Source organism: Patulibacter ginsengiterrae (genome assembly GCF_056269115.1).
This window is the reverse complement of the sequence record NZ_JBWDOG010000007.1, coordinates 111,374-166,676: the sequence shown is the minus strand read 5'-3', so window position 1 is coordinate 166,676 and position 55,303 is coordinate 111,374. Positions and strand designations below refer to the sequence as shown.

Below are 55,303 nucleotides of genomic sequence, written 5' to 3'. Positions count from 1 at the left end.
ATCTTCCGGACCTACGTCGTCCAGGACTCGCACTACCTCAAGGGCTTCGCGCGGGCGCTCGCCTTCGCCGCCGGGCGCACCACCGACGAGCAGGAGACGGTCTTCCTCGCGACCGCCGCGGCCGAGACGATCACCGTCGAGCACGAGCTGCACGAGGGCTTCATCAGCGACTTCGGGCTGCGCCCGGACGAGGTCGCCGCGACCCCGCACACGCCGACGACCACGGCCTACGTCGACTTCCTGCTCGCCCGGACCGCGGCCGGATCGGCCGGCGAGGGGATCGCCGCCGTCCTCGCCTGCTTCTGGATCTACCGCGAGGTCGGCCGCAGCCTGATCGCCGAGGGCTCGCCCGACCCGCGCTACCAGCGCTGGATCGACACCTACGCGAGCGACGAGTTCTCCGCCCAGGTCGACCAGCTGCTCGACCTCGTCGACGCCCGGGCCGCGCGCTCGACCGCCGCCGAGCGCGAGCGGTTCCAGGAGATCTGGCTGCTGGGCTGCCGCTACGAGTGGCTGTTCTGGGACGCGGCCTGGCGCGAGGAGATCTGGCCGGTCTGACCGGGCTCGGCTGCGCGCATCGCGCGCCGGATCGAGAGGATCGCCAGCAGCGGCAGGACGGCGAAGACGACGAACAGCCAGCGGGCGGCGTCCTGGGTCCCGCCGACGGTCGCCTCGCCGAACCCGGCGACGTTGACCACCGCCCCGGCGACCGCAGACCCGAACGCGGTCGCCGTCAGCTGGATCGTGGTCACCGAGGATCCGGCCAGCGCCTGATCCTCCTCCGGGACCAGCTGCAGGACCCGGGTCAGCAGGTGCGGCCAGGCCGACCCGACGCCGGCGCCGAGCAGCAGCAGCGCCGCCGCGATCGCCAGCAGCGCCGGAGCGGTGCCGGCCGCGACCGGGCCCGCGAAGACGAGCGCCAGCATCCCGGCCAGCGAGACCGCCGGCCCCAGGGCGACCACCAGCGACCGGTGCCGCTCGACGCCGCTGGTCACGATCGAGCCCAGGGTCCAGCCCAGCGCCATGACCGCCCCCAGGTAGCCGGCGGCCAGCGGCCCGAGCCCCTGCAGGCGCTGGCCGAAGTAGGGGACGAAGACCTCGACCATCGTCGCCGCCACCAGCAGCGCCATCGTCAGGTACACGAGTCGCAGCCGCGGATCGGGGCCGAAGCTGGCGGCCGGGATCAGCCGCAGGCTCGCGCCCCGCTCACGCCGCAGCCAGGCGAGCAGCAGCAGCACGGCGGCGGCGACGCCGGCGACGTTGACCAGCAGCCGGGTCGAGACGCTCGCCGCCGAGATCACCACCACCGCCGCGGCCAACAGGCCGACGCTCGCCCACGGGATCCGCGGCACCTCCGTCGCCCCGCGCCCCGCGGGCAGCCGCCGCGCGCCCCAGACGCCGAAGAACAGGACCAGCGGGATGAGCGCCCAGAACGCACCGCGCCAAAGGTCGAGCTCGGCGAACGCCCCGCCGAACGCCGGGCCGATCAGGGTCGCGATCCCCCACATCGCCGAGACCAGGCCCATCGCCCGCGGCCACAGCCGCTCGTCGAAGACCACGCGGACCATCGAGTAGGAGATCGCGAACAGCAGCCCGCCGCCGAGTCCCTGCACGAACCGCCCGACCAGCAGCACCGGCATCGTCGGCGCGAGCGCGCAGACGATCGTTCCGACGCCGAGCGCGAGCGCGGCCAAGCGGTAGCTCGCTCGCGGCCCCCGCGCCGCCAGCAGCGCGGCGGTGATCGTCGAGCCGAGCACCGACGCGAACATGAAGATCGTGGTCGCCCAGGCGTAGAGCCGGGCGCCGCCGATGTCGTCGACGACCGAGGGCAGGATCGTCGTCGCCAGGTAGATGTTGACCGCGTGCAGCCCGACCCCCGCCGCCAGCGCGACCGCGGCCGGCCCGTTCTCGCGACCGAGCAGGTCGCCCCAGCTGGCGACCTGCCGGTCCTGGCGTCCGGGGCGGGCGGGCCCGGCCTTCTCGTCCTCGTCTGCGGTGATCGTCATCTTGCCCTTCGATTACATTACGTTCCGGCCCGGAACGTAACACAGGGCTAGACTGACCCGATGAGCGGCCGCGACGACGCCACCGGGAGCCCTCCGCCGCAACCCGTCGCCGCAGAGCCACGCCGCGGGGCCCGTCGCGGAGCCGGCGAGGGCTCCGGGGGCCGCCCGCGTGACCCCGCGATCGACCGGGCCGTGCGCCGCGCCGCGCTGGCACTGCTCGACGAGGTCGGCTACGGCCGCCTGACGCTCGAGGCGGTCGCCCGCCGTGCCGGCACCACCAAGCCGACGATCTACCGTCGCTGGGGCACCCTCCAGGAGCTGCTGCTCGACGCGCTCGCCGACCGGCTCGGCGAGCTCGAGGCGCCCGACACCGCCTGCACGATCTGCGATCTCGGCGACGCGATCAAGCTCTACGCGGCGGCCTTCCAGCGGATGCCGCCGGACGCGCTCGCCTCGCTCCTGGCCGACTGCGGCGACGACCCGCAGCGCCGGGAGGCGTTCATGTCCGCGCTCTTCACGCCGCCTCGCCGGGCGGTCGGCCAGGCCCTCGACCGCGCGATCGCCCGCGGCGACCTACGCGAGGACGTCGACCGCGACCTGCTGCTGGACCTGCTGGCCTCGCTCGTCCACTACCGCGCCCTCTTCGGCCACGCGTCGACCAGCGACGCCGAGGTCGAGAGCGCCGTCCACGCGCTGCTCCGGGGCGTCGCCGTCGACTACCGCCAGCTGGTCGAGATCAGCCGCTCGAAGGCCGGCGACCCCCACCTGCACCACCGACACGGATAGCCCGGCGACTGGCGCAACCGCGCCCGATGCGCTGTGATGCAGCAATGAACACACCGCCCTCCGCTCCCGCCGGCCCGCTCGTCGCCGTGATCACCGGCGCCTCCAGCGGGCTCGGCACCGCTGCCGCGCGGCGCCTCGCCCGGGAGCCCGGCGCCCGCCTGGTGCTCGTCGCCCGTCGCGAGGAGCGCCTGCGCGAGCTGGCCGAGTCGTTGAGCGGAAGCGCCGCCGCCGTCACCTGGGTCGCGGCCGACCTGACCGACGACGACGCCCCCCAACGGGTCCGCGACCACGTTCGCGAGCAGCATGGCGCCCCGACCCTGCTGGTCAACAACGCGGGCGCCGGCTTCCGCGCCCGCTTCGGCAGCCAGGAGAACGGCGGCTACGAGAACGTCCGCAAGACGATGGCGATCAACTTCGACGCCGTCGTCCGCCTGACCGAGGCACTGCTGCCGGATCTGCGGGCCGCCGCGCCGAGCGCGATCGTCAACGTCTCGAGCACCGCCGCCCGCGTCAGCCGGCCCGGCACCGGCGCCTACTCGGCCAGCAAGGCCGCGCTGGCGCTCTGGACCGACGCGCTACGCCTGGAGGAGGAGCCGTACGGGGTCCACGTCGGCAACGTCCTTCCGGGCTTCGTCCCGACCGAGGGCTTCCCCCAGACCGAGCTGGTGACCAGCCGCTTCGGGCGCCTGGCCCTGGGAACGCCGGAGGGCGTGGCCGAGGCGATCGTCGAGGCCGGCCTCGGCCGCAAGCCCGAGCGCTACACGCCGAAGCTCTACGGCCTGGCCGCCGCCGCCCGCTTCACCGTCCCGGGCCTGGTCCGGCGCGTGCTCGGCTCCGACAAGGCCCAGGTGATGACGACCAAGACGGTCTCGGACGACGTCGCCGCAGGCTGACGGCCCGCCTCGGCCGACCGGGAACCACCTTCCGGTCGGCCGCACCTCGCACGACCGGCGAGCGAGACCCGGTCGACACGGCACCCGGACCCCGTTCGCCCCGCCGCGCCCGAGGCGCCCCGGCGACGCTCACCCGACGGTGACCACGGCGACCCCGAGGTCGCCGGCCGCCGCCCACCGCCGGTCGAGCGTCAGGACCGGGCAGCCGAGCCTCCGGGCCAGCGCGACGTAGAGCGCGTCGTAGCCCGACAGCGCGTGCCGCAGGCCCCAGGCCTCGGTCAGCAGCGACACGTGCGCCACGCGCCGGACCGGAGCGCGGACGAGCGCGGCGAGGGCCTCCCCCGCCCGTTCCCCGTCCATCCGCCCGCCACGCTCCAATGCCTTCAGCGCGTGCAGGACCTCGGCATCGAGCAGCTCGGGCGCGAACAAGGCGTGCGGCCGCAGCTCACGCGCGATCCGCTCCGCGCGCGGGCCGCGCAGCGCCAGCTCCACGAACACCGACGCGTCGACGACGAGCGCCACCCCTCACCCCGCCGCGCGACGCACGAGGTCGTCGGCGCGCTCGTCGCGGCCCGCCCGGACGAGATCGGCCACGTCGACGCCGGCCAGGTCGACCGGCTCGGCCGCGGCGAGCGCGTCCAGCCACTCCTCGCGCAGCGGCGCCCGCTGGTCCTCCCGCAGGACCTCGAGCACGTAGTCACGGATCGTCATCGACCGCGCGGCGGCGCGGCGACGGACCTCGTCGTGGAGCTCCGCGGGGACGTCCTTGATCTGGAGGTTGCCCATGGGGGTATTCAAGCATGCCGACAGCACCCCGTGGCGCGAATTCGGTCGGCCCCCACCGAGAGCACGGGCGGCGACCGGTGCCGGCGGGCCCTCGGGCGGAACCGGGGCCCGGGGCGGAACCGGAACATGGGGCGGAGCCGGGGCCCGGGGCGGAACCGGAACCGGAGACGGGACGACCGTGAGATGCGACATGCCCGCATCCTGCCCCGGAGGGGTGTGACGGGACTAGGCCCGAACCGTGCCGATCGGGCACCAGTTCAGTCCCGATCCTCCGCGTCCTCGGCCCGGAACACCTCCCCCGCGACCCGCATCGCGTTCAGCGCCGCCGGCCAGCCGGCGTAGACCGCCATCTGGATCAGGACCTCGCCGATCTCCTCGCGGCTCAGCCCGACGTTGCGGCCGTAGCGCACGTGGACCGCCAGCTGGGGCTCGCGCCCGGTCGCGGCCAGCGCCGCGATCGTCGCGATCTGGCGGCTGCGCAGGTCGAGCCCGGGCCGGGCGTAGACGTCGCCCATCGCGAACTCGGTCGTCAGCCGGGCGAAGTCCGGGGCGACCCCCGCGACCGCGGCCTCGATCACCGCCTCGAAGTCGGGGGCGAGCCGGCGCTGGATCTCCCGACCCCGCGCGCGTCGCTGTTCGTCGTCCATCTGCTGCTCCTCTCTCGGCACCTGATCCGCCACCCGGCCTCCCCGCCCCCGGCCGACGCCAACCGTCGTCGGCCGGGGGCACGGAGGTCAGCGGGCGAAGCCGGCCTCCTGGGCGTCGACCGGCTTGCCGATCGGCTGCCAGGACTGGCCGTCGAAGCGGACGATCTGGTACTGGTCGAGCAGCCGGCCGCCCGGCCCCGGGCGCAGCTCGACCCCCGGCTGCAGCAGCGGCAGCGTCGTCGGCTCGAGCTCGTCGAAGGCCTGCAGCAGCCCCTCCTGCGTCGGGTCCTTCATCGTCTTCAGCGCGGTCACGAACGCCTGCGCGCCGGCGTAGCCGTTGGCGGTGTAGAGGTCCTTCGGGTCCGCACCCTCGCCGTAGCGCTTGACGTTCTGCTCGTACTCCTGCACGCCCGCGTCGTCCTTCCACTGCGGGTCGGCCGGGTCGCGCAGCCAGAGCGCCGAGTAGACGCCCTTCGAGCGATCGAGACCGACCTTGCTGAGGATCGCCTGCTCCGAGGTCGAGCCGGAGTAGAGGAAGACCTTGACGTCCCAGCCGATCTGGTTGATGTACTTGAGCATCTGGATCGCGGTCGCGCCGGTCGCGCTCGAGATCAGCACGTCGACCTTGGCCGAGCGCAGCTGGTTGATCTGCGAGGTGACGTCGAGCTGGGTCGCGTCGAACTTGGTCTGCTTGACCAGCGCCGACTTGCGCGAGCCGAGGCCCTTCTCGATCCCGGCGGTCATGTCGACGCCGAGGTCGTTGTTCAGCATCAGCGTGCCGATCCGGACGTCGGGACCGGTCGTCAGCGCGTAGCGGGTGACGACCGCCGCCTCGAGCCCCGAGTCCGGCCACCAGGCCCGGCTGTACGGGAACTGCTTCACGTCCGACATCGCGCTGAGGCCGCCCATGTTGAACTGGGGCGTCTTCTGCTCCTCGAGGAACGGGCGGATCGTGACCGCCGGCCCGAGCGAGGTGATCAACGCGAAGACCTTGTCCTGCTGGACCAGCCGGCGGGCGTTGGAGGCCACGCGGGAGGGGTCGTAGGCGTCGTCGAGCGGCTTGTACTCGATCTTCCGGCCGTTGACGCCGCCGGCGGCGTTGACCGCCCCGACGTAGGCCGCGAAGCCCTTCGAGAGCGCGCCGGCGGTCGCGAGTGGACCGGTGAACGGGAACGTGCCGCCGATCGTGATCTGGTCGTCGGTGACGCCGCGCGCGGCTTCGTCGCCGCCGCGGCCACAGGCGGTCAGCGCCAGCGACGCGACCAGCATCGGGAGTATGAGGACGTGCGTCATCCGCCGTCCCCAGGTGACTGAGGTCCTGCTCATGGGAGACCCTCCGGGTCGTTGATGGGTGGGCGCGACGGACGTCGCGCCCGGTCACGGACTGCTGTCGGGCACCGCGGGCGGATTGCCCGTCGCCGGCCCCGGCCCGACCCGCATGCGGGCGAGCAGCTGGGCCCCACGCCGCGGCAGGCTCGCGATCCCGCCGGGCAGGGCGTAGATCACCAGCAGCAGCGCGGCGGCGTAGAGGAACTGCGGGGCGCTGTCGCCGAGCGACGCGGCCTGGTCGGGCACGTAGACGACGAACGCCGCCCCGAGCACGGCCCCGGTCAGCGATCGGACGCCGCCGAGGACCGCCGCCGTCAGCATCGACAGCGACAGCAGGACCGCGAACGAGTCCGGCGTCGTCGCCCCGATCACCAGCTGGAAGAGGCCGCCGCCGAGCCCGGCCATCGCGGCGCTGATCGCGAACACGAGGATCTTCGTGCGCCCGACCCGGACCCCGTTGGCGACCGCCATCAGCTCGCTCGTCCGCAGCGCGTCGAGCGAGCGGCCGATCCGGCCGCGGGTCAGGTTGCGGACCAGCAGCATCGCGCCGACGAGCACCGCCAGGCTCAGCAGGAAGACCCACTGGGCCGGGGTCAGCACCAGGCCGAACGGGGCGTGGGGCGTCTGCACCGTCAGGCCGTAGACCCCGCCGGTGACCTCCGGGAAGCGCTTCAGCAGCGGGGGCAGCGTGACCGCCAGGCCGAGCGTCAGCAGCCCCAGGTACATGCCGCGGATCCGCAGCGCCGGGACCCCGAGCGCGAGCCCGCAGGCGAAGCAGGCGGCGGTCGCGCAGACCAGCGCCAGCCCGTACGGCAGATCGACCTTGACGACCAGGATCGCGGTCACGTAGGCCCCGATCCCGAAGAGGGCGCCGTGCCCGACCGAGATCTGGCCGGTGAAGCCGGTCAGCAGGTTGATCGCGAGCACCGCCATCGCGATCGTCAGCACCCGCGAGAGCTGGAACAGCGAGTAGTCGCTGACGAAGAACGCCAGGGCGGCGACGGCGAGCACGGCCAGCAGCGCGCCGGCGGGCCCCAGCCGAGCCGGGAGGATGGAGCGGAAGTCGGGCATCGGTGGACCTCAGACGCGCAGGGTGGAGGGGGTGCCGAACAGCCCGGCCGGCCGCAGCAGCAGGACGAGCACGATCACGACGAACGGGACGACGACGTTGAGGTCGCCGCCGAGGCCGGGCACGTAGGCGCCGGCCAGGGTCGAAAGCAGCCCGAGCGCGATGCCGCCGACGACGGCGCCGATCCGACTGCCGAAGCCCCCGAGCGCGGCCGCCGCGAACCCGAGCAGCAGGGTCGAGGTCATCATCTCCGGCGCCAGCCCGAGGACCGGGGCGGCCATCACCCCGGCGACCCCGCCGACGACCGCCGCCAGGCCCCAGCCGAAGGCGAGGGTCTGGCCGACGCGGATCCCGAGCAGCCGGCTCGAGTCCGGGTTCTGGGCCGCCGCGCGCATCCGCAGGCCGGTGTCGGTCAGGCGGAAGAACAGGCCGACCAGCACCAGCACGACGGTCAGGACCGCGGCCATCCCGACCTGGTGGGCGGTGATCAGGACGCCGCCGATGTCCCAGACGTGCGTCCCGAACGGACTCTCGAACTCCTGCGGGGTGTGGCCCCAGATCGCGCCGGTCGCGGCGTTGATCGCCAGGAACAGCGCGAGCGTGACGATCAGGATCGACAGCTCCGACGACTGCTCGACCGGCCGCACGAAGATCCGCTCGACGGCGAACCCGAGCGCGAACGAGATCAGCAGCACGGCCGGCAGCGCCAGCCAGAACGGCAGTCCCGCGCCGACCAGCGCCCAGGCGACGAACGCGGAGAAGACCGCCATCTCGCCCTGGGCGAAGTTCAGCACGCCGGTCCCCTGGTAGACCACGTTGAGGGCCAGGGCGATGCCGGCGAAGACGAGCCCGATGCTCAGGCCGACGACGATCTGTTGGACGACGTCACTCATGCGTCGGTGCTCCGTTCAGTCCCCGAGGTACGCTCGGCGCACCGCGGGGTCGTTGGCGAGGTCCGAGGCCGCCCCGGACGCGATGATCCGGCCCGCCTCGAAGACGTAGGCGCGGTCGGCCAGCTCCAGCGAGAGCCGCACGTTCTGCTCGGCGATCAGGACCGACAAGCCCCACGCCGACTGCAGCTCGGTCAGGCGACCGAAGATCTCCTCGGTGGTCAGCGGGGCGAGCCCCAGCGACGGCTCGTCGAGCAGCAGCAGTCGGGGCCGGCCGAGCAGCGCCCGGGCGACGGCGAGCATCTGCTGCTGGCCGCCGGAGAGGCTGCCGGCGCGACGCTCGCGCATGTCGTGCAGGACCGGGAACAGCTCGAGCACGGCGGCGGTGTCGCGCTCGCCCTCGCGGCGTCCCTCGCGGCCCCGCAGCAGCGTGCCGAGCCGCAGGTTCTCGGCGACGGTCAGGTCGACGAAGGTCCCGCGGCCCTCGGGCACGTGACCGACCCCGGCGCGGGCGACGGCGTCGGTCCCGAGGCTCCCGAGGTCGTGCTCGCCGAAGCGCAGCGTGCCGGCCGTCCGGGCCGTCCGCGAGATCGCCCGCAGCAGCGTCGTCTTGCCCGCGCCGTTGGCGCCGAGCACGGCGACCGCCTCGGCCTCGCCGACCTCCAGGTCGATCCCGTGCAGGGCGGGCACGCGGCCGTAGAAGGCCTCGACGCCGCGCAGCTCCAGCAGCGCGCTCATGCCGCCGCCCCCAGGTAGGCCTCGACGACCCGTTCGTCGGCCCGGACCTCGTCCGGCGTCCCCGCCGCCAGCAGCCGGCCGTGGTGGAGGACGACGACCTTGCGGGCGAGGCCCATCACCAGCGGGACGTTGTGCTCGACGACGACGGTGGTCGTGCCGGTGGCGTCGGCGACGGCGCAGATCCGGTCGAGCATCTCGCGGGCCTCGACGTGGGTCGAGCCGGCGGCGGGCTCGTCGAGCAGCAGCAGCCGCGGGCGGCCGAGCAGGGCCCGGGCGACCTCGACGATCCGGCGCTCGCGGTGCGGCAGGCCGGCGACCTCCTGGTCGGGCGCCAGCTGGTCGTCGAGCTCGGCCAGCAGCGCCAGCGCCTCGCCCCGGACCCGTCGCTCCTCGCGCCGGACCGCGGGCCAGCCGATCGCCGTGGCGAGCGTCCCGCCCGACATCCGGTGGTAGGCCCCCAGCAGCACGTTCTGGAGGACCGAGGTCTCCTGGATCAGGGCCGGGGTCTGGAAGGTCCGGGCGATCCCGAGCGCGACCCGAGCGTAGGCGGCCTCGGCCTCGATCGCACGGCCCTCGAGGGCGATCCGCCCCGTCCCCCGGTAGAGCCCGGTGACGCAGTTGAAGAGCGTCGTCTTGCCGGCGCCGTTCGGTCCGATGATCGCTGTCACCCCGCCCGCGGGCACGGTGAAGGTCACGTCGTCGAGCGCGCGGATGCCCTGGAACTCGACCGAGAGCTCCTGGACGTCGAGCAGCGGTGCCTCAGGCATGCGGGATCCCCTCGTCGAGCTCGTCACGGATGACGCCCTTCTGGACCTTGCCGACGGCGGTCCGCGGCAGCGCCTGGCGGAGCACGAAGCGGCCCGGCACCCGGAACGTCGCGAGCCGCTCGCGGCACCACGCCTCCAAGTCCTCGACCCGCAGCTCTGCCCCGTCGACCGGGACCACCGCGGCCACGATCTGCTGCTCGCGGATCGGGTCGGGCACGCCGAAGACGGCGACCTCGGCGACCCCGGGATGGGCGGCGACGACCAGCTCGACCTCACTGGCGGCGACGTTCTCACCCGCCCGCTTGATCATGTCCTTGTCGCGGTCGACGAACGACAGGTAGCCGTCGGACTCGAGCCGCACGACGTCGCCGGTCCGCAGCCAGCCGTCGGGCAGGGCCGCGTCGGTCGCCGGCTGGTCGTCGAGGTAGCCGCGCATCAGCGTCACCCCGGGCACGCCGGAGACGAGCAGCTGGCCGACGTCGCCCTCGCGGGCGGCCTCGCCGTCGTCGCGCACGACCCGGCAGGCGTAGCCGAGGCTGACCCGGCCGATCGTGTGCGGACGCCGGTCGCCACCGAGCGGGTTGATCACCGGCGGCCCGATCGTCTCGGTCATCCCGTAGAGCTGGACGAGCGGGGCGCCGACCTCCGCCTCCCACCGCGCCAGGTCGTCGTCGCTCAGGTTCTGGGCGAAGAGCACGACCCGCAGCCGGTGGCGGGGCCCGTCGGGCCGCGTCTCGGACCGGGCCAGCAGCATCCGGATCGGGGCGGCGAAGAGGCTGGCGACGGTCGCCCGGTGGTGCGCGGCCTGCTCGAGGAAGCGACTGGCGCTGAACCGCGGCAGCAGGATCATCGTCGCGCCGGCGACCAGCGCGCCCATCGTGGTGTAGAGCTGCGCGTTGGCGTGGAACAGCGGCAGCACGGTCAGGACCCGGTCCTCGGGCGTGATCCGCACGGCGCCGGCCACGACCTCGCCGGCCCAGACGTAGTTGGCGTGGGTGATCCGCACGCCCTTGGGGCGCGAGGTGGTGCCCGACGTGTACATCACCGCGAGGTCGTCGGCGGGCCCGACGACGGTCTCCGGGGCGCGCGTCCGCGACGGCCGCGCCAGCAGGTCGAGGTCCTCGCAGACCAGCACCGGTCCGGGCCGTCCGCAGATCCCGCGGGCCGCGTCGACGACCGCCCGACCGCCGGCGTCGACGAGCGACGGGCCGACCCCGGCGTGGTCGAGGATGTAGGCGACCTCGTCGGCGCTGGCGCCGGTGTTGGTCGGCACGATGCTCGCCCCGAGCTCGGCCGCGGCGAACAGCGCCAGCAGGAACTCGACCCGGTTGGGCAGGTGCACGTGGACGCGGTCGCCGTGGCCGACCCCGGCCTCGGCGAGCACGGCCGCGAGCACCCGCGAACGGTCGAGGACCTGCGACCAGCTGAGGCTGCTGGTCTCCCCGTCGCGGTCCTCGACCACGATCAGGACCCGTCCGGGATGCCGCTCCGCTCCCTGGCGGAGCAGCTCCCGGACGGTGCGGCCACTGGCCGCGGTGAGGACGCCGTCGGTCATGCCGCCGTCACAGTCCGAGGATCGCCACGGGACGGACCCAGCCGCCGCTGGCCCCGGTGATCTTGATCGGGAAGCAGGCGACCTGGAAGCCGCGCGTCGGCAGCTGGTCGAGGCCGGCCAGCTTCTCGATCTGGAAGTACTCGTGGGTCATCCCGACGCGGTGGGCCTCCCACAGCCGCGAGGCGTCGCCGGTCCGCTCGAAGTCGGCCTTGATCGAGCCGAAGTCGCGGTCGAAGCCGACCGCGTCGGTGCCGATCACCTTCACGCCCTGGTCGGCGATCCAGCGGGTCGCGTCACCGGTCAGACCGGGGTACCCGGTCCAGTAGGCGGGCGTGCCGAAGGTCTTGTCCGCGTCGAACCGCAGCAGCACGATCTCGCCCGGGCTCAGCGGCGCGCCGGTCGCCTCGACCGCCGCCTGGACGGCCTCGACCGGGACCCGCTCGCCGGCCCCGAAGGCGGTCAGGTCGAGCACCACGCCGGGCCCGAAGCACTGGTCGAGCGGGACCTCGTCGATCGTCTTCGACGGCTTGCCCTCGCAGGTCGGGAAGTAGTGCCACGGGGCGTCCATGTGGGTGCCGGCGTGGGTGCCCAGCCGGACCGTCTCGTTGCCCCAGCCCTGTTGGTCGGGCAGGTCCTCCGGCGCGCAGCCGAGGATCTGCGTGACCTGCGCCAGCGACTGCTGGTGGTCCTGGTACTGGATGTCGGCGGCCAGCGCGTGGGCGAGGTCGCCCTCGAGCTCGCCGTCGATCGGGTTCTGGATCGGGACGCTCAGGTCCACGAACCGCAGTCCGGTGCTCATCGCTCGCTCCTCTCCGACGCCACGGCGTCGGGGTCGTTGGTTCCCTGGCCCTTGCGGCCGACGCGGTTGCGGAGGACGCCGATGCCCTCGGCCGAGAGCTCGACGGTGCAGCCCTCGGTCAGCCAGCGGTCGAGCTCGAGCCCGCAGCCGCCGCCGATCGTCCCGCTGCCGAGCACGTCGCCGGGCCGGATCGTCTGCTCCTGCGAGATCCACTCGACGATCTGCTCGAAGGAGAAGTGCATCTTCCCGAGCACGCCGGAGGACCAGAGCTCGCCGTCGACCCGTGCCTCGAGCCGCGCGTTGTCGCGGTCGAACTCGTCCGGGGTGGCGATGCACGGGCCGAACGAGCTGGCGAAGTCCTTGCCGTAGCCCGGGCCGATCCCGACGCTCATCTCGCGGAACTGGATGTCGCGGGCGCTCCAGTCGTTGTAGAGCGTGTAGCCGACGATGTGCTCGTGCGCGTCCTCGGCCGCGATCCGGCGCCCGGGCTTGCCGATCACCGCGCCGACCTCGAGCTCGTAGTCGAGCTTGTCGGTGTAGCCGGGCCAGGGAACGATGTCGTCGGGTCCGTAGACCTCGTCGACGTTGCCCTTGTAGTAGACGGGGATGTTGAACCACTCCGCCGGCACCTTCGCGCCGTCGGCCATCCGCTCGTAGGAGCGCAGCACGTGCTCCTCGACGACCATGAAGTCGCGCAGGCTGTTGGGGCGCGGCAGCGGCGAGAGCAGCCGCACGGCGTCCGCCACCAGCGCGACCGGCTCGCCCTCGAGCGTCGACACGCCCTCGCCGACGACGTGGTCGAGCGCCTCGCGGGCCGCCTCCAACGCCGGCTCGCCGCCGCGCAGCAGCTCGAGTGCGTCGGTCGGGACCGTCGCCTCCGCCTCGCGGCGGGCTCGCGGGTGGCCGCGACGAGCCAGCTCCGCCGCCCGGGCCCGGGTCAGGTCGACGACGAGCTCGTCCCCGACCAGGGCTCCGACCCGGGCCTCCGGTCGTGCCGCTCCCCGCGATTCGTACGTCACCAGCCGCATTCGATCGTCTCCCTCGTCCCGCTTCCCGAGCGCCCCAGCGCCGTCCCGGCGGTGGGGCCTCGCCGTCTCCCCCGGCGATGGAGCGAACGTATCCGCGCCAGACCCGCGGACGCCATGGCTGGTGCGGGCGAAGATCGGGGCCGCCGACTGTCCCGTCGGGACGAACCGGGGCGAGACCACCCAGGAACGGTTGCGTCCCCCGTCGGCGCCGACGAGACTCCCGAGATGCGAGCAGCCGCCGAGGCCCAGTACGTCTCCTCCGATGCGGCCGGCGGCGGTCACGGGGAGCTGCCCGCCGACGTGCTCGAGGCACTGGTCGACGTCGGCCGCGCGCTCCAGGCCGAGGAGATCGACCTCGACCGGATGCTGGCGCTGGTCGTCCGCAAGGCCCAGGAGCTGCTCCGGACCGACCTCGCCTGGCTGGCGCTGCTGGACGAGGACGCCAGCCGCGTGCACGTGGCCGAGACCCGCGGCGCCCGCCACCCCGGGTTCGACGAGATGGAGGTGGTGCTCGGCGAGGGGCTCGGCGGGGCCGCGCTCCGTCACGGCCAGACGCTGGTCGTCGCCGACTACCGGGGTTGGGCGCCGCCGGGGCCGGTGCGGGAGACGATGCTGCGCGAGGGCGTCCGCTCGGTCGTCTGCGCCCCGATCCTGCGTGGCGACCGGATGGTCGGCGCGCTCTACGTCGCCAACCGCCGGACCACCGCCTTCGCCCCCGTCCACGCCGCCACGGTCTCGACGCTCGCCACCCAGGCCTCGGTGGCGATCGAGAACGCCCGCCTGCTCCGCAGCCTGGTCACCAAGACCCGGCTGCTCGAGGCGACCTTCGAGATGCACCGCGAGCTCGACGCGACCGCCGTCGCCGACCTCGGGATCGACGGCGTCGTCCGCCGACTGGGCGAGCTGATCGGCCGCGGGCTGATCCTCGACCAGCAGATCGTCGCGCCCTACGTCTACCGCGTCGAGCCGGGCGCGGAGGACCGCGAGGGCCTCGATGCCGAGCTCGACCCACCGGCGATCGCCGCCCCCGACGTGGTCGCCGACATCGTGCCGCTGCTGGCCGCGGGGACCGAGCTGGGCCGGATCACCGTGCTCGGCGCGGCCCCCGTCACCGCGCTCGAACGCAACGCGCTGACCCACGGCGCGACGGTGCTCGCGCTCGCCCTGATGCGTCACCGCTCCGCGCAGCAGGTCGAGTGGCGGCTGCGCGGGGAGATCCTCGACGAGCTGCTGCGCGACGGCGGGCGGCCGTCACCGTCGGTCGTCGCCCGGGCCGCGCGGTTCGGGATCGACCTCACCCGTCCGCACCAGCTGCTGCTCGTCGATCCGGGCAGTGGCTCGCGGCGGGCGGTCCGCGGTGCGGTCCAGCGGGCGACGTTGCGGACCGAGCGGCAGACGGCGGTCCGGGTCCTGAGCGCCTGGCGGGGCCGGCTGCACGTGATCGCGCTGATCGGGGACACGACCGACGGCGAGGCGCTCGCCGCCCGCCTCGCCGCCGACGAGCAGCTGGTCGCCCACGGGGTGACGATCGGCGTCAGCCGCTGTGGGGCCGACGTCGCCGCCGGCCTGCGCGAGGCGACCGCCTGCATGACCCTCGCGGCGCGCCGGCCGGAGCCGCGGATCGTCGCCTACGACCAGATCGGCCCGCTCCGGTTCATGCTCGACGTCGCCCGCCCCGAGAACGCGGCGGGGCTGGTCCGGGACGTGCTCGGGCCGATCGCGCGCCACGACCAGGCGGGGACCGGGGAGCTGCTGGAGACGCTGCGGGCGTTCGTCGAGGAGGACGGCCACCACCAGCGGGTCGCCCAGCGCTGCCACATCCATCCGAGCACGGTCAAGTACCGGCTGGCCCGGATCGGCGAGCTGCTCGACGAGCCGCTGCGGGACGCGGAGACGAAGTTCCAGATCCTGCTCGCCTTCCGGCTGCTGGACCTGCTCGCCGGGCTCGGGGTGCAGCCGCTGGCGGAGGTCGAGCCGGAGCGCGAGAGCGTGTAGGAGCCGACGCGACGGCTCCCGCGAACCCGCACGGGACGGCGGCCGACGCGGCGGTGTCCTACCGTCTGCTCATCGATCCCGTCGCCGATCACCCGCTCACGATCGAGTCCCGCGGCCACGGCGCCCCGGAGCTCGTGCTGGACGTCCCGCGGTGGATGAACGACGCCGTCCGCCGGATCCCCGGCCGCTACTTCGACTGGGGCGGGCGGCGCTGGCGGGCGCCGCTCTCGGTCCACGCCGCGATCATCGTCCGCGAGCTGCTGGAGCACCCGACCGCGGGCCTGATGCCCGACGTCCACGTCTCCGACTGGCTGCGCGGGATGACGCGCTGGCACGGCCAGGCGCACGTGATCGAGCTCGACGACGGCCCGCGACTGGCGGTCAGCAGCCTGATCGGGACCCCGCCCAACACGCTGACCGACCACGCGCAGCGGTGGGAGGAGGTCCAGCCGGAGGAGCCCCGGGCCGGGAGCACCGACGGCCCGCAGGCCCCGGACGCGGCCGAGACCGAGGCCGGCTCGGAGCGCGAGGCCGCGGACGACGCGGGCGCGGGCGACCCCGACGCCGTCCCTGTGCCCGCGAGCGACGACCCTTCCGCGACCGCCGACGAGCAGCCCGAGGCGCCCGACCCCGTTCGCGACCAGTTCGCCGAGCTCGCCCCGCTGCCGAAGCCGATCGTCCACGTGCTGCCGTTCGACCGCGACGGCGTGGCGGTGCTCGACCGGGTCGAGGGCCTGACCGTCGACACCGTCGTGATGCTGGCCTCGGCCGAGCTGCGGATCGGCCGGATGCCCGCCGCGGCCACCCTCCGCGTCGGTCGCGGCGAGCACAAGGCCGTGCAGATGCAGCTGATGCCCGGCTGGAGCGGCCGGCTCCACGGCGAGTTCGCCGCCCTGCCGGAGGCGATCCCGCTCGAGACCTCGCCCAGCGGTGGCTACCGCCGCGGCGACGCCGAGATCGATCCCGGCACCACGATCGCGATCCCCGCCGACCCGTCGCTGCTGCCGGCGCTGCTGGCCCTGATCGAGCGGCACCCGTACCTCTCCGTCACCACCGCCGCCCAGGACCAGCTCGCCACCCTCCGCGTCCAGCACGAGGAGCGGATCGAGACGATCGAGCTGTCCGCCGCCGAGAAGGCCTCGCCGCTGAAGCGCACGAAGGCCGGCGAGCCGCTCCGCCTCGGCGGCACGCTGCAGCCGTTCCAGCACGCCGGGGTCCGCTACATCCTCAGCCGCCGCCGGACCTTCCTCGCCGACGAGCAGGGTCTCGGCAAGACCGTCCAGGCGCTCGCCGCGCTCGAGGCCGACGGCGCCTACCCGGCCGTCGTCGTCTGCCCGGCCGGGATGAAGCTGACCTGGCAGCGCGAGGCCGCGAGCTGGCTGCCCCACCGCAAGATCGCCGTGCTGCACGGACGCGGGGCGACCCAGTGGGAGGACCCGGCGACCGCCAAGGCGCCGCGGCCGAACCCGTGGGCGACGCCGCTCGACGTCTCCGCCTTCGCGCACCCGGAGGACGCCGACCTGGTGATCCTCAACTACGAGATCGTTGCCGCCCACCACGAGCGGCTGGCCGAGCGCGGGCCGAAGGCGGTCGTCTTCGACGAGTCGCACTTCTGCAAGGAGCCGACGGCCAAGCGGACCCGCGCGGCGATGAAGCTCTCGAAGGCGGTCACCCCCGACGGGCTGCGGCTGGCCCTGACCGGCACCCCGGTCCTCAACCAGCCCCGCGAGCTGACCGCGCAGCTGCGGCTGATCGACCGCCTGAAGGACTTCGGCTCCGGCGCCGAGCTGGCCCGGCGGTTCCGCGGACCGGAGTCGCACGACCGGCTCCACTGGCACCTGCGCTCGAAGGGCTTCGTCCGCCGCCTCAAGATCGACGTCCTGCCGCAGCTGCCGGCCAAGCGGCGGGTCGAGGTCCCGCTGGAGCTGGCCGATCCGGCCGAGTACCGGCTGGCCGAGAAGGACGTGATCGCGTGGCTGCGGACCCAGCCGCTCGACCTCCGCGAGCTCGACGCCAAGATCGCCGCCGCCCTCCGCGCCGAGCAGCTGGTGCGGATGAACCACCTCCGCCGGCTTGCCGCGCGCGGCAAGCTGCCGGGGGCGATCGCCTGGATCTCGAGCTTCCTCGCCTCGGGCGAGTCGTTGATCGTCTTCGCGCAGCACAAGGAGATCCAGGAGGCGGTCCTCGCGCGCTTCCCGGGCGCCCTCCACATCCTCGGGAACGACAGCGCGACCGCCCGCGACGAGGCGATCCGGCGGTTCCAGGCCGGCGATCCGTCGCCCGAGCACCGCGGCGGTCTGCGGGCCGTCGACCCCGACGCGCCGACCCCCGACGCCGATCGGCTGATCGTCTGCTCGATGCGGGCCGCCGGCCAGGGCATCACCCTGACCCGCGCGTCGAACGTCGCCTTCCTCGAGCTCGACTGGACGCCGGCGATGCACGACCAGGCCGAGGACCGGTGCCACCGGATCGGCCAGCGCGACGCCGTGACCGCCTGGTACCTGCTCGCGCCGGACACGATCGACCACGACATGTCGGAGATCCTGCGGCAGAAGCGTGAGGTGATCGACGCGGTCGTCGACGGCCGCGCACCGGTCGCCGAGCCGGTCAGCCTGGCCGTCGTCCGCAAGCTCCGCGCCCGAGGTGGGCCGGAGGCGGAACCGGCCGTCGCGGTCGCCGCCGGGGCCGCCTCCGTCGGCGACGACCAGGGCGGAAGTTAGGGCGGGCTACGTCTTAGGTGGCCCTTGCTACGCTGCAGGGGTGCAGCGGGAACACATCCTCCCCCAGGATCACATCCCCACGGCAGGCTTCCGTGCCCGCCGCTGGCTGCGCTTCGAGCGCGACCTCCACGTGTGGCTGAGCACCCCCGAGGGCCGCTTCGCCGCCTGGCGCGCCGAGCAGGCCGTCACCCCGCAGCCGCACGCCTGAGGCCCGCCCCGGCCGACCGGCCGATCCCTCCGCGGTCGCGATCCCTCCGCGGTCGCGATCCCTCCGCGGTCGCGATCCCTCGCGGGCTCGCCCCACCCTCGCCTCAACGGCGTATACGTACCCCAGCCCGCACGCCAATGGCGGGCCGGTCACTCGTTCCCCGATCGCCCCGCCGATCGGAGAGGATCGAGGGCACCCGCGACCGCGTGAGGCTATCCTAAATCATGCGTTATTTGTAGATCTTAGCTATAGTGGTCGCAACGCCCCCGAACAAGGAGCAGCCGAGATGACCGTCACCCACCACGCCAGCGCCGGGATCCTCTCCAACCAGAACGCGTCCAAGCGCGAGGAGATCGTCGACCTCCTCATCACCGCGTACTGGATGGAAGTCGAGACCGTCACCAACTACCTCGCGCAGTCGTCGAACCTCGACGGCATCCGCGCGAAGGAGATCGCCGCCGATCTCGCCTCCGACGTCGGCGAGGAGCTCGGCCACGCGAAGCAGTTCGCCGACCGCATCAAGGAGCTCTACGGGACGGTCCCCGGCTCGGCCGACTTCCCGCGCGACACCGACGCCGGGCTCCAGCCGAACGGCGACCCGACCGACGTCGCCTCGGTGATCAAGGGCGTCATCGACGCCGAGTCCGGCGCGATCGCCCACTACACGCGGATCATCGAGGCCACCGACGGGGTCGACTGGGCCACGCAGGACATGGTCATCTCGATCCTCCGCGACGAGGAGGGGCACATGCGCACGTACGAGCGCTACCTCCGCGAGTACAGCGACTGAGCCACGGCACCCCGCTCCGCGTCCCCCGGGACCGGGGCCAGACACCGATCCGGCCGCCCCAGGGCGGCCGGTCGTCGTCGCGGGCCGTCATCATGGAGCGCGTCCGGGACTGCCGCCGTGGCCGTCCCGCCCCCACGAGGATCCGATGCCCGAGACGCTCTTCCTGCTGATCTACGAGTACGTGCCGGACATGGCCGAGCGCCGTACGCCGCACCGCGAGGCCCACCTCGCCACGATCGAACGCTGGCGCGAGGACGGCCACCTGGTGGTGGCCGGCGCCGTCGGCGATCCCGCCCACACGGGCATGCTCGCCTTCCGCGGGAACGATCCGCGCGTCGCCGAGACGTTCGTGGTCGACGATCCGTACGTCGCCGCCGGCCTGGTCGTCCGCTGGACGGTCGAGCCCTGGACGATCGTGACGCCGCTGCCCTAGTCCGGTCGGGCCGGTCTGCCACCCCACCCGCGGCCTCCGCGGCGTGGGTGGGCGTCCGCGGGACGACCGTCGGTCACGCGGCGCCGGACGCGGAGTCCGCATCCCGGCCGGCCCGCCGCACCAGCAGGCCGAAGGCGACCAACGCCAGCAGCGCGACGATCACCGAGAAGACCTCGCCTGCCGTCTTCAGGCTGGTCAACGCCGCCAGCGCGCCGACGCCGATCACCGGCAGCGAGATCGCGACGTAGGCGACGACGAAGTAGCTCGAGGCGACCTCGCCGCGCCGCCCGGCCGGCGCCGCCGAGGTGACCGCCGCCATCCCGGCGCTGAAGCTCAGCCCCTGCCCCGCGCCCGCGACCAGGCCGCCGAGGACGAGCAGCGCGAAGGTCGTCGTCCCGATCCCGAAGCCGAACACCACCACCCCGGCCGCGAGCACCCCGACCCCGAGCCGCTGCGCCAGGCTCACCGGCACGAGCTCCATCACCGACTGGCCAACGGCCGACGCCGCGAAGACCCCGAAGACCACCAGCCCGATCGCGACCCGGTGCGACACGCCCATCAGCTCCGTCATCACGGACGGCGCGACGGAGGTGAAGAGCCCGAGCACCGCGAAGCCGGCGAAGACGCCGATCCCGGCCGGGACGAAGACCCCGCGGACCTCGGCCGGGATCGCGGGCCGTTGCGGGCGCAGGCGCGGATGCTCGACCCGACGACCGGGCTCGGGCAGCAGCGCCAGCAGCAGACCCAGCAGCAGGACCACCGCCAGGTCGACGGCGAAGACCACGCGCAGCGGTGCGCCGAAGAGCTCCGACAACGCCCCGGCCACGAGCGGGCCGAGCCCGAGCCCGCCCATGTTGACCACGGTCGCGACCAGGGTCGCCTCCCGCCGTCGCTCGGGCGGCGCGAGGTCGATCAGGGTCGCGGTCGCCGCGCCCGTGAACATGCCGGCGGAGAGGCCGGAGAGCACGCGGCCGACGAACAGCGGCGCGGTGTCGTGCGCGAGCAGGAAGACGAGCGCGCTGAGCGCCGAGAACGCCAGGCCCGCGAGCAGCACCGGCTTGCGGCCGATCTGGTCCGAGAGCGCGCCGAACAGCAGCAGCGCCGTGATCACCCCGGCCGCGTAGACGGCGAAGATCACCGTCACGAGGAAGACCGAGAAGCCGAACTCCACGCGGTAGAGCCCGTAGAGCGGCGTTGGGATCGTCGTCCCCAGCATCACGACCGCGAACGCCGCCGCGACCAGCGGGAAGGCGAAACGGGAACCGGGCGGCCGTGACGACGTCGCGGGCACCCCGCCATCCTCGCAAGCGGAAAGGCTCCCTCTCGCGGGGCCGGACGTTCGCCGACCAGGGCTGCAGCCCGGCCGCGCAACCGTTACCGTGGCGCCCGTGACCGACCCGCTCTTCCGCCTCGTCTGCGCCCCCGGGACCCTGACGAGCTCACCCACGGGCTGGGCCGCCGAGATGCTCCGCGACGGCGAGGTCGCCGTGACCGTCGACGAGGGTGGCCTGGCCGCCGTCGACGCCGCGGCCCGGACCCTCGCCCTGACCGCGATCCCCGTCGTCCGCAGCGAAGCGACGCCGGAGGAGCAGGAGCGGACGATCATCGCCCACGCCGGCTCGCTGGCCCTGGTCTGGTTCGCGCCCGCGTTCAGCGACGAGGCCCGCAGTTGGGCCGAGAAGCGCGGGCCGATGACGTTGCTCGTCGTGGTCGACGGCGAGCTGCCCGAGGCCGAGCGCCGGACCGTCGAGCGGTTCGTGGCGATCCTCAGCGGCCAGGCCGCGTAGGCCTCCCACCGATCGGCGGCGCTCCCGCCGTCCGTCAGGCTCCGAGCCGCTCGGCGACCGCGGTCAGGGTCGCCCCGAGCGGCGCGTCGAGCCGAACGCTGACGTCGCCGTCGGCGCGGGTCGGCCCGTGGGTCACGAGCCCGACCGGGATCCCGGCGGCCGCCGCCCGCCGAACGAACCGGTAGCCCGAGAAGACCGCCAGAGACGAGCCGAGCACGAGCAGCGCCGGGGCCGCGTCGGTCAGGGCGAAGCAGTGCTCGACCCGCGGCTTGGGCACCGCGTCGCCGAAGAAGACGACGTCCGGCTTGAGCGTGTCCTCGCCGCAGCCCAGGCAGCGCGGGGCGACGAACGCGGCGACGTCGAGCTCGTGCAGCGAGACGTCACCGTCCGGCCGGATCTCGCCGCTGGCCGCCGCGTAGCCGGGGTTCTCGTGCGCGATCCGGTCGTCGAGGTCCCAGCGGCTGCTGCGGTCGCCGCAGGTCAGGCAGACCACCTGCGCCAGCGAGCCGTGCAGCTCGATCACCCGTTCGGCGCCGGCCCGCTGGTGGAGCCCGTCGACGTTCTGGGTGATCACGGCGCCGACGTGACCGGCCCGCTGCAACCGCGTGACCGCCTCGTGGCCGGCGTTGGGTCCGGCCGAGGAGAAGTTCCGCCAACCGACGAACGCTCGCGCCCAGTACCGCTGCCGGGCCTCCGACGAGCCCACGAACTCGCGGTGCTGCATCGGCGTCACCCGCCGCTGACCGTCCGGGCCGCGGTAGTCGGGGATCCCGCTCTCGGTCGAGATCCCGGCGCCGGTCAGGACCAGGACGTCGCGGGACCGCAGCAGCGCGGCGAGCTCCTCGATCGCGTCGAGCTCCGGGGTCACGGTGTCGAGCGAGGACACCGGCCCAGTATGCCGGGTGACCGCCCCACGGCATCCCGGTGACGGCGTCCGCCCGCGCCCGGTCGCCCGGACTCAGCGGCCGGCGGCCCGTTCCGGGGCGACGCCCCGGGCTCACGTCAGCGGATCGACGGTCGGCACGCAGCCTGCCCCTAGACCCGCACGACCGCCAGGCCCGCGACCCCGTCCAGCGGCGCGAAGTCGTCGTCCTGGGTGATCACGGGAAGCTCGTGGGCGACGGCGGTCGCCGCGATCCAGAGGTCGTTGACATTGACCCTCCGCCCCGCCTCGGCCAAATGCACCCGCAGCCGCGCCCATGCGGCCGCGACGGCGGCATCGATTCCCAGCAGCGTGACGTCGGCGACGCTCTCGAGCGTGGCCAGCCGCCGCGCCCGCGCCTCGAGGTCGGCCGCGACCAGGACACCCGCCTGCAGCTCCGCCACCGTGACCACGGACAGGACCGACTCCTCCGGCAGGCCGTTCACATCGATCGCTCGCCCCGACTCGGCCGCGATCAGCACGCTGGTGTCGAGGATCCCGCGCGACGCGTGGCCACGTCCGGCGGGCGTCAACGGATCGGTCCGAGGTCGTCGGTGGTCTCCCCGGCGAGCTCGCGGAGATCATCGCGCAACCCGGGATCGGCCTGGATCCGCATCAGCCGTCGAACCAGCTCGTGACGCGGCAGCGGGCGCCGCGTCTCGCTGCTCACCGGCCCCAACATCGCCACCGGCACTCCGCGCGAGGTGACGGTCAGCACCTCCCCCTCCTGCACGCGGCGCAGGACGTCGGCGGTGTGGTTTCGGAGGTCTCGAACGCCAACGTGCGACATCGTGCGACAAACGTAGCACCAGACGACGGCAGCCCGGCGGGAGTTCGGCCGCAGGCCGCGCGGCGGTGACCACCGGTGGGTCACCGCGCGGCCGATCTGCAGTCCCTGGCGAACGGTGCTCATGGCCAGAAGCCTCGCCGAGCTGCCTGTGCCGGATCTAGGGGCGATCTGCACCGAACCGGACGCGAGCTCGCGCCGATCCGCGACGAAGCCCCGTCGCGCCACGCCCCGGCAGGCCGCGAGGGTCCGCCCTATAGGCTCGAACCGAGGCCAAGCGACCAAGGAGGCACCCATGCCCGCAAAGGGCCACGCAGAGTGGAACGGCGACCTGAAGTCCGGGAGCGGCACGTTCACCGCCGGTGACAGCATCAGCGGCGACTACTCGTTCAAGTCGCGGTTCGAGGACGGCCCCGGCGCCAACCCCGAGCAGCTGATCGCCGGAGCGCACGCGTCGTGCTTCTCGATGGCGCTGTCGAACATCCTCGCCGAGGCCGGCACACCGGTCGACTCGGTCAAGACCGACGCGGTCGTGACGCTGCGGCTGGTCGACGGCGCGCCGACGATCACCAAGATCGCGCTGACCACCGTCGGCACGGTCCCCGGGATCGACGAGGCGACCTTCCAGGAGCAGGCCGCGGCCGCGAAGGCCGGCTGCCCGGTCAGCAAGGCGCTGGCCGGCGTCGCCGAGATCACGCTCGACGCCTCGTTGGCCGGCTGATCGGCGGCGGCTCGGCTCCTGCGTCGCTCGCGGCGCGGGAGCCAGCCGCCAGCCGAGGCGGGAGCCCGGCGGCAGCGCGCACCCGTCAGGATCCGCGCTCGTCCCGTCCCCGAACCCGGTCGACCATGCCCGCCACGCCCCCTCCCGTCCCGCCGGTGCCGATCGCCGTCGTCGCCCCCGCTCCGTCGACCTCGACAGCCCCCGTGCCTGCTCCGGCGGCGCCTGCGCCCGCCCCCGCGAACCCCGAGCCCGCCGCACCCCCGCCCGCGATCGCCGGCGCGCTCACCGCCCCGCCGGCCGTCGCCCCCGGTGGCCGCCTGCTCCTCCGCGTCCGCGGGGTCGAGCTGCCGGCACGGATCCAGCAGCGGATCAGCGGTCGCTGGGTCGCCCGCGGCGCCCCCGTCACCGACCCCACGGCGCGGCTGCGGCTCCCCGACACCAAGGGCGTCCAGTCCCTGCGGGCGGTCGGCGCCGACGGCCGGCCGACGCCGCTGGTCAAGACCCGCGTGCGGCCGCTGACCCTCGCCTCGGTCGGCGACATCAACCTCGCCCCCGCCCCGCTCGGCTCGATCGCCGGCGGGAACGTCAACGGTCCGTGGCGGAGCGTCGGACCGCTGCTGCGGGCCGCCGACCTGACCTTCGGCAACCTCGAGTGCGCGATCAGCCTGCGGGGCCGGCCGTTCGCCAAGCAGTACACGTTCCGCGGCACCCCGGCGGCCCTGCGGGCGGCGACGGCGCAGGCCGGCTTCGACGTCCTCAACCTGGCCAACAACCACTCCGGCGACTACGGCCAGGACGCGCTGCTCGACACGCTGCGGAACGTCCGGGCCAACGGCGTCGCTCCGATCGGCGCGGGCAGCACCGAGACCGCCGCCTACCGGCCGGCGATCGTCGAGCGGCTGGGGCTGAGGGTCGCGTTCGTCGGCTTCAACGAGATCCTGCCGCCCGAGTTCCGCGCGACCGGGTCACGGCCCGGCGCCGCGTGGGCGACGCCAGACGCCGTCCGCCGCTACGTCCGGCGGGCCGCGCGCGACGCCGACGTCGTCGTCGCCACGTTCCACTGGGGGATCGAGCGCGACACCCGCCCCAGCGGCCGCCAGGTCGAGCTGGCCCGGATCGCCCTGAGCGCGGGGGCGACCGCGGTGATCGGTGCCCATCCCCACGTGCTCCAGCCGGTCGTCCGCTCCGGTCGCCGGATCGTCGCCTACAGCCTCGGCAACTTCGTCTTCCCGGCGCACTCGCCGCTGACCAACCGGACCGGGATCCTCGAGCTGCGGCTCGGCGCCGGCCAGGTCCTCGGCCACCGCTTCCGGCGCGCCACGATCCGCGGCGCGACGCCGGTCCTGACGGGCTGAGGCGCCGCGGTCTCGCGTACGCTCGCCCCGATGGCCCGCCTGATCGTCGACGGCTCGAACGTGATGGGGGCCCGGCCGGACGGCTGGTGGCGGGACCGCGAGGCCGCGCGGGTCCGGCTGACCTACGAGATCGAGGACACGGCCGACGCCCTCGGCCGGACGCTGCTCGACGACCCCGCGGCCGAGCTGATCGTGGTCCACGACGGCCGCCCGATCGAGATCCAGCTGTTGCGGGTGCTCGCCCGCTTCGCCGGGCACGCCGACGACCTGATCGCCGAGCTCGCCGGCGACGGCGACGTCGTGGTCAGCTCCGATCGCGAGCTGGTCGGGCGGATCGAGGCCGTCGGCGCGACGGCGCTCGGATCGGGGCGGTTCCTGCGGCTGCTGCGCGAGCTCGGGTGAGCACAGGCCGCGCGCCGACGTCGTCGCCGCGGCCCCCGTCGCCCGATTCGTCCGACCTCGACAGTCGGGCGGCGTGCCCAGGCGGGGTCATTCCACCCCGGCTGGGCAGACCGGGGTCATCTCGCGTCGCTATGCGACGCAGAATGACCCCACGACCCGCCCAGCGACGCGAGATGACTCCACGCCCCGCCCACCACGCGCCTCCGGGTCACCGGCCACCGCGCCTCCGGGCCTCTGCGCCCACCGGCCACCGCGCCACCGCGCCCACGCGCCACCGGCCCTCCGCGCCACAGGACCACACGCGCCGCTAGTCGATGACGCCGGCCTCGCGCATCCGCTTCAACCGCCAGCCCAGGACCCGCGGGCGCTTCTGCCGCTGGGCCTGGTCCTCCTCGCTGACCAGCCGCTCGGCGATGTCGATGTAGGGCGCCCCGGCGAACGCGAGCAGCGCGTCGTCGAGGCAGCGGACCTGGTTGCGCTCCCAGGTCACGCCCTCCCGGAAGGTCCGGTCGATCCCCGCCAGGTCGACGCTGCGGACGGCCTCGCGCAGGGCCTCGACGGTGTCGAGCCCCAGCTCGAGCGCGTGCCGCCGGATCCACTCCTCGCTGCCCGCGCCGCGGCTCGGCGGAGCGGCGGGGAAGACCTCGGCCAGGAACGACCGCATCGCCCGCGCCGTCAGCCGGCTGCCGACCGGGCGGGGCGGGACCTGCTCGCCGTCGACGCCGAGATCGGACGCGACGACGACGGTGTCCTCCGGCCGTCCGCCGCCCGCCGCGGCGTCGTCGATCTCCTGCAGCAGCTCATCGACCATCTCGATCAGCGCCGCGGCCCGGTCGAACTTGCGCGACACCCGCGAGCCGGCCGCGCCCTTGTAGCGCGAGGCGTGCTCCAGCTCCGCCCAGACGTGCTGGAGCTGGGTCCGCAGCTGGATCTCGATCCGCGGGATCCGGTAGTCCTTCGGCGGATCGGGCGCCCCGAGCGCGGACCGCGGATCGACCAGCACGTGGACGCTCTGGTAGCCGAACTGGCGCTCGTCGTTGTTGTGCCAACCCTTGTTGCGGACCTCCCGCACGGTCAGGTCGTCGTCGTCGGCGAGGGCCTGCTCGACCGCCTCGACCTGGGCCGGCAGGAACGCGATCACGCGCAGCGCCAGCTGGTCGCTGATCTCGTCGCAGGGGAAGCGGTAGTTCGGGCGCGACGGATCGGTCGGATCCGGAAGCGCCGCCTTCTCCTCGAACGACGTCGGGCTCTTGATCCGCCACTCGACCTCGGACTGGTTCTCCGGGATCCCCGCCGCCGCGATCAGGGACCGCAGATGGGCCTCCATCGTCTCCCCCAACCGGCGCAGGAAGGCTTGGTACGAGGGCAGCTCGTAGTGCTTGCGGGCGAGCCGCGCGTGTTCGATCAGGGTGGCGTCAGACATGGGCGAAGAGGACGGTCCAGCTTCCCAGGCGGGGCGGTCGGCAGCGAACGAACGGCCGTTCCCGCGTACAGTTCCTGGTTGGCGTACGGTCGCTACCGGCCGCGCCACGCTGCCGCACCACGACCAGCGCGTCCCGACGCGGCGGTGCGCCAGGCTCCAAGACGCGACACGAGCGGTGACGGGAATGACGGTACAGCAGGACAACCAGGCCGCGGACGATCTCCGCACGACCGACGGGGCAGAGCCGACGCCCGCGACGGCGGACGCGCCGGTGCCCGAGCCCGCCGCCTCCGCGATCGACCCGGCCGAGCTCGAGATCTGCCTGCGGGTGCTCGCCGCCGCCGACGAGCTGCCGACCACGCACCCCGACGCGGTCACGATCCAGCGGGCCACGGCCAGCCTCTACAAGTCGGCCAAGAAGCGACGCCGGGTCGAGATCCGCCAGACCGTGCTCGCCCACGACGACGCGGTCACGGCGAAGACGGCGACCGGCGCTCCCGGCCGGATCGACGACGAGACCCAGGGCCTGCCGCTGGTCTCGAACGCGTCCGGCGCGCTCGCCGGCATCCTCAAGCAGCCGCGCGCCTGTTACATCTGCAAGACGCGGTACGTCGAGGTCGACGCCTTCTACCACCAGCTCTGCCCCGACTGCGCGCGGCTCAACCACGCCCGCCGCGATCAGCGCACCGACCTCAGCGGCAAGCGGGCGCTGCTGACCGGCGGCCGGGCCAAGATCGGGATGTACATCGCGCTGCGCCTGCTGCGCGACGGCGCCCACACCACGATCACGACCCGCTTCCCGCGCGATGCCGTCCGCCGCTTCAGCGCGATGGAGGACAGCGCCGACTGGATCGACCGGCTGCGGATCATCGGCACCGACCTCCGCGATCCGGCCCAGGTGATCGCCCTGGCCGACACCGTCGCCGCCCAGGGTCCGCTCGACATCCTGATCAACAACGCGGCCCAGACCGTCCGCCGCTCGGCCGAGTCCTACGGGCTGCTCGCCGACGCCGAGGCCGCTGCGCTGCCGTCGGGCACGATCCCCGACGTCCTGACCCTCGGCCGTGCCGGGGACGTCGGTGGAAGCCGGACCCAGACGCTCGCCGAGTCGAGCGGCGACCACTGGGCGCCGACCCCGCACGCCCTGACCGAGCTGGCGCTGGCCGCGAAGTCGGCCTCGCCCGAGCGGATCGCGCTCGGCAACGCGATCGACGCCGGGGGCCTCGTCCCCGACCTGCACCACACCAACAGCTGGGTCCAGACCGTCGACGAGGTCGACCCGATGGAGCTGCTCGAGGTCCAGCTCTGCAACATGACCGCGCCGTTCATCCTCGTCAGCCGGCTGCGTCCCGCGATGCGCGCGTCGAGCGCCCGCCGCACCTACGTCGTGAACGTCTCGGCGATGGAGGGCCAGTTCGGCCGCGGCTACAAGGGTCCGGGGCACCCCCACACCAACATGGCCAAGGCCGCGCTGAACATGCTCACGCGGACGAGCGCGCAGGAGATGCTGGAGAGCGACCGGATCCTGATGACGGCGGTCGACACCGGCTGGATCACCGACGAGCGCCCGCACCCGCAGAAGATGCGGCTGGCCGACGAGGGCTTCCACGCTCCGCTCGACCTGGTCGACGGCGCCGCTCGCGTCTACGACCCGATCGTCCGCGGCGAGGCCGGCGACGACCTCTACGGCTGCTTCCTCAAGGACTACGTCAAGGCGGCCTGGTGAGCGCAACGGCCTGAGGGTCGTCGCGGCGGGCCCCGCCACCCGGGAAGGGACGGCAACGCGGGGCCGCACTGCCGCCGCAGGCCCGCCGGAGGCCGTCGACCCCCGGATCGCCCGTGGCGACCGGGCTGCTCGACCGCCCACGCTACCCTCGATCGATGGGCCAGTCCCCCGTTCCCGACCCGTCCTGCCCCAACGGCGTCTGCTCGTCGAGCGCCCCGCCGTTGATCGGGTCGATCCTGACCGGCACCGGCCTGACCCTCGACCAGGCGGCGGCGCTCCTCGCCGACGGGGCCGAGCTGCCGCTGACCGAGGTCCAGCGGCTGATCGTCGAGGAGCGCGTGCTCGCCGGGGCCGCCGGCAGCGGCGAGCACGGCTGAGCCGACCGCCTCGCCGCTCCAGCTTCGTGCCTGGCGGCCGCTCAGGTCACCCAGCCCGCGGCATCGCGCCGGTGCCGGCCACGGTCTGTCCCGGCCCCTCACCAGCCCCCGGGCGGCGAGGTCAGGTGCCAGCCCTCGCAGACGTCGCAGCGGTACGGGACCGCACGGCGCCCCGGACCGGGTTGATGCATCAGGGCGAAGGCGCGGGCCTCGCTCTCGCTGGCGTAACGGTCCTTGGCCGCGCAGACCGCGCGTCGTCGTTGCGCCCGCTCGGCCTCGCGGGCGGGATCGGGGCGCGACGGCGTGCTGCGGCGCCGGGACCCACGCCCCGGCCCCGGCGTGGGATGACGACGCGGCATCTCCGGGACGGTAGCCGCCCTCGAGGTCGTGCGGGGTCGTCGCGGCCTGGCCGCCCCGCCCGCGACGCGGCCGGCGTGCCCGGGCTCGACCCACCTGCCTCGGACCTCCGCGCCACCAGACGTCCGGCGACCCGGGCCTGGGGCCACCCGGCGCCTCCGGCCACGCGCCTACCGGCGCGGTCCCGCCTTGCGCATCCAGGACCGCAGCTGTGCGGTCGCCTGCTTGCCCGGGGAGTGCGCCTTGCGAAAGCGGTCGGTGTCAATCCGGGCTCCGCAGTAGGAGCAGCCGGCAGCGAAGGCGGTCACGCGTTCCCCGCAGCCGGGACAGTGGTTCAGATCACGCTTGATCATGGTCTCTGGTCGGGTCGAGAGGGCAACGCTGCGGCGCCGTCGCGGCGGTTCCGTCGTCGCTCGCCCCAGCCTAGGACCGCGCGCTCAAGCGGCGCTGAACGGCCCGTGAACGACGACTCTCGATCGTGTCGGGATCCTCCCACCCCACGCCCCGTCGGCCTCCGCGCACCCGCCGACCGCGTCCGTGCGCCGCCGCCTGGCAGCCCGCGCCCGTGGCGGCGCGACCCTGCGGCCTCGACCGCGACCCTCAGACCGACTCGTCGAGCATCGCCGTCCAGTACTCGATCCACGCCTGCTCGACCGTGTAGCCGGCGCGCAGGGTCAGCAGCGGCCCGCGCGGGGCGTCGGGGCCGCTCGCCTCGCCGACCGCGATCAGCCGCTCGAACTCCGCGAGCTTGGCCCGGTGGAGCGGGAGCTGGGTGGCGGCGACCTCCGCCGGGTCCGCCCCGAAGAAGACGGCCAGCAACGCGGGCGTCCGCAGCTCCCCCGTGTCGGTCGGGGGCTCCGCGACCCAGCCCTCCAGCGCCGCGACGCCGGCCGGCGTCACCGCGTACGACTTCCGCCGACGACCGCCCGGCTCCTGCTCGACGCTGGCCAGGCCCCGGTCGACCAGCCGGTCCGGCTCCGCGTAGAGCTGCGAGTGCGGCACCGTCCAGAAGTTGCCGACGCTCATCGCCACCGCCGCCTTGAGCTCGTACGGCGTCGCGCGGCCCAGGAACCGGAGCAGGCCGAGCACGATCACCTGGGCAGGCGTCAGCGGTTGCGGGTAGTCGTCCGCCGGGGACGGGACATAGGAAGATGGGGTCACGCTTGACAACAGTCCACTTCGGAGCGTATATGTAGGATCATTTAGGCGGTGAGCGAGCACGATGCTAGCGCCCACCACCGACGTTCCCGTCCCGTCAGGAGCATCATGCGCCCCACCCCCACCGGATCGACGCCCTCGCCCTCCGCGCCGGCACCCACCCAACCGACCTCCGCCCCCTCGACGCCCCCGAGCGACGACGCGGCAGCCGCCGCCCTCGGCTACGCCGACCAGCCCAACGAGCTGACCTGCGACGCGCTCGAGGTCGAGGGCCAGCTTCCCGCCTGGCTCACCGGAAGCCTGCTGCGGACCGGCCCGGCTCGCTGGGACCTCGCCGACGGCAGCTCCGTCAACCACTGGTTCGACGGCCTCGCGATGCTCCACCGCTTCTCGTTCGCCGACGGCGCCGTCTCCTACGCCAACCGCCTGCTGCGCGGCAAGGCCGGCACCGCCTACGAGAAGACCGGCAAGCTCGCCTACCGCGAGTTCGCCAGCGATCCCTGCCGGACCACCTTCCAGCGCGTCGCGAGCCTCTTCGACCCCGGCCTGACCGACAACGGCGCCGTCAACGTCGGCCGCCTCGGCGACCGCTGGCTGGCGATGACCGAGACGCCGATGGCCGTCGTCTTCGACCCCAACACGCTCGAGAGCCTCGGCGTCGAGCACCGCAGCCCCAAGCTCAGCCTGCCCAACGCCCACCCGCACTACGACCACGACAGCGGCGACATGCTCGACCTGCGGGTCGTGATCGGACGACGCTCCAGCTACCAGGTCGTCGCCCGGCATCCGGACGGCGGCGAGCACACCCTCGGCACGATCCCCGTCCGCCAACCCGGTTACCAGCACTCGTTCGGCCTGACCCCCAACTACGTGATCGTCAGCGAGTCGCCGTTCGTCGTCAACCCGCTGCGGCTGGCGACCTCCGGCCGGCCGTTCATCGAGAACTTCCGCTGGAAGCCCGAGCAGGGCTCGCGACTGTGGGCGATCGACCGCCGCAGCGGCGAGACCCTCGGGCCGTGGAAGGCCCCGGCCTTCTTCTGCTTCCACCACGTCAACGCCTTCGAGCGCGACGGCGAGATCGTCGTCGACCTGCTCGCCTTCGCCGATGCCGGGATCGTCGAGGCCCTCGAGCTCGCCAACCTGCGGGCCGGCGGCAGCGCCGCCGCCCAACCCCAGACGCCGCCCCAGCTGCACCGCTACCTGCTCCGCCGCGACACCACCACGACCACGCCCGAGCAGCTCACACCGACGCCGTTCGAGCTGCCCCGGATCAACGGCCGCCGGACCGGCCTGCCGTACAACGTCGTCTTCGGCGTCGGCCCCCGCGGCGCCGACAGCGCCCTCGCCACGATCACCAAGACCACGATCGACGACGGCAAGACCCAGATCTGGGACGAGCCCGGCAGCTACGCCGGCGAAGCGGTCTTCGTCCGCCGCCCCGACGGCACCGCGGAGGACGACGGCGTCCTGCTGAGCGTCGTCCTGGAGCCGAAGCGCGAGAGCTCGTCCCTGCTCGTGCTCGACGCGAAGGACCTGCGCGAGATCGCCCGGGCGCGCGTCCCCCAGCACATCCCGTTCGGCTTCCACGGCCAGTTCGCGCGGGCCGAGCAGCTCCCGTAGCGCTCGAACCGGCCGCCGGGCACGGCTGACCGCGCGGGACACCGGACCGCTCGCCCGCGCCGCGCGCCCGGACCGCGGGGCCGAACCGCGGGGCCGCGCCGCGGGGCCGAACCGCGGGGCCGCGCCGCGGCGGGCGGTCCTAGGCCGGCTCCTCCAGCATCGCCGTCCAGTACCCGATCCAGGCCTGCTCGGAGAGCACCCCGGCCCGCAGCGTCAGCAGCGGGCCGCGCGGTGCACCCGCCGGGCTCGCCTCACCGGCGGCGACCAACCGCTCGTACTCGGCGAGCTTGGCGCGGTGGAGCGGCAGCTGCGTCCGGGCGACGACGGCCGGGTCGGCGCCGAAGAAGACGGCCAGCAGGGCCGGCGTCCGCAGCTCCCCGAGGTCGGTCGGCGGATCGGCGACCCAGGCGTCCAACGCGGCCTCGCCGGCGGGGGTGATCGCGTACGACTTGCGTCGCCGTCCGGCGCTCTCCTGCTCGACGCTGGCCAGGCCGAGCGCGACGAGCCGGTCCGGCGCGGCGTACAGCTGCGAGTGCGGCACCGACCAGAAGTTGCCGACGCTCCCCGCCACGCCGATCTTGAGGTCGTACGGCGTCGCCTGCCCGGAGAACCGCAGCAGGCCCAGGACGATGACCTGGGCCGGGGTCAGCCGTGACGGGGCGCCGCCCGAGGCACGACCGCTGGGGGGCGAGGTGCTCATGCTTGACAACAGTCCTTTTCGGAGGGTATCTTCCAGATCATCCAGATCGGACAAGTAGGTCAATGCTACCGCCTGCCGCCGACGCTCCCCCTCACCGTCAGGATCACCCGTGCCCTCCTCCTCATCGCTCACCGACGGAACGCCCTCCGCCGCCCCGGCCGCCCCGCCGGTCTCGCCGCCGGCCGGCTCCAACGCCCCGTCCCCGGTCGCGGCCGCCCCGACCAGCTCGTCGCACGACGCCGAGCGCAGCGTGGCCGCGCTCGCCTACCGGGACCAGCCGCTCGAGACCGTCATCGAGGACCTCGAGGTCAGCGGCACGCTTCCCCCCTGGCTCGCCGGCAGCCTGCTGCGGACCGGGCCCGCCCGCTGGGACCTCGCCGACGGTAGCTCCGTCAACCACTGGTTCGACGGCTTGGCGATGCTCCACCGGTTCTCGTTCGCCGACGGTTCCGTCTCCTACGCCAACCGGCTGCTGCGCGGCAAGGCCGGCACCGCCTACGAGAAGACCGGCAAGCTCGCCTACCGCGAGTTCGCGACCGATCCCTGCCGAACCGCGTTCCAGCGCGTCGCGAGCCTCTTCGACCCCGGCCTGACCGACAACGGCGCCGTCAACGTCGGCCGCCTCGGCGACCGCTGGCTCGCCCTGACCGAAGCGCCGCTGGCGGTCATCTTCGACCCCGAGACGCTCGCGAGCCTCGGCGTCGAGCAGCGCGGCCCGAAGCTCTCCCTGCCCAACGCCCACCCGCACTACGACCACGACAGCGGCGACATGCTCGACCTGCGGGTCGTGCTCGGGGCCCGTCCGCGCTACGCCGTCGTCGCGCGGCACCCCGACGGCGGCGAGCGCACGATCGGCACGATCCCCGTCCGCCGTCCCGGCTACCAGCACTCGTTCGGCCTGACGCCGCGCTACGCGATCGTCAGCGAGTCGCCGTTCGTGGTCGACATGCTGCGGCTGGCGACCTCCGGCCGGCCGTTCATCGACAACTTCCGCTGGAAGCCCGAGCAGGGCTCGCGGCTGTGGGCGATCGACCGCACCAGCGGTGAGACCCTCGGCCCGTGGACCGCTCCGCCGATGTTCTGCTTCCACCACGTCAACGCGTTCGAGGACGGCGACACGATCGTCGTCGACCTGCTGGCGTTCGAGGACGCCGGGATCGTCGAGGGGCTCTCGCTCGACCGGCTGCGGGCGGCCGTCCAGCCGCCGTTCCCCCACCTCCAGCGCTACGCGCTGACGCCGGGGACGAGCACGGTCACGCCCGAGCGGCTGACGGACACGCAGTTCGAGCTGCCGCGGATCAACGGCCGCCATCAGGGCCGCCCCTACGACGTCGTCTTCGGCGTCGGGCCCGGCCAGACCGACGGGTTCCTGGCGGCGATCACCAAGACGACGATCTCCAACGGCACCACCGAGACCTGGCAGGACCCGGGCAGCTACGCGGGTGAGGCGATCTTCGTCCGCCGCCCCGACGGCACGGCCGAGGACGACGGCGTGCTGCTGAGCGTCGTCCTGGAGCCCGCGCGCGAGGCCTCCTCGCTGGTCGTGCTCGACGCCCGCGACCTGAAGGAGATCGCCCGCGCGCGGGTCCCCCACCACATCCCGTTCGGCTTCCACGGGCAGTTCGCCCGCCCCGAGCAGTTGGGGTAGCCGGCGCCCGACAGCCGGCGGGCTCGGCGCCCGCGTGCCGCGTGGCGCCGGGCCGGGGCCGAGCACGTTCGCCCCGAACGCCCGCCGTTCGGCGAGAATCGGCTCGTGCCCCTCGACCAGCCCTACCGCGGAGCGACCGCGGACCGCGACGCACCGACCCGTCCCCAGGGGATCGCGCTACCGCCGGATGCCCTCCCGATGCTGCACGCCGGCCGGGTCCGCAAGCAGTGGCGCTACGTCGGCGTGTTCGGCCCCGAGCTGTCGATCTGCGTCGGCGACGTCCGGGTCGGCCCGTTCCGCCAGACGTTCTGGGCGACCTGGGAGCGCGAGACCGGTCGCCTCCGCGAGCGCACCCACCGCCGCGCCGCCGGCGTCCAGCTCCCGCCCGGGCGCGTGATCGTCCGCGACGGCGACGTCAAGATCGACCTCGAGTTCGCCGAGGACCCCGATGGCCGCGACCCCGGTCGGGTCGAGACCGTCACCCCCTACGGCTCCGGCTACGCCTGGACGGCGAAGCGCGGCGCGGTGCCGATCGCCGGGACGATCGAGCTCGACGGCGTCGTGCACACGATCGACGCCCTGGCGATGGTCGACGACTCCGGGGGCTACCCGCCGCGCCACACCGCCTGGCACTGGTCGGCCGGGATCGGCCAGGACGACCAGCACCGGACGATCGCCTGGAACCTCGTCTCCGGGATCCACGACGATCCGCGGGCGAGCGAGCGAACGCTCTGGATCGACGGCGTTCCCCAGCAGGTCGAGCCGGTCACGTTCGCGCCCGACCTGACCGCGGTCGACGGCGCCGGCGTCGCGCTCCGCTTCACCAGCGAGGCGACCCGCCGCCGCAACGAGAACCTGCTGCTCCTGCGCAGCAGCTACGAGCAGCCGTTCGGCCACTTCAGCGGGCAGCTCCCCGGCGGCGTGACCCTCGATTCGGGCTACGGCGTGATGGAGCGGCACACCGCGACCTGGTGAAGCGGGCGCGGTCCGCGGGCGGGCGCGGTGGGCGGGCGGGCGCGGTGGGCGGCTGATGCGGATTGCCGTTCACCGGCAACGCCAACCCGCATCAGCCCCGCATCCCCGCGCCTCAACGGCCCGCCCCGCGCCTCAGCGGCCCTCGTAGACCGTCTTGTGCCGCGGGCCCTCGGCCAGGAAGGCCTCGACCGCGGTCTGGAGGTCCTCGCTCTCGAACAGCGCACCGGAGACGCCCGGGACGATCGCGTCGGCCGCGGCCAGACCGCCGTCGACCCAGGCCTGGACGATCTGCTTGGTCGCGTCGTGGGCCCGGGTCGGGCCGTCGGCCAGCCGCTGGGCGAGCTTGCGCGCGCGATCGTCGACCTCGGCGTCGTCCCAGACCCGGTTGACGACGTTCCAGCGCTCGAGCGTCTCGGCGTCGAACAGCTCGCCGGTCATCACCAGCTCGCGGGCGCGGCCGGAGCCGGCGCGCGCGGCGAGCCGCTGGGGACCGCCCATCGACGGGGTCAGCCCGACGACCGTCTCGACCAGGCCGAACGTGGCGCCGCGACCGGCGACGATCAGGTCGCAGCCGAGCGCCAGCTCGAAGGCCGCCGTCAGGGTCAGGGCGTGGGCGGCGAAGACCGTCGGGCACGGCAGCTGCTCGACGGTCCGGATCAGGACCAGCAGGTCGCGCCAGAGGTCGCCGCCCTGCTGCGCCGTCAGCCCGTGGAACTCGTGGACGTCGACGCCGCCGGAGACGACCGGGCCCTCGGCCCGGATCAGCAGCCCGCGCGGTGGGTCTGCGGCAAGCTCGGCGACGGCGGCCCGGAGGCCGTCGAACATCGCCCGGTCGAACAGGTTCAGCGGGGGACTGTCGATGGTGAGGACGGCGAGGTTGCCGTCGCGCTCCAGCCGCAGCGGGGCGTCGGACATGCGGTGTTCCTCCAACTCTCGGGTGGAGGCCATCATGTCGCGCGGCCGGGCCGGATGCGAGCGGGGCGGGCGTTCGTCCCTCGCACGCCCTGCTGGCCGGGCCGCGCTGGCAGAACCGGCCGGCTGGCGGCGGGCAGACCGCGCTGGGCGTTCGTGGCCCGGCCCCGCGGGACCGGCCTACTCGTCCTCGAAGTAGTCCGGGTGCGCCGCCCGGATCGGCTGGAGGCCCGACAGGACCATCCGCAGGTGGTGGTGGAGGACCGCCTCGGCGCGGTCGGGGTCGTGCTCGGCGAGCGCCGCGACGACCGCCCGGTGCTCCTCGATCATCTCCCCCATGTACTCCGGGACCGGCAGGCTGAGGCGCCGGACGCGGTTGAGATGGCCGTCCGCCCGCTGGGCCACCGACCAGGCGATCCCGTGGCCGGAGGTCACGCAGAGCAGCGCGTGGAAGTTGTCGTCGAGCGTGTAGAAGCGGTCGAAGTCGCCGGCCCGGTGGGCGTCGTCCTGCCGCGCGATCAGCAGCTCGAGCGCCTGCAGGTCCGCCGCGGTCACGCGGGTCGCGGCCAGGCGGATCGCCGCGCACTCCAGCGCCTCGCGCACGAACTGGGCGTCGCCGACGCCGGCGATCGAGATCTTCGAGACGAACGTGCCGAGCTGCGGGACGATCTCCACCAGCCGGTCGTCGCGTAGTCGCACCAGCGCCTCGCGGACCGGCGTGCGGCTGACGCCGAGCCGCTCGGCGAGCTCGTTCTCGGACAGTCGCCGGCCCGGCTCGAGCTGCCCGGCGACCAGCGCGTCACGCAGCGCCGTGTAGACCCGCTGACGGGTGCCTCCGCGGACGCGGTCCGAGAGCTCGATCTTCAGACCCGTCGACACTGCTTGCATACTAGTCGCGTCCGGATCGTGGTCAAGCCTCGCCATCGTTTCCCTCGCTCAGTGCTCGCCCGGCTCGGGCGGCGTCTCGACCGCGAGGACCGTGCCGTCGACCCGTTGCACGTACGTCTGCCCGTCGTGGAGGAAGGCCTGGACGACCGCCTCGCCGGCGGCGGTCGCGGCGAACGCGGCCGCCGCGATCCGGGGCAGGTCCTGGGCGACGCCGACCGGGAACAGCGCCTGCGTCTCCAGCGTCACGTCGCCCCCGCCCGCCCGCAGCACCGTCCGCAGCCCGGGCTCGACGGCCAGCGCTGCGACGCTGACGGTGATGTTGGCGACCTCGTCGGAGGTGACCGCCGCCAGCGCCCGTGCCCGCCCCAACGACAGCCCTTCCAACACGAAGCGGTCGCGACCGTCGGCGAAGACGACCGGGATCCCGTAGCGCTTGGCGACCCGCAGGTAGCGGGAGTTGCGGTCGCGCTCGACGGCGACGACCCCGACGCCCAGCTCCTGCAGCTCACGGCAGAGCCGAAAGCCGACCTGGCCGAGCCCGACCACCACGACGTGGTCGCGCCGCGGGACCGTCCGCCGGCCGACGATCGCCGTCATCCGACGGCTCAGCAGCCGGCTGGTCAGCGAGGCCGTGAAGACCGCGGCGAGGACCAGGGCGGCGGCCATCGAGAAGATCCCGTAGGTCTGGAGCCAGCCCGGCGAGGCGTCGATCGCCGGGCTCGGGCCGACCGTCGTGGTGACCTTGAGCGCCGCGTAGAGCGCAGTCCCGATCGGCTCGTGGTGGCTGAGGCCGACGACCAGCGCCTCGATCACCACAAGCCCGACGATCCCCGCGAAGCTGGCCAACAGCATCCGCGCGGTCCGGTCGTGGGGACGCAGCTGGGAGGCGAGCACCTGGCCGATCCGGGCCACGCGGCTCGGGCCCGGATCGGCGATCGGCTTCGCCTCCGGGCCCTCGGCACCGACCACGATCCCGGTCACCTCCGGCGTGCGGTGGACGGCGACCAGCGCGTTGCCGAGGCACGGGCCGACGATCGCCCCGACCGTCACGCCGGCCATCGACATCACGTGGCAGTTGGGGATCGCCCGCCGCATCTGGGTCGCGATCGTGCGGTCGAAGACGGTCACGATCAGGCGGATCCCGGGCCGGGCGTACTCGATCAGGAGCGCCGTCCGCATCGCGACGACGTCGTCGCGGGAGACGACCACGATCGCCGCCACGTTGCCCGCGAGCGCGCGGCGAAGGTCGCGATCGGCCGGGCTGTGGAGGCGCATCGTCGCGTGCCCGGCGGCGGCCAGCGCCCGGTCGACGCCCCCCGCCAGCGGGCCGCGTCCCACGATCACCATCAGGGGTTGCTCGGACATTTCCGGGCATCGTGCCAGCGGTCTCCCCGACTCCCACCCGGAACGCGCTGTCAACCACCCGTTCGTCGTGTTCGGTCGGTGCGGGCCGGATGCTGGGCGGCGGGCGGCGGCGGGGCGGGGCGACGGGGCGGGCGGGGCCGGCGGAACGGCGGAACGGCGGAACGGCGGAACGGCGGAACGGCGGAACGGCGGAACGGCGGCGGGCGCACCGGACGACGCGGGGCGGGCAACGGGACGGCGCGGGAGCTGATGCGGACTTGCGGCCGTAGAGGCGGTCCATCCGCATCAGTTCGGCGGCGGGCGGGGCGCGGAGCACCGCGCGAGGCCTGCTCGACCGTGACGGTGGACGAGATCGCGAAACGCCGAGCTGTGCGACAGACGGCCACGACCCGTCGCGATCGGCCGGTGGCCTGCGAGGATTCCCGGCCATGACCTGCCCCTGGGACGATCTGGACGCGCTGGTCGCCACCGTCGAGGGCGAGGCGAGCCACCTCGGCTCGACGATCCACGGGCCGGACCACTGGCGGGCCGTCGGGGCCACCGCCGCCGAGCTGGCCGGGGTCGGCGAAGGCGCCGCCGCGCCCGCGGCCGATCACGAGCTGCTGCTGCTGTTCGCGCTGCTCCACGACGCCAAGCGCGAGGACGACGGCTACGACCGCGAGCACGGCCCGCGGGCGGCGATCCTGCTCGACCAGCTGCGGGCCGACCGCGTGCTCCGGCTCTCCGACGAGCGCGCGGCCGTCCTCTCCGAGGCGCTCCGCGACCACACCAACGGCACCCGCTCCGACGAGCCGACGATCGCGGTCTGCTGGGACGCCGACCGGCTGCTGATCGGGCGCGTCGGCCTGATCCCCGACGCCCGCTTCTGCTCGACGAGCGAGGGGCGCCGGCGCGCGACCGCCGGCGACCTACCCGAGCTGGTCGGGCCGCCGAGCTGGCACGACGTCGCGGCGCTGCTCGGCGTCGGTCCCGGACGCGGCTGAGACCGCCGCCGGCCGCCGTGACGAAGGTCGCGGGCCAGCGCCGGATTCAGGAGATCGCCGCCATCGCCCGCGCGAAACGTCCGTCGGGGGCGATGGCCGCGATCACGCGGGCGTCCTCGATCCGATCGACGTCGCGCAGCGGCCGCAGCAGCGAGACCCGCAGGCCGTGCTCGCGGAGCCGCTGCTCCTGCAACGCGCCGGTCAGTTCGGTGCTCATCGGCAGTCCGACGAACAGCGAGCGATCCTGTACGCATAGTCCGATCGTCCAGTAGCCGCCGTCGAGGGCGTGACCGAGGATCGCGTCCGTGGTCGGCCCCATCAGCTCGCGCCACGCTTCCCGCAGCATCGTCGTCGTCAGCTGCGGGGTGTCCATCCCGATCAGGACCGCGGGAGTGCCGACGTCCTCGAACGCCGCGGCCAGCCGCTCGTCGAGCCCGTCCCCGCGCTGCGGCAGGATCTCCAGCTCCTCCGGGAGCCAACTCGGCGGTGGACCGTCGAGGACGAGCACCCGGCGGTGCGCCGGCGTCGCCACGACCACGTCGATCGTGTCGCGCAAGGAGGCCTCCGCCAGCATCGCCGCCTGCTCGGGGCTGCACGGCGGGCACAGCCGGGTCTTGCTGTGGCCGGCCCGCGGGACCTGCGCCAGGATCACGTAGGTCGCGCGGCTCATACGTCCGCCCCGGTCGTCAGCAGGTCGTCGCCGGTCCGGTGCGTCGGGGGACCGCCCCGGACGCTCGCCGCTCGCCGCTCGCCGCCGGAGCGCGTCGGCGGAGGACCGATCCGCTCGCGGGCGGCGCCGAAGCCGCGGCGGGGCTCGTCGACCACGAGCGCCCTGAGCCCGGCGGCGATCGCACCCGACCCGTCGCTCGCCCCCTCGTCGACCACGATCGGCCGATGGCCGTCGGGCATCCGGCCCAGAACCCACGGCAGGGCCTGCGCTTCGTCGAGGACAGGGACCACGTCGGGCACCTCACCAACCTACGAGTCGCTTGTCGTGCCGTCGGCGGCATGACCGAGTTCGCCGTCACCCCGCGGCGCGGCTGAGCCGCCGTCCGGCGGCCGACCGCTCCCGGCCGGCGGCACGCGAGCAGCGGGCCGGAGTCGCCCCGCTGCCCCCGCCCGCCGCGGCCGCATCAGCCGCTGGCGCGCAGGCCGGTGAAGAAGGTCGTCAGCATCGTGCCGTAGAGGTCGGCCGAGTCCGCCTCGGGCTCCAGCAGCTGCTCGAGGGCGACGCCGTTGGCCATCGCGAAGGTCATCCGCGACGCCTGGTCGGCGCTGATCGGCGGGGTCCAGTCCAGCTCCCGCGCCCGCTGCTCGAAGAGCTCGGCGATCTTCGCCCGCAGGGCCCGGTGGCGCGTGACCAGCTCCGCGCGGAACGGCTCGTTGCGCGAGGCGTAGACCGCGAACTCGAAGAACAGCCGCGACCACTCGGCGTCGGCGCTGATCGCCCGGATGAAGTCGACCCCCGCCTGGCGGGCCTGCACCTCGATCGACGCGTCGAGCCGGACGACCCGGTCGATCTCCTCCAGCCGCTCGGCGAAGCGCTCGTCGAGCATCGCCAGGAACAGCTCCTCCTTGTTCTTGAAGTTCGCGTAGAAGGCGCCCTTCGTGAACCCGGCGTCGTGGGCGATCTCGTCGATCGACGCCTGCTGCATCCCCTTGCGGGTGAAGAGCGCCGCCGCCGACCGCAACAGGCAGGAGCGGGTGTGCTCCTGCTGCTGCTTGCGGGTCCGCCGGGCCGCCGGGCCCGGGGGCGTCGGCGGGACCGGCGGGACGGGCGGGACGGGCGGGGTCGGCAGGACGGGCGGCGTCCGCGGGGCCGACCCCGCCGGCGGGGTCGGCGGGGTCGGCGGGGTCGGCGGGGTCGGCGGCTCGGGGGCGCGTTCCGTGGGCGAGCGGCCGTTCATCGACCGCCGGCTCCGACGGCCACCGGCTCGGCCTCGACGGCGGGCGCCCGCGGCGTGCGGGCGCGGACGATCACCCGCGCGCCGTGCTTGGGCGTCTGGGTGATCGCGCGGCGCTTGACGTGCTCGCCCTGCGGCGTCGCCGGCAGCAGATCGACGCCAGCGACGATCGAGGCGAGCACGCTCTTGGTCTCGAACAGCGCGAAGCTCGCCCCGAGGCAGCGCCGGACGCCGCCCCCGAAGGGGATCCACGTGTAGGTCCCCGGCGTCTGGTCGAGCCAGCGCTCGGGGCGGAAGGCGTCCGGATCGGGGTAGACGTCCTCGCGCCGGTGGACGAGCTGGATGCAGGGCGTGACGCGGGTGCCCTTGGGCAGCAGGTGGTCGCCGATCTGCACGTCCTCCTGCAGCTCGCGGACGACGATCGACAGGACCGGGCGCAGCCGCAGCGTCTCCTTGACGACCGCGTCGAGGTAGGTGTCCTCGCCGGCGAGGACCTCCTCCCGCAGCCGCGCGAGCTTGTCGGGGTGCCGGACGAGCCGTTCCAGCGCCCAGCCGAGCGTGGTCGCGGTCGTCTCGTGCCCGGCGACGAGCAGCGTCATCAGCTCGTCGCGCAGCTCCTGGTCGGTCATCCCCCGGCCGTCCTCGTGGCGGGCCTGGATCAGCAGCGAGAGGATGTCGTCGCGCTCGGCCAGGTCGGGGGCGTTGCGGCGGTCCCGGATCAGCCGGAAGACGACCTCGTCGGCGGCGGCGAGCCGCCGCTTGACCAGCCCCAGCTCGCGGAACCGGTGCGGGCCCATCGCGGCGAGCATGACCATCGTCGCCGGCCGCATGACCTCGTCCAGCAAGGTGGTCAGGGCGTCGCGCACCTCGACCAGCCGGGCGCCGTCCTCGACCCCGAAGACCGCGCGCATGATCACCTCGAGGGTGATGTTCTGCATCCGCGGCCAGGCCTCCATCGACTCGCCGACCGGCCAGGTGGCGATCTCCTCCTCCGCCACCCGCTGCATCAGCTCGCCGTAGCTGGCCATCCGCTTGCCGTGGAACGGCGGCAGCAGCAGCTTGCGCTGGCGCAGGTGCGCGGCCTCGTCGAGCAGCAGCACCGAGTGGTCGCCGAGCAGCGGCAGCAGGATCTGGTTGCCCTTGCCGGCGTGGAAGACCTGCGGCGAGCCGGTGAAGACCTGCTTGATGTGGTCCGGGTCGACCAGCATCACCCAGTTGCCCTCGCCGCTGATCCGGAGGGTGAACATGTCGCCGTAGCGCTCACGGCACTGCTTGAGGAACGACGGGCCGCGGGCGATGAACCCGGTGGTCTGCAGGACTCGCGGCATCCGCGGGCCGGGCGGGAGACTGGTGGTGCTCATACGGTCACTCCTTCGGTCCGAGCCCGCCGCGCCGGCCGACTCACATACCGCACCGTATTCGAATACTTGCCGGTATGTCAAACCGAACTACCGCCGGTCGGAACCGATGCGGCCCAGACGGGGCGGGGCGGCCGGGGCGGAGCCACTCCCGGGCCGGGCGGGCGGGGCGGGCCGGGCCGGGCCGGGGGAACGGGAGGCCGTGGACCCCGGGGTCGTGGGGTCGTGAGGCGGGACGAGGCTGGGCCCTGGGTCGGGCCGGGGCCACTCCCGGGCCGGAGGCGGGCCAGGACCGGAGGCGGGCCAGGACCGGGGCCGCCCGCGCGTTCTCTTTGAGGTTTGCCACCACTACGGTGGCCAACCTCAAAGAGAACGTGCCGCCCGTCACCACGCGCCGCCCGCCTCCGCGCACTGCCCGTCACGACGCGCGCCCACCTCAGCATGCTGCGCGCCTCAGCCCGCCTCAGCGCCCTGCCGCTCACAACGCGCGTCCGCCTCAGGCGCCACCCACCTCAGCACCCCACCCACCTCAATGCGCCCAATCGCGACGCCGCCGGCCGGCCCCGCCTCATTCCGCGGCGCCGGCGACCGCCTCCGGTTCGCGCGACGCGACGCGGATCTCGTGGTACTCCGTGGGCCGGAACTCGGCCGTCGCCCGCTCGTAGACCCGCATCCGGTACGGCCAGTTGTTGACGACCCGGCCCTGCTCGTTGCGGTACCAGCTGTCGCAGCGCGTCCAGACCGACCCCTGGAAGCGCCGCTGGACGCGAGCGCTCGACGCCGCCTGGACCTCCGGCCGCACGTCGATCGCGGAGACCCCCGAGCGGAGGTGCTGAAGCGCCTGGGTGACGTAGCCGACCTGGGCCTCGATCATCACGATGATCGAGCCGACGCTGAGGTTCGTGTTCGGCCCGTAGAGCAGGAACATGTTCGGGAACCCCGCGACGGCGATCCCGAGGTGCGCGTCGGCGCCCGCCTCCCACGCCTGCTCGAGCCCCGCCCCGTCGGTCCCGTGGACGTCGATCGGGGCGACGAACGCCTGCGCCTGGAAGCCGGTCGCGTAGACGATCGCGTCGACCTCCCGCTCGGTCCCGTCGGCGGTCACGATCCCGTGCTCGGTGATCTCACGGATGTCGTCGACGACCAGCTCGACGTTGTCCCGCGCCAGCGCCGGGTAGTACGCGCTGGAGAAGAGGATCCGCTTGCAGCCGATCGGGTAGTCCGGCGTCAGCTTGCGACGCAGCTCCGGGTCCTTGACGTGGCGGTGGAAGAACCACTTCGACCACGCCTTCAGGCCCCAGCCGAGCGGCGGCACCGAGGTCAGCCCGAGCGTCGCGACCTCGGTGAAGTCGTAGAGGAACCGCCGCCGGACGGCCTGCACCGGCGGGACCTTCTCGATCAGCGCCCGCGCCCACGGCGCGTAGGCGTTGTTGCGGCGCGGCAGCATGTGCGACGGGCTGCGCTGGTAGACGTCGAGCCGGTCGACCTCGGCCGCGACCGGCGGGACGAACTGGACCGCGCTGGCCCCGGTCCCGATCACCGCGACGCGCTTGCCCCGCAGGTCGTAGTCGTGGTCCCACTCGGCCGAGTGGAAGCTGTGCCCAGCGAACCGCTCGCGGCCGGGGATCCGCGGCCAGGCGGGGCGGCTCAGCTGTCCGCAGCCGAGCACGACCGCGTCGGCCTCGATCGTCTCGCCCGCGACGGTCCGGACGGTCCAGCTCGCGGTCGCCTCGTCCCAGCGCGCGTCGGCGATCTCGACGCCGGTCCGGAGGTGGTCGCTGAGCCCGTACTTCTGGACGCAGTGGCGCAGGTAGTCCTTGATCTCCCCGTGCGGCGAGCACGGGCGCGACCAGTCGCGGCGGACCTCGAACGAATAGGAGTAGAGCGACGACGGGATGTCGCACGCCGCGCCCGGGTAGGTGTTGTGATGCCAGACGCCACCGAGGTCGTCGGAGCGGTCGTAGATCGTGAAGTCGTCGATCCCGGCCCGCTTGAGCGCGATCCCCATCGCGATCCCGCTGAACCCGGCGCCGACGATCACCACCCGCGGCGCGCGGCCGGTCCCGGTGGTCGCCGTGCGGGGGTCGCTCGCGACCGTGCTCATGCCGCCGCCCCTTCCGTGCTCGTGGCGCCGGCCGTCGGCGCGCTCACCCGGCCCCGGATCAGGTCGGCCGCCCGCTCGGCGACCATCACCGTCGGCGCGTGCGTGTTGCCCCCGGGGATCAGCGGGAAGACCGAGGCGTCGATCACCCGCAGGCCCCCGATCCCGTGGACCCGCAGCTCGGGGTCGACGACGGCACCGGCCGTCCCGCGGGCCCCGATCCGGCAGGTCCCGACCGGGTGGTAGATCAGCTCGACCCGCTCGCGCAGGCCCTGCTCCAGCTCCTCGTCGGTCTCGTACTCCGGACCGGGCTTCAGCTCGCGGAGGACGGTCGGGGCCAGCGGCGTGGTCCCGGCGACGCGGCGGGCGAAGCGCATCGCCGAGACCATCGCGTCGACGTCCTCGCGCTCGCTGAGGCTGTTGGTCAGGATCGACGGCGCCGCCGCGGGATCGCCCGAGCGCAGCGAGACCCGGCCGCGGCTCTTCGGGGCGACCAGCACCGGCACCAGCGCCATGCAGTCGCCGTCGTAGGTCTCCTGGCCGTGATTCTCGTAGTAGAGCGCACCGTTGTGGAACTGGATGTCGGCGGCGGGCAGGCCGGCCCGGCTGCGCCAGAAGGCGACGCTCTCGGCGGCGGTCGAGGTCAGCGGACCGCTCTTGCGCAGCAGCCACTCGAGCAGCCGCTTCGGCTTGTCGGCGCCGTAGAGGGTGTTGCTCTCGGCGACCTCCCACATCATCGTCAGCATCGGGTGGTCCTGGAGGTTCTGCCCGACCCCGGGAAGGTCGTGACGGACCTCGACCCGGTGCTCCTTCAGGTGCGCGGCGGGCCCGATCCCGGAGAGCATCAGCAGCTGCGGCGAGGCGATCGCGCCGGCCGCCAGCAGCACCTCGCGCCCGGCCCGGACGACGTGCTCACGGCCGCGCTTGTCGCGGTAGCGGACGCCGACGGCGCGGGTCCCCTCCAGCTCCAGCCGCTGCACGTGGGCGTGAGTCACGACCCGCAGGTTCGCGCGCTGCATCGCCGGCTTGAGGTAGCCGTCGGCCGCGCTCCAGCGCCGACCGTCCTTCTGGAGCACCTGGAACATCGAGGCCCCGTCCTGCTCTGGCCCGTTGTAGTCGGCGATCCGGGGCACGCCGGCCTCTTGGAAGCCGTCGAGGATCTTGCGGTTCAGCGGCCGCGGGGCCTTCGCGTCCTGGACGTGGAGCGGGCCGCCGACGCCATGGTCCTCGGAGGCGCCGCGGCTGTTGTCCTCGGCCTTCAGGAAGTACGGCTTGACGTCGCTCCAGCCCCAGCCGGCGGCCCCGTCGGCCTCCCAGAGGTCGTAGTCGAGCGGGCGACCGCGGACGTAGAGCATCGCGTTCATCGAGCTCGAGCCGCCGAGCGACTTGCCGCGCGGCACGTACAGCTGGCGGTTCGCGCAGCCCGGCTCGGGGTCGGTGGAGAAGTCCCAGTCGAGCTTGGTGTGGAACTGGTTGGGGAAGGCGAGCGGGATCTTGACGTTGAGGCTGCCGTCCTTGCCGCCGGCCTCGAGCAGGACGACGTTGACGTTCGGGTCCTCGGTCAACCGGTTGGCCAGCACGCAGCCGGCTGATCCGGCTCCGACGATGACGTAGTCCGCGGCGGCGTCAGGCATGGTCGCCAGCCTCTCCCCTACGCCAAACGCAGGACAGTGGATTGACCACAGTCTCTGCCCTCGGGACTATGGTTTGACCATGGCCAAGGATCCGGCTTCCGCCGCAGCGCCTCCCGGGGACCCGGCCGCCGACGCCTGGACGACCCTCGCCGCCCGGCTCGCCGCGGAGACCGCCTGGCGCCGCCGCGTGATCGAGGAGATCACCGACGCGATCGTCCGCGAGCTGCCCGCGCTCGGCCGCGACTCCGAGCTGACCACCGCGGTCCGCGACAGCGTCGACGACAACTCGCGGCTGTTCATGACGATGGTCGAGCGTGGCCTCGATCCCGCCGGCGCCGAACCGCCCGCGATGGCGGTCGCGTTCGTCCGCCTGCTCGTGCACCGGGGCGTGCCGGTCGAGGCGCTGACCCAGACCTACCGGATCGCGCACGGCGCGTTCTGGCGGACGTGGGTCGTCGAGCTGCGGGCGTCGATCGCCGATCCGACCGCGCTGGCGACGGCGCTGGAGCAGGGCTCGAGCTACATGTTCGCCTTCATCGACGCCCTCACCGCGGGCGCCCAGCGGCTCTACGCGGAGGAGCGGGCGCGCTGGGTGCGGAGCGCCGACGCCGTCCGCGCCCAGACGGTCCGGGGCCTGCTCGACGGCCTGCCGGTCGACTCCGCCGCCGCCGGACGGCGGCTCCACTACGACCTCGACCGCGAGCACCTGGCGTTCGTCGCCTGGAGCGCCGACGAGGAGCCGCTTCCGGTGGCCGCGCTCGAGCCGGCGCTCGGTCGGCTGGTCGCACCGCTGCGGGCCGGGAGCCCGCTCTGCACGCCGCTGGGCAACGGCCTGCTCGCCGGCTGGATCGGCAGCCGCAACGGCTTCGCCGCCGACCAGGTCGCGCGTCTCCGGCTCGACGGTGGGTCCAGCGGCGCCAGCGCGGGGTCGCTTGCGCCCGCCGATGATCCGCGTGGGCCGGGCGCCGGCACCGCGCCCAGCGCGGGCGGGGCGATTGCGTCGGGGGGGCCCGGCCTGCTGGTTGCCGTCGGGACGCCGGCGCGCGGGGTTGCCGGCTTCCGGATCGCCCACCTCGAGGCGATGCACGCCCGTCGTGTCGCGCAGCTGTTGCTGGCCCGGCCGGGCAGCGTGACCCACTACGCCGACGTGGCGGTGACGGCCCTGGCGAGCGGCGACCAGGAGCAGGCGCGGCGGTTCGCCGAGGACCAGCTCGGGCCGCTGCTCGGCGGCGACCGCGAGTCCCGGCGGCTGGCGGCCACGCTGGCGGCCTATCTCGAGGAGCACGCCAGCCCACGGCGAGCGGCGGCCCGGCTGGGCGTGCACGAGAACACCGTCGCGGCGCGGATCCGGACGATCGAGGAGCGCCTCGACCGTCCGATCGCCGGCCGCGTCACCGAGCTGCTGCTGGCCCTCCGACTGGCTCCAGCCGTCGCCGACCCGGCGCCGCGCGGTTGAAGTTCAGTCCTGTCGAGCGCCAGCCGACCCGAGATGCAAACCCAGAACCGCGCGGTTGCGTCTGAGGTGGTCGTAGGCCGAGCAGGTCGGTTCGCGTGGGGCGAGAGCTGTGCGCCAGCACCGCCGAGCCCCACGCGAACCGAGATGCAAACCCAGAACCGCGCGGTTCCGTCTGAGGTGGTCGTGGACCAAGCAGGTCGGGTCGGATGGCGCGAGAGCTGGGCGCTAGCCCTGCCGAGCGTCAGCCGGCCCGAGATGCGAAGCGTCCACGGCCGCCTCAGACGAACCGCTACCGGGGGTCGGGGATAGCCACGTACCGCGTCGACAGGTACTCCTCGAGACCCTCCGGGCCGCCCTCGCGACCGAAGCCGGAGGCCTTGATCCCGCCGAACGGCGCCGCCGGGTTCGAGACCAGACCGGTGTTGATCCCGATCATGCCCGCCTCGAGCTTGCGCGAGAGCCGCAGCAGCCGGGCCGCGTCGTTGGTGAAGGCGTAGGCGACCAGCCCGTACTCGGTGTCGTTGGCGAGGCGGATGCCCTCCTCCTCGTCCTTGAAGGTGACGACCGGGGCGACCGGGCCGAAGACCTCCTCGTGAAGGATCTTGGCGTCGGCCGGCAGGTTCGTCAGGACGGTGCCGGGGTAGTAGCGGCCGTCGGACTTCTCGGTCCCGCCCGCCGCGACGGTCGCGCCGCGATCGACGGCGTCCTGGACCAGCTCGCGGACCTTCTCGACGGCCTTGTCGTCGATCATCGGCCCGAGCGTCGTCTCCGGGTCCGTGCCCGCGCCGAGCACCAGCCCGTCGGCGATCGCGACCAGGCCGGCGGTGAACTCCTCCGCCAGCGACTCGTGGACGAGGAAGCGGTTTGCCGAGGTGCAGGCCTGGCCGCCGTTGCGGAACTTGGCGACCTTGGCGGCGGATAGCGCCTCGTCGAGGTCGGCGTCCTCGAAGACCACGAACGGCGCGTTGCCGCCGAGCTCCATCGACATCCGCAGCAGCGCCTTGCCGCCCTGCTCGGCGAGGCTGCGGCCGACCGGGGTCGAGCCGGTGAACGACAGCTTGGCCGTCCGGGGGTGCTCGATCAGGGCGCTGGTGACGTGCCGCGAGTCGGTCGTCGTGACGACCGAGATGACCTTCGGCGGCAGCCCCGCCTCGAGCAGGATCCCGGCGAGCGCGAGCATCGTCAGCGGCGTCTGCTGCGGCGGCTTGACCACGACCGAGCAGCCGGCGGCGAGCGCCGGGGCGATCTTGCGGGTGCCCATCGCCAGCGGGAAGTTCCACGGCGTGACGAAGACGCAGGGACCGACCGGGTCCTGCTGGGTGAGGATCCGGCCGCCGGTGCTCTCGTGGAAGGCGTGGCGGCCCTCGATCCGGGTCGCGCGCTCGGCGTACTCGAGCAGGAAGCCGTTGGCGTAGGTGACCTCGCCGCGGCTGTCGGGCAGGGCCTTGCCCATCTCCAGCGACATCAGCGTCGCCAGCTCCTCGGTCCGCTCGGCGACGAGCTCGTAGGCGCGGCGGAGCACGTTCGCCCGCTCGCGCGGGGGCGTGTCGCGCCACTCCAGGAAGCCCTCCCAGGCCCCGTCCATGACGGCACCGACGTCCTCGGGCTTCGCGTCCGGGACGTGCACCAGCTCGCTGTCGTCGGCCTTGTTGGTGACGACGAAGGTGGCGCCGTCCAGCGACGTCCACTCCCCGTCGATCAGGCTCTTGGGCTCGACCCGCAGGGGCAGTTCGGAAACGACGTGCTCAGACATGCTCTACCTCGATGTGAATCGGTTCGCCGTACAGGGGGAGTCGACCGCGGGTGGACCGACCGGGCGCCACGCGCCGGGCGACAGGGCGCGGACCGGCGACCTCATCCTCCCACGCGGTGGTGGGCGCTCCGAGCAGACGGGCCGTCGCGGAATCGGGGCCGGCGGACGACGACCCGCCGCCCCGTTTCCGGGTCCACGGCCGCGGCTCGACCGGTCTCGCGCCAGTCGACGGCCTACGCAGACCCGAGCCCGTCGCCCCCAGCTCATCCGCCCTCGCCGAGCGAGGCCCAGGCCAGCTGGTGCGGCGAGCCCCCGCCCTCCTGGGCCAGCAGCAGCGCCGCGGTCGCCAGCAGGTGCTTGCGCATCGCCGCCGCCGCGCCGGCCGCATCCCGCGTCTCCAGCCGCTCCACGATCAGCTCGTGCTCGGACAGGATCATCGCCAGGGTGCGGCTGCGACCCGCGGTCGACGCGCCGAGGAAGCGGACCAGGTCGCGCATCCCGGCGACGGTGTCGGCCAGCCGTCGGTTGCCCGCCGCCCGCAGCAGGAGGTCGTGGAACTGGCGATCGGCGGCCATGAACGCCGACTCGTCCTGGTCCTCGCCGGTGGCGCAGCGGCGCATCTCCTCCAGCCGCTCGCGCAGCGCCGCCATGTCGGCGTCGGTCAGCAGCTCGCAGGCCCGGCGGGTGGCGGGCACCTCCAGCAGCAGCCGGAGGGTGAAGATCTCCTCGAGGTCGTGCAACGGCGTCTCGAGGATCCGGACTCCGCGGTTGCGCTCGAAGCGCACCAGTCCCTGGCTCTCGAGCAACAGCAGCGCCTCGCGCACCGGCGTCCTCGACGCGCCGAGCTGCTCCGCCAGCTGCGGCACCGAGAGCCGCATGTTCGGCTGGAGGCGCCCGTCGGCGATCGCGTCGCGAACCTCCTCGGCCACCCGCGCGGTCAGCGTGACCGGGGCGTCGACGGAGCCGGACAGCAGGGGGAAGACGGGTAGTTGCGGGTCGTTCACGGGTAGGGCGATGCTAAGGCGTGGTGGAGCGGAGCGGGAGGCCGGCGAACGGCGGGCGAGGCCGGGAGCACCCGGCGGGGCCGACCGCCACCACGGCGGCCGACCCCGGCGAGCACGCTCCGCAGCGCGTGGCCGAGCCGCTGCTAGTCGTAGTACTCCGGTGCGTGCTTGAAGCCGGCCCAGGCGTCGGGGTCGTGCCCGGTCACGACCAGCGCGTCGCTGCGGTCGGCGATCCGCTTGAGCTTGCGGACCGAGCGGACCGCGTCGACGACCGAGGCCACGAATCCGGGCAGCGCCTGCTCGTTCCAGTGGTCGGTGGTGTAGGCCGCGTCGACCGCGAGCACGACGGTCTGCCCGCTGGGCAGGTTGACCTCGAACGACTGGTGGCCCGGCGCGTGACCCGGCGTCCGCCACATCTTCAGCGTGCCGTCGCCGTAGAGGTCGTAGCCGTCGTCGGTCTCCTCCAGCAACACCCACGGCACCCCCGGCTTGACGAAGTCGGCCTTGATGTAGCCGGCGTCGGCGAACCAGTCGGGTGCGTGCGCGTACTCGTGCTCGGTGCGGGTGCAGAGGACCTGCGCGTTGGGGAACTGGTCGATCACCGAGAGCGCGCCGGTGTGGTCGAGGTGGAGGTGGCTCTGGACCACCCAGCGGACGTCGGCCGGGTCGAAGCCGGCCTTCCTCAGCGCCGGGATCACCGGCTGGTCCTCGGTCATCACCGGCCAGTAGACCTGGTGGATCCCCGCCCAGTGGGTCAGCGGATCCTCCCGCGCGGCGGCGGCGTTGCCGCCGTCGATCACGATGTTGCCCTTGGGGTGGGTGATCAGGTACCAGGGGACGGGGATCTCGTACTCCTCCCCCAGCCCCTGGTTCATCTTGATGTTCTCGACGTGGCACTTGAGGCTGCCGCCGTCGAACATGTACAGCCGGATGTCGTCGCTCATGGGGATCTCCTTGCGGGTCTGCGGGCGCCGGTTGGCGGTCAGACCGCCTCCAGCGAGTCGCGCAGGATCTGCGCGAGGTCGTCGGCGGTCGGCGTCTTGGGGGCGATCACCAGCAGCCGCTGCTGCTTCAGCGCGCCCTCGACGAGCGCCGGGATGTCGTCCTCGGTGTAGCCCAGCTCCGCGATCCCGGTCGGCGCACCGACGTCGCGCATCAGCCGGCGGAGGACGTTGGGGAGCACGTCCGGCCCGTGCTCCGGGATCGGCCCCTGGTGGAGCAGCTCGGCGACGTGGTGGTGGCGCTCGGGAGCCGCGTCGTAGGTGAACCGGAAGGCGGCCGGCGCGGTCACGATCACCGAGTGGCCGTGGGGGATGAACGGGTGGTCGGTCGGATAGCCCGGGGGCTGGTAGACGTGCTTGAGCCCGGCGATCGGGTAGGCGCAGGCGTGCGGGATGTGGACCCCGGCCGAGCCGAACCCGACGCCGGCCATGCTCGCCCCGAGCATCATGAAGCCGCGGGCCTCGGTGTCGTCGGCGTCGGCGACCGCGCGCCGGAGGTACTTGCCGCCGTAGTCGAGGGCCTGCCCGGACCACACGTCCGCGATCGGGTTGGAGCCCTGGTACGGCGGACGATCGCCCGGGCTGGCCGGGAACTCGCGCTCGTTGAACGGCCGCGAGATGAAGCTCTCGGCGGCGTGGCAGACGACGTCGAGCCCGGCCGAGGAGGTCACCTCCGCCGGCAGCGTCCGCGTCAGCTCGGGATCGACGATCCCCTGGGCAGGACGCAGGTACCGGTGGGAGATCCCCGTCTTGACCTTGAGCTCGGGGATGTCGAGGACCGCGACCGTCGTCGCCTCCGCGCCCGTCCCGGAGGTGGTCGGGATCGCCAGGTGCGGCAGCAGCGGGCTCGGGGGCTTGACGCCCTTGCCGACGGGGGCGTTGACGTAGTCGAGGATCGGAGCCGGATGCGTGGTCACGAGCGTCGCGACCTTGGCGGTGTCCATCGACGAGCCGCCGCCGACCGAGACGAAGCCGTCGACCTTGGCCTCGCGGGCGAAGTCGACCGCCTCCTGCAGGGACTCGAGCGTCGGCTCGACCCGTGAGCGGTCGTAGACGACGACCTCGATGCCCTCGGCCTCGATCGAGGCGCGGACGCGATCGGGGATCCCGAGCGCGGCGACCCCGGGGTCGGTGACGAGCAGGGCGCGGGTCACACCGAGCCGCTTCAGCTCCCATCCGGCGTCGTTGATCGCGCCGGCGCCGAATTTGATCGGCGTCGCTTCCATGGTGAAGATCGACTCGCGTTGCGCGTTCATGCGCACCACCTCCGCAGCAGGGTCTCGTCCGACGGGACGCTCGGTCGAGCGCCCGCCTGCCGGTAGCTATAACACGTGACATGTCACATGTGCAATCCGCTAGCCTGCGGCAGAAGCAGCCACCAGGTTGCACGGCCTGACGCGGGACGGCCCCGCAACCGGCCGATGCCCGACCCTTCTGCCATGAACTTCTCCCGAGACATCGTCGACGCGGCCGATCCCGGCGCCACTGCGCTGATCGAGCTCGGTCGCGACGGCAGCCGTCGCTGCTGGAGCTTCGGCGAGGTCGCCGCCGCCAGCAACGCCTTCGCCGGGGTCCTCGCCGCGCGTGGGGTCGCCCGCGGCGACGTCGTGATGACCCTGATCGGCAACCGCTCCGAATGGGTGCTGACGATGGTCGCCTGCTTCCGGATCGGGGCGATCGCGTTGCCCTGCACCGAGCAGCTGCGGGCGAAGGACCTGCGGCTGCGGCTCGACGCCGTCGGCCCGCGGGTGATCGTCGCCGACGAACGCAACCGGGCGGTGCTCGAGCAGGCGCTGGCGCTGCCCGCGACGGCCGCCGCGCTGGCGCCGGACGTCCTGCTCGTCCCCGACCCGAGCCTCTTCGCCGCCTCCGGCCCGCCGGCTCCCGCGGTCGACCTGGCGCCGACCGACGGCTGCCTGATCACCTTCACCAGCGGCACCTCCGGCACCGCCAAGCCGGTCCTGCACGGGCAGCGCTACCTGACCGGCCAGCGGCTCCAGGCCGAGCACTGGCTCGCCGCCGGGCCCGGCGACGTCGTCTGGTGCACGGCGGCCAGCGGCTGGAGCAAGAGCGCCCGCAACGTCTTCATCGCCCCCTGGCTGCGCGGGGCGACGGCGCTCCTCCACGACGGCCGCTTCGACCCCCACGAGCGGCTCGAGATCGTCGCCCGCGAGCGGGTCGCCGTGCTCTGCATGGCGCCGACCGAGTACCGCGTCATCGCCAAGCGGGCGACGCTCGGCCCGCTGCCCCACGTGCGCGGCCTGGTCGCCGCGGGCGAGGCGCTGAACCCGGAGGTCCTGCGGGCCTTCGACGCCGCGACCGGCCTGACGATCCGCGACGGCTACGGCCAGACCGAGACCGGCCAGCTGACGGGGATGCCTCCGGGCGCGGAGATCCGGCCCGGCTCGATGGGCCGCCCGCTGCCCGGCGTCGGACTGACGATCGACGACGGCGAGCTGGTCGTCGACCCGGCGACGGTGCCCACGTTCTTCCTCCGCTACCTGGGCGGTGCCGGCCCCGCGACGCACGGATTGATCTCCGACACCGCGAGGCCCGGCACGGCCGGGGCTCCCCTCGACCGCGCCGTGACCGGCGAGCCGTGGCGGACCGGCGACCGCGTCCACGCCGACGACGACGGCTACCTCTTCTTCGAGGGCCGGACCGACGACGTGATCATCAGCTCCGGGTACCGGATCGGTCCGTTCGAGGTCGAGTCCTCGCTCGTCGCCCACCCGGCCGTGGCCGAGGCCGCCGTCGTCGCCGCCCCCGACGAGGAGCGCGGCAGCATCGTCCGTGCGGTGGTCGTCCTGCGCGACGGATATCCCCCGTCCGACGCGCTGGCCGGCGCGCTCCAGGACCACGTCAAGGGCGAGACCGCCCCCTACAAGTACCCCCGTGTCGTCGAGTTCGTCGACGACCTGCCGAAGACCGCCAGCGGCAAGATCCGCCGGGCCGCCCTCCGGCAGTCCACCCCGTCCTAGGACCTGCCGCATGCCGTCTCCGCCCTCCCCTGATTCCACGCTGACCGCCGCCCGCGCCGCCGCGCTCCGCGACCTCGGACGGATCGTCGGCGAGGCCCACGTCCAGGCCCCGGTCGCGGAGACCGAGCTGTTGCAGGACGCGACCGAGAGCCGGGGCCTGCGCGGCGACGCGCTCGCCGCCGTCCGCCCGGGCGATCCCCAGCAGACGGCCGAGGTCGTGCGCTGGGCCGCCCGAAACGAGGTGCCGGTCGTCCCCCGCGGCGGCGGCACCGGCTACTCGGGCGGCGCCGTTCCCGGGATCGAGTCCGGGGCCCCGCCGTCGCTGGTCGTGGCGACCGACCGCCTGATCGGCCCCGGCGAGCTCGTGCCCGGCGCTTGGCGCGGGACCTTCCCGGCCGGCCTGACGACGGCCGAGGTCCAGCGGCGCTGCCTGGAGGCGGGGCTGTTCTTCGCCCCCAACCCCGGCTCGTCGGAGTCGTGCCTGATCGGCGGCAACGTCGCGACCAACGCCGGCGGGCCGCGCTCGTTCCGCTACGGCTCGGTTCGCGCCTGGCTCAGCGGCCTCG

General features: G+C 73.8%; 53 protein-coding genes and 1 pseudogene (2 of these 54 cut by a window edge). 21 read left to right on the top strand and 33 right to left on the bottom strand.

All coding sequences use genetic code 11. The features are described from left to right. Positions 1 to 558, top strand: the 3' portion of a protein-coding gene (tenA, locus tag ACVUH9_RS12250) for a thiaminase II (protein WP_475757267.1). 126 nt of this gene lie to the left of the window's left edge; only the last 558 of its 684 coding nucleotides appear in the window; its start codon lies off the left edge, out of view; its stop codon occupies positions 556 to 558. On the opposite strand, the gene ACVUH9_RS12245 is transcribed toward tenA, so the two are convergent. Beyond that, positions 504 to 2,006 carry an MFS transporter gene (locus ACVUH9_RS12245; RefSeq protein WP_475757265.1) on the bottom strand — a complete coding sequence of 501 codons (1,503 nt, stop codon included), beginning with the start codon at positions 2,004 to 2,006 and terminating at the stop codon, positions 504 to 506. The genes tenA and ACVUH9_RS12245 overlap by 55 nt on opposite strands. 60 nt (positions 2,007 to 2,066) lie before the next feature. On the opposite strand from ACVUH9_RS12245, the gene ACVUH9_RS12240 reads away from it, so the two are divergent. After that, complete coding sequence (locus tag ACVUH9_RS12240) at positions 2,067 to 2,792, top strand: TetR/AcrR family transcriptional regulator (protein WP_475757263.1); 726 nt, start codon at positions 2,067 to 2,069, stop codon at positions 2,790 to 2,792. 44 nt (positions 2,793 to 2,836) lie between these two features. Beyond that, positions 2,837 to 3,685: an SDR family NAD(P)-dependent oxidoreductase gene (locus tag ACVUH9_RS12235; protein WP_475757261.1), complete on the top strand. Its 849-nt coding sequence runs from the start codon at positions 2,837 to 2,839 to the stop codon at positions 3,683 to 3,685. 129 nt (positions 3,686 to 3,814) lie between these two features. Here ACVUH9_RS12235 and ACVUH9_RS12230 read toward each other — a convergent pair whose 3' ends face one another. The 11 genes from ACVUH9_RS12230 to ACVUH9_RS12180 all read right to left on the bottom strand — a co-directional run bounded on the left by ACVUH9_RS12230 (position 3,815) and on the right by ACVUH9_RS12180 (position 13,293). Beyond that, complete coding sequence (locus tag ACVUH9_RS12230) at positions 3,815 to 4,207, bottom strand: type II toxin-antitoxin system VapC family toxin (protein WP_475757259.1); 393 nt, start codon at positions 4,205 to 4,207, stop codon at positions 3,815 to 3,817. A gap of 3 nt (positions 4,208 to 4,210) precedes the next feature. Next, positions 4,211 to 4,471 (bottom strand): hypothetical protein, encoded by a 261-nt coding sequence (locus ACVUH9_RS12225; protein WP_475757257.1) that lies wholly within the window; start codon positions 4,469 to 4,471, stop codon positions 4,211 to 4,213. A 257-nt stretch (positions 4,472 to 4,728) separates the two neighbouring features. Then, positions 4,729 to 5,118, bottom strand: coding sequence for a carboxymuconolactone decarboxylase family protein (locus tag ACVUH9_RS12220; RefSeq protein ID WP_475757255.1), 390 nt, complete (start codon positions 5,116 to 5,118; stop codon positions 4,729 to 4,731). Positions 5,119 to 5,205: 87 nt separating this feature from the next. Next, positions 5,206 to 6,444 (bottom strand): ABC transporter substrate-binding protein, encoded by a 1,239-nt coding sequence (locus tag ACVUH9_RS12215; RefSeq protein ID WP_475757253.1) that lies wholly within the window; start codon positions 6,442 to 6,444, stop codon positions 5,206 to 5,208. A 51-nt stretch (positions 6,445 to 6,495) separates the two neighbouring features. Further along, positions 6,496 to 7,518 carry a branched-chain amino acid ABC transporter permease gene (locus tag ACVUH9_RS12210; protein WP_475757251.1) on the bottom strand — a complete coding sequence of 341 codons (1,023 nt, stop codon included), beginning with the start codon at positions 7,516 to 7,518 and terminating at the stop codon, positions 6,496 to 6,498. A gap of 9 nt (positions 7,519 to 7,527) precedes the next feature. Next, positions 7,528 to 8,409 carry a branched-chain amino acid ABC transporter permease gene (locus ACVUH9_RS12205; protein WP_475757249.1) on the bottom strand — a complete coding sequence of 294 codons (882 nt, stop codon included), beginning with the start codon at positions 8,407 to 8,409 and terminating at the stop codon, positions 7,528 to 7,530. Between the two features lie 15 nt (positions 8,410 to 8,424). Continuing rightward, positions 8,425 to 9,144: an ABC transporter ATP-binding protein gene (locus ACVUH9_RS12200; RefSeq protein WP_475757247.1), complete on the bottom strand. Its 720-nt coding sequence runs from the start codon at positions 9,142 to 9,144 to the stop codon at positions 8,425 to 8,427. Then, positions 9,141 to 9,911, bottom strand: coding sequence for an ABC transporter ATP-binding protein (locus ACVUH9_RS12195; RefSeq protein ID WP_475757245.1), 771 nt, complete (start codon positions 9,909 to 9,911; stop codon positions 9,141 to 9,143). Before ACVUH9_RS12195 ends, ACVUH9_RS12200 begins: the two co-directional genes overlap by 4 nt. Next, positions 9,904 to 11,466: a class I adenylate-forming enzyme family protein gene (locus ACVUH9_RS12190; RefSeq protein WP_475757243.1), complete on the bottom strand. Its 1,563-nt coding sequence runs from the start codon at positions 11,464 to 11,466 to the stop codon at positions 9,904 to 9,906. Before ACVUH9_RS12190 ends, ACVUH9_RS12195 begins: the two co-directional genes overlap by 8 nt. Positions 11,467 to 11,473: 7 nt before the next feature. Continuing rightward, a complete protein-coding gene (locus tag ACVUH9_RS12185; protein ID WP_475757241.1) occupies positions 11,474 to 12,265 on the bottom strand; it encodes a cyclase family protein in 792 nt (263 codons plus the stop codon). Next, positions 12,262 to 13,293: a fumarylacetoacetate hydrolase family protein gene (locus tag ACVUH9_RS12180; protein WP_475757238.1), complete on the bottom strand. Its 1,032-nt coding sequence runs from the start codon at positions 13,291 to 13,293 to the stop codon at positions 12,262 to 12,264. The genes ACVUH9_RS12185 and ACVUH9_RS12180 overlap by 4 nt, the downstream gene beginning before the upstream one ends. A 225-nt stretch (positions 13,294 to 13,518) precedes the next feature. Between ACVUH9_RS12180 and ACVUH9_RS12175 the strand changes: the two genes are divergently transcribed. From ACVUH9_RS12175 to ACVUH9_RS12155, 5 genes are all read left to right on the top strand, one after another. Next, entirely contained in the window at positions 13,519 to 15,288 is a 1,770-nt protein-coding gene (locus ACVUH9_RS12175; protein ID WP_475757236.1) for a helix-turn-helix domain-containing protein, read from the top strand. A gap of 53 nt (positions 15,289 to 15,341) precedes the next feature. Beyond that, positions 15,342 to 18,008 (top strand): DEAD/DEAH box helicase, encoded by a 2,667-nt coding sequence (locus tag ACVUH9_RS12170; protein ID WP_475757234.1) that lies wholly within the window; start codon positions 15,342 to 15,344, stop codon positions 18,006 to 18,008. Positions 18,009 to 18,048: 40 nt separating this feature from the next. Next, a complete protein-coding gene (locus ACVUH9_RS12165) occupies positions 18,049 to 18,216 on the top strand; it encodes a hypothetical protein (protein WP_475757232.1) in 168 nt (55 codons plus the stop codon). 286 nt (positions 18,217 to 18,502) lie between these two features. Beyond that, positions 18,503 to 19,006, top strand: a complete 504-nt coding sequence (locus tag ACVUH9_RS12160; protein ID WP_475757230.1) for a ferritin-like domain-containing protein — start codon at positions 18,503 to 18,505, stop codon at positions 19,004 to 19,006. A 145-nt stretch (positions 19,007 to 19,151) separates the two neighbouring features. After that, entirely contained in the window at positions 19,152 to 19,439 is a 288-nt protein-coding gene (locus ACVUH9_RS12155; protein WP_475757228.1) for a YciI family protein, read from the top strand. Positions 19,440 to 19,512: 73 nt separating this feature from the next. On the opposite strand, the gene ACVUH9_RS12150 is transcribed toward ACVUH9_RS12155, so the two are convergent. Then, the gene (locus tag ACVUH9_RS12150) at positions 19,513 to 20,730 is read right to left on the bottom strand and encodes an MFS transporter (RefSeq protein WP_475757226.1); all 1,218 of its coding nucleotides are present in this window, start codon (positions 20,728 to 20,730) and stop codon (positions 19,513 to 19,515) included. 97 nt (positions 20,731 to 20,827) lie between these two features. Here ACVUH9_RS12150 and ACVUH9_RS12145 point away from each other — a divergent pair, with 97 nt between their 5' ends. Next, positions 20,828 to 21,226 (top strand): hypothetical protein, encoded by a 399-nt coding sequence (locus ACVUH9_RS12145; RefSeq protein WP_475757224.1) that lies wholly within the window; start codon positions 20,828 to 20,830, stop codon positions 21,224 to 21,226. A gap of 34 nt (positions 21,227 to 21,260) precedes the next feature. Here the strand turns inward: ACVUH9_RS12145 and ACVUH9_RS12140 are convergent, their stop codons facing one another. The 3 genes from ACVUH9_RS12140 to ACVUH9_RS12130 form a co-directional block, all read right to left on the bottom strand. Then, positions 21,261 to 22,112, bottom strand: a complete 852-nt coding sequence (locus ACVUH9_RS12140; protein ID WP_475757223.1) for an NAD-dependent protein deacetylase — start codon at positions 22,110 to 22,112, stop codon at positions 21,261 to 21,263. A gap of 149 nt (positions 22,113 to 22,261) precedes the next feature. After that, positions 22,262 to 22,681, bottom strand: a complete 420-nt coding sequence (locus ACVUH9_RS12135) for a PIN domain-containing protein (RefSeq protein ID WP_475757220.1) — start codon at positions 22,679 to 22,681, stop codon at positions 22,262 to 22,264. Next, complete coding sequence (locus tag ACVUH9_RS12130) at positions 22,678 to 22,938, bottom strand: type II toxin-antitoxin system Phd/YefM family antitoxin (RefSeq protein WP_475757336.1); 261 nt, start codon at positions 22,936 to 22,938, stop codon at positions 22,678 to 22,680. The genes ACVUH9_RS12135 and ACVUH9_RS12130 overlap by 4 nt, the downstream gene beginning before the upstream one ends. Before the next feature lie 292 nt (positions 22,939 to 23,230). Here ACVUH9_RS12130 and ACVUH9_RS12125 point away from each other — a divergent pair, with 292 nt between their 5' ends. The 3 genes from ACVUH9_RS12125 to ACVUH9_RS12115 all read left to right on the top strand — a co-directional run bounded on the left by ACVUH9_RS12125 (position 23,231) and on the right by ACVUH9_RS12115 (position 25,413). Next, entirely contained in the window at positions 23,231 to 23,656 is a 426-nt protein-coding gene (locus tag ACVUH9_RS12125) for an OsmC family protein (protein ID WP_475757218.1), read from the top strand. A 155-nt stretch (positions 23,657 to 23,811) separates the two neighbouring features. Further along, positions 23,812 to 25,011 carry a CapA family protein gene (locus ACVUH9_RS12120; protein ID WP_475757216.1) on the top strand — a complete coding sequence of 400 codons (1,200 nt, stop codon included), beginning with the start codon at positions 23,812 to 23,814 and terminating at the stop codon, positions 25,009 to 25,011. Between the two features lie 30 nt (positions 25,012 to 25,041). Then, entirely contained in the window at positions 25,042 to 25,413 is a 372-nt protein-coding gene (locus tag ACVUH9_RS12115; RefSeq protein ID WP_475757214.1) for an NYN domain-containing protein, read from the top strand. A gap of 307 nt (positions 25,414 to 25,720) precedes the next feature. Here ACVUH9_RS12115 and ACVUH9_RS12110 read toward each other — a convergent pair whose 3' ends face one another. Beyond that, positions 25,721 to 26,836, bottom strand: a complete 1,116-nt coding sequence (locus tag ACVUH9_RS12110) for a GTP pyrophosphokinase (protein WP_475757212.1) — start codon at positions 26,834 to 26,836, stop codon at positions 25,721 to 25,723. 184 nt (positions 26,837 to 27,020) lie between these two features. Here ACVUH9_RS12110 and ACVUH9_RS12105 point away from each other — a divergent pair, with 184 nt between their 5' ends. Then, the gene (locus tag ACVUH9_RS12105; RefSeq protein WP_475757210.1) at positions 27,021 to 28,562 is read left to right on the top strand and encodes an SDR family NAD(P)-dependent oxidoreductase; all 1,542 of its coding nucleotides are present in this window, start codon (positions 27,021 to 27,023) and stop codon (positions 28,560 to 28,562) included. Positions 28,563 to 28,717: 155 nt separating this feature from the next. Beyond that, complete coding sequence (locus ACVUH9_RS12100; RefSeq protein WP_475757208.1) at positions 28,718 to 28,939, top strand: hypothetical protein; 222 nt, start codon at positions 28,718 to 28,720, stop codon at positions 28,937 to 28,939. A gap of 98 nt (positions 28,940 to 29,037) precedes the next feature. On the opposite strand, the gene ACVUH9_RS12095 is transcribed toward ACVUH9_RS12100, so the two are convergent. Together ACVUH9_RS12095 and ACVUH9_RS12090 are read right to left on the bottom strand one after the other, a co-directional pair. Continuing rightward, positions 29,038 to 29,298 carry a hypothetical protein gene (locus ACVUH9_RS12095; protein WP_475757206.1) on the bottom strand — a complete coding sequence of 87 codons (261 nt, stop codon included), beginning with the start codon at positions 29,296 to 29,298 and terminating at the stop codon, positions 29,038 to 29,040. A 598-nt stretch (positions 29,299 to 29,896) separates the two neighbouring features. Further along, positions 29,897 to 30,457 carry a PadR family transcriptional regulator gene (locus ACVUH9_RS12090; protein ID WP_475757205.1) on the bottom strand — a complete coding sequence of 187 codons (561 nt, stop codon included), beginning with the start codon at positions 30,455 to 30,457 and terminating at the stop codon, positions 29,897 to 29,899. Between the two features lie 105 nt (positions 30,458 to 30,562). Between ACVUH9_RS12090 and ACVUH9_RS12085 the strand changes: the two genes are divergently transcribed. Then, entirely contained in the window at positions 30,563 to 32,074 is a 1,512-nt protein-coding gene (locus tag ACVUH9_RS12085; protein ID WP_475757203.1) for a carotenoid oxygenase family protein, read from the top strand. 139 nt (positions 32,075 to 32,213) lie between these two features. Here ACVUH9_RS12085 and ACVUH9_RS12080 read toward each other — a convergent pair whose 3' ends face one another. Next, entirely contained in the window at positions 32,214 to 32,774 is a 561-nt protein-coding gene (locus ACVUH9_RS12080; RefSeq protein WP_475757201.1) for a PadR family transcriptional regulator, read from the bottom strand. Positions 32,775 to 32,883: 109 nt separating this feature from the next. On the opposite strand from ACVUH9_RS12080, the gene ACVUH9_RS12075 reads away from it, so the two are divergent. Both ACVUH9_RS12075 and ACVUH9_RS12070 read left to right on the top strand, forming a co-directional pair. Further along, the gene (locus tag ACVUH9_RS12075; protein WP_475757199.1) at positions 32,884 to 34,422 is read left to right on the top strand and encodes a carotenoid oxygenase family protein; all 1,539 of its coding nucleotides are present in this window, start codon (positions 32,884 to 32,886) and stop codon (positions 34,420 to 34,422) included. A gap of 105 nt (positions 34,423 to 34,527) precedes the next feature. After that, positions 34,528 to 35,397: a DUF2804 family protein gene (locus ACVUH9_RS12070; protein ID WP_475757197.1), complete on the top strand. Its 870-nt coding sequence runs from the start codon at positions 34,528 to 34,530 to the stop codon at positions 35,395 to 35,397. A 132-nt stretch (positions 35,398 to 35,529) separates the two neighbouring features. Here ACVUH9_RS12070 and ACVUH9_RS12065 read toward each other — a convergent pair whose 3' ends face one another. From ACVUH9_RS12065 to ACVUH9_RS12055, 3 genes are all read right to left on the bottom strand, one after another. Beyond that, entirely contained in the window at positions 35,530 to 36,312 is a 783-nt protein-coding gene (locus ACVUH9_RS12065; RefSeq protein ID WP_475757195.1) for an enoyl-CoA hydratase/isomerase family protein, read from the bottom strand. A 177-nt stretch (positions 36,313 to 36,489) separates the two neighbouring features. Next, on the bottom strand, positions 36,490 to 37,188 hold the full coding sequence (locus tag ACVUH9_RS12060; protein WP_475757193.1) for a GntR family transcriptional regulator: 699 nt from the start codon (positions 37,186 to 37,188) through the stop codon (positions 36,490 to 36,492). Positions 37,189 to 37,245: 57 nt separating this feature from the next. Next, positions 37,246 to 38,562, bottom strand: a complete 1,317-nt coding sequence (locus ACVUH9_RS12055) for an NAD-binding protein (protein ID WP_475757191.1) — start codon at positions 38,560 to 38,562, stop codon at positions 37,246 to 37,248. Between the two features lie 428 nt (positions 38,563 to 38,990). Between ACVUH9_RS12055 and ACVUH9_RS12050 the strand changes: the two genes are divergently transcribed. Then, on the top strand, positions 38,991 to 39,545 hold the full coding sequence (locus ACVUH9_RS12050; RefSeq protein ID WP_475757190.1) for a hypothetical protein: 555 nt from the start codon (positions 38,991 to 38,993) through the stop codon (positions 39,543 to 39,545). A 46-nt stretch (positions 39,546 to 39,591) separates the two neighbouring features. Here ACVUH9_RS12050 and ACVUH9_RS12045 read toward each other — a convergent pair whose 3' ends face one another. The 6 genes and pseudogenes from ACVUH9_RS12045 to ACVUH9_RS12020 form a co-directional block, all read right to left on the bottom strand. After that, the gene (locus ACVUH9_RS12045; RefSeq protein WP_475757188.1) at positions 39,592 to 40,215 is read right to left on the bottom strand and encodes a TIGR04282 family arsenosugar biosynthesis glycosyltransferase; all 624 of its coding nucleotides are present in this window, start codon (positions 40,213 to 40,215) and stop codon (positions 39,592 to 39,594) included. Positions 40,216 to 40,334: 119 nt separating this feature from the next. Further along, positions 40,335 to 40,514 (bottom strand): annotated as a pseudogene (locus tag ACVUH9_RS12040) (glycosyltransferase); the annotation flags it as partial. Between the two features lie 164 nt (positions 40,515 to 40,678). Then, a complete protein-coding gene (locus tag ACVUH9_RS12035; protein ID WP_475757186.1) occupies positions 40,679 to 41,452 on the bottom strand; it encodes a TetR/AcrR family transcriptional regulator in 774 nt (257 codons plus the stop codon). Then, positions 41,449 to 42,810: a cytochrome P450 gene (locus ACVUH9_RS12030; RefSeq protein WP_475757184.1), complete on the bottom strand. Its 1,362-nt coding sequence runs from the start codon at positions 42,808 to 42,810 to the stop codon at positions 41,449 to 41,451. Before ACVUH9_RS12030 ends, ACVUH9_RS12035 begins: the two co-directional genes overlap by 4 nt. A 565-nt stretch (positions 42,811 to 43,375) precedes the next feature. Next, positions 43,376 to 44,911, bottom strand: coding sequence for a flavin-containing monooxygenase (locus ACVUH9_RS12025; RefSeq protein WP_475757183.1), 1,536 nt, complete (start codon positions 44,909 to 44,911; stop codon positions 43,376 to 43,378). Beyond that, on the bottom strand, positions 44,908 to 46,542 hold the full coding sequence (locus ACVUH9_RS12020; protein ID WP_475757181.1) for a GMC family oxidoreductase: 1,635 nt from the start codon (positions 46,540 to 46,542) through the stop codon (positions 44,908 to 44,910). Before ACVUH9_RS12020 ends, ACVUH9_RS12025 begins: the two co-directional genes overlap by 4 nt. Positions 46,543 to 46,621: 79 nt before the next feature. On the opposite strand from ACVUH9_RS12020, the gene ACVUH9_RS12015 reads away from it, so the two are divergent. After that, positions 46,622 to 47,998, top strand: a complete 1,377-nt coding sequence (locus tag ACVUH9_RS12015; protein WP_475757179.1) for a PucR family transcriptional regulator — start codon at positions 46,622 to 46,624, stop codon at positions 47,996 to 47,998. A gap of 289 nt (positions 47,999 to 48,287) precedes the next feature. On the opposite strand, the gene ACVUH9_RS12010 is transcribed toward ACVUH9_RS12015, so the two are convergent. The 4 genes from ACVUH9_RS12010 to ACVUH9_RS11995 form a co-directional block, all read right to left on the bottom strand. Beyond that, positions 48,288 to 49,751 (bottom strand): NAD-dependent succinate-semialdehyde dehydrogenase, encoded by a 1,464-nt coding sequence (locus tag ACVUH9_RS12010; RefSeq protein ID WP_475757177.1) that lies wholly within the window; start codon positions 49,749 to 49,751, stop codon positions 48,288 to 48,290. Between the two features lie 263 nt (positions 49,752 to 50,014). Continuing rightward, a complete protein-coding gene (locus ACVUH9_RS12005; protein ID WP_475757175.1) occupies positions 50,015 to 50,755 on the bottom strand; it encodes a GntR family transcriptional regulator in 741 nt (246 codons plus the stop codon). A 143-nt stretch (positions 50,756 to 50,898) separates the two neighbouring features. Then, entirely contained in the window at positions 50,899 to 51,699 is an 801-nt protein-coding gene (gene attM / locus ACVUH9_RS12000; RefSeq protein WP_475757173.1) for an AttM family quorum-quenching N-acyl homoserine lactonase, read from the bottom strand. Between the two features lie 38 nt (positions 51,700 to 51,737). After that, positions 51,738 to 53,012 carry a hydroxyacid-oxoacid transhydrogenase gene (locus tag ACVUH9_RS11995; RefSeq protein WP_475757171.1) on the bottom strand — a complete coding sequence of 425 codons (1,275 nt, stop codon included), beginning with the start codon at positions 53,010 to 53,012 and terminating at the stop codon, positions 51,738 to 51,740. Between the two features lie 183 nt (positions 53,013 to 53,195). Here ACVUH9_RS11995 and ACVUH9_RS11990 point away from each other — a divergent pair, with 183 nt between their 5' ends. Both ACVUH9_RS11990 and ACVUH9_RS11985 read left to right on the top strand, forming a co-directional pair. Next, entirely contained in the window at positions 53,196 to 54,737 is a 1,542-nt protein-coding gene (locus tag ACVUH9_RS11990; RefSeq protein WP_475757168.1) for an acetate--CoA ligase, read from the top strand. Positions 54,738 to 54,747: 10 nt separating this feature from the next. Further along, positions 54,748 to 55,303: the beginning of an FAD-binding oxidoreductase gene (locus tag ACVUH9_RS11985; RefSeq protein ID WP_475757166.1), read on the top strand. Its footprint extends 881 nt past the window's final position; only the first 556 of its 1,437 coding nucleotides appear in the window; its start codon is at positions 54,748 to 54,750; its stop codon lies off the right edge, out of view.

Bases quoted from the DNA above. Each gene is read 5' to 3' on its own strand.
- ACVUH9_RS12245 (WP_475757265.1), bottom strand. From the start codon at position 2,006: ATGACGATCACCGCAGACGAGGACGAGAAGGCCGGGCCCGCCCGCCCC.
- ACVUH9_RS12240 (WP_475757263.1), top strand. From the start codon at position 2,067: ATGAGCGGCCGCGACGACGCCACCGGGAGCCCTCCGCCGCAACCCGTC.
- ACVUH9_RS12235 (WP_475757261.1), top strand. From the start codon at position 2,837: ATGAACACACCGCCCTCCGCTCCCGCCGGCCCGCTCGTCGCCGTGATC.
- ACVUH9_RS12225 (WP_475757257.1), bottom strand. From the start codon at position 4,471: ATGGGCAACCTCCAGATCAAGGACGTCCCCGCGGAGCTCCACGACGAG.
- ACVUH9_RS12220 (WP_475757255.1), bottom strand. From the start codon at position 5,118: ATGGACGACGAACAGCGACGCGCGCGGGGTCGGGAGATCCAGCGCCGG.
- ACVUH9_RS12215 (WP_475757253.1), bottom strand. From the start codon at position 6,444: ATGAGCAGGACCTCAGTCACCTGGGGACGGCGGATGACGCACGTCCTC.
- ACVUH9_RS12210 (WP_475757251.1), bottom strand. From the start codon at position 7,518: ATGCCCGACTTCCGCTCCATCCTCCCGGCTCGGCTGGGGCCCGCCGGC.
- ACVUH9_RS12205 (WP_475757249.1), bottom strand. From the start codon at position 8,409: ATGAGTGACGTCGTCCAACAGATCGTCGTCGGCCTGAGCATCGGGCTC.
- ACVUH9_RS12200 (WP_475757247.1), bottom strand. From the start codon at position 9,144: ATGAGCGCGCTGCTGGAGCTGCGCGGCGTCGAGGCCTTCTACGGCCGC.
- ACVUH9_RS12195 (WP_475757245.1), bottom strand. From the start codon at position 9,911: ATGCCTGAGGCACCGCTGCTCGACGTCCAGGAGCTCTCGGTCGAGTTC.
- ACVUH9_RS12190 (WP_475757243.1), bottom strand. From the start codon at position 11,466: ATGACCGACGGCGTCCTCACCGCGGCCAGTGGCCGCACCGTCCGGGAG.
- ACVUH9_RS12185 (WP_475757241.1), bottom strand. From the start codon at position 12,265: ATGAGCACCGGACTGCGGTTCGTGGACCTGAGCGTCCCGATCCAGAAC.
- ACVUH9_RS12180 (WP_475757238.1), bottom strand. From the start codon at position 13,293: ATGCGGCTGGTGACGTACGAATCGCGGGGAGCGGCACGACCGGAGGCC.
- ACVUH9_RS12175 (WP_475757236.1), top strand. From the start codon at position 13,519: ATGCGAGCAGCCGCCGAGGCCCAGTACGTCTCCTCCGATGCGGCCGGC.
- ACVUH9_RS12160 (WP_475757230.1), top strand. From the start codon at position 18,503: ATGACCGTCACCCACCACGCCAGCGCCGGGATCCTCTCCAACCAGAAC.
- ACVUH9_RS12155 (WP_475757228.1), top strand. From the start codon at position 19,152: ATGCCCGAGACGCTCTTCCTGCTGATCTACGAGTACGTGCCGGACATG.
- ACVUH9_RS12130 (WP_475757336.1), bottom strand. From the start codon at position 22,938: ATGTCGCACGTTGGCGTTCGAGACCTCCGAAACCACACCGCCGACGTC.
- ACVUH9_RS12125 (WP_475757218.1), top strand. From the start codon at position 23,231: ATGCCCGCAAAGGGCCACGCAGAGTGGAACGGCGACCTGAAGTCCGGG.
- ACVUH9_RS12115 (WP_475757214.1), top strand. From the start codon at position 25,042: ATGGCCCGCCTGATCGTCGACGGCTCGAACGTGATGGGGGCCCGGCCG.
- ACVUH9_RS12110 (WP_475757212.1), bottom strand. From the start codon at position 26,836: ATGTCTGACGCCACCCTGATCGAACACGCGCGGCTCGCCCGCAAGCAC.
- ACVUH9_RS12105 (WP_475757210.1), top strand. From the start codon at position 27,021: ATGACGGTACAGCAGGACAACCAGGCCGCGGACGATCTCCGCACGACC.
- ACVUH9_RS12100 (WP_475757208.1), top strand. From the start codon at position 28,718: ATGGGCCAGTCCCCCGTTCCCGACCCGTCCTGCCCCAACGGCGTCTGC.
- ACVUH9_RS12095 (WP_475757206.1), bottom strand. From the start codon at position 29,298: ATGCCGCGTCGTCATCCCACGCCGGGGCCGGGGCGTGGGTCCCGGCGC.
- ACVUH9_RS12085 (WP_475757203.1), top strand. From the start codon at position 30,563: ATGCGCCCCACCCCCACCGGATCGACGCCCTCGCCCTCCGCGCCGGCA.
- ACVUH9_RS12080 (WP_475757201.1), bottom strand. From the start codon at position 32,774: ATGAGCACCTCGCCCCCCAGCGGTCGTGCCTCGGGCGGCGCCCCGTCA.
- ACVUH9_RS12065 (WP_475757195.1), bottom strand. From the start codon at position 36,312: ATGTCCGACGCCCCGCTGCGGCTGGAGCGCGACGGCAACCTCGCCGTC.
- ACVUH9_RS12055 (WP_475757191.1), bottom strand. From the start codon at position 38,562: ATGTCCGAGCAACCCCTGATGGTGATCGTGGGACGCGGCCCGCTGGCG.
- ACVUH9_RS12050 (WP_475757190.1), top strand. From the start codon at position 38,991: ATGACCTGCCCCTGGGACGATCTGGACGCGCTGGTCGCCACCGTCGAG.
- ACVUH9_RS12045 (WP_475757188.1), bottom strand. From the start codon at position 40,215: ATGAGCCGCGCGACCTACGTGATCCTGGCGCAGGTCCCGCGGGCCGGC.
- ACVUH9_RS12035 (WP_475757186.1), bottom strand. From the start codon at position 41,452: ATGAACGGCCGCTCGCCCACGGAACGCGCCCCCGAGCCGCCGACCCCG.
- ACVUH9_RS12030 (WP_475757184.1), bottom strand. From the start codon at position 42,810: ATGAGCACCACCAGTCTCCCGCCCGGCCCGCGGATGCCGCGAGTCCTG.
- ACVUH9_RS12025 (WP_475757183.1), bottom strand. From the start codon at position 44,911: ATGAGCACGGTCGCGAGCGACCCCCGCACGGCGACCACCGGGACCGGC.
- ACVUH9_RS12020 (WP_475757181.1), bottom strand. From the start codon at position 46,542: ATGCCTGACGCCGCCGCGGACTACGTCATCGTCGGAGCCGGATCAGCC.
- ACVUH9_RS12015 (WP_475757179.1), top strand. From the start codon at position 46,622: ATGGCCAAGGATCCGGCTTCCGCCGCAGCGCCTCCCGGGGACCCGGCC.
- ACVUH9_RS12010 (WP_475757177.1), bottom strand. From the start codon at position 49,751: ATGTCTGAGCACGTCGTTTCCGAACTGCCCCTGCGGGTCGAGCCCAAG.
- attM (WP_475757173.1), bottom strand. From the start codon at position 51,699: ATGAGCGACGACATCCGGCTGTACATGTTCGACGGCGGCAGCCTCAAG.
- ACVUH9_RS11995 (WP_475757171.1), bottom strand. From the start codon at position 53,012: ATGAACGCGCAACGCGAGTCGATCTTCACCATGGAAGCGACGCCGATC.
- ACVUH9_RS11990 (WP_475757168.1), top strand. From the start codon at position 53,196: ATGAACTTCTCCCGAGACATCGTCGACGCGGCCGATCCCGGCGCCACT.